At 40.9% G+C, this 57,671-nt stretch carries 57 protein-coding genes (2 of these 57 running past the window's edge); 9 read left to right on the top strand and 48 right to left on the bottom strand.

The window, feature by feature from the left end; all coding sequences use genetic code 11:
• From ffh to AC1DOK_RS05340, 17 genes are all read right to left on the bottom strand, one after another.
• On the bottom strand, window positions 1-499 hold the beginning of the coding sequence (gene ffh, locus AC1DOK_RS05420) for a signal recognition particle protein (protein ID WP_477553223.1). The gene continues 869 nt to the left of window position 1, outside the view; 499 of the gene's 1,368 nt are visible here — the first part of the coding sequence; the start codon lies at window positions 497-499; its stop codon lies off the left edge, out of view.
• 24 nt (window positions 500-523) lie between these two features.
• On the bottom strand, window positions 524-886 hold the full coding sequence (locus tag AC1DOK_RS05415; protein ID WP_477553222.1) for a putative DNA-binding protein: 363 nt from the start codon (window positions 884-886) through the stop codon (window positions 524-526).
• 166 nt (window positions 887-1,052) lie between these two features.
• Window positions 1,053-2,036 (bottom strand): signal recognition particle-docking protein FtsY, encoded by a 984-nt coding sequence (ftsY, locus tag AC1DOK_RS05410; RefSeq protein ID WP_477553221.1) that lies wholly within the window; start codon window positions 2,034-2,036, stop codon window positions 1,053-1,055.
• An 85-nt stretch (window positions 2,037-2,121) separates the two neighbouring features.
• On the bottom strand, window positions 2,122-5,697 hold the full coding sequence (gene smc, locus AC1DOK_RS05405) for a chromosome segregation protein SMC (RefSeq protein WP_477553220.1): 3,576 nt from the start codon (window positions 5,695-5,697) through the stop codon (window positions 2,122-2,124).
• A 935-nt stretch (window positions 5,698-6,632) separates the two neighbouring features.
• Window positions 6,633-7,343, bottom strand: coding sequence for a ribonuclease III (gene rnc / locus AC1DOK_RS05400; protein ID WP_477553219.1), 711 nt, complete (start codon window positions 7,341-7,343; stop codon window positions 6,633-6,635).
• 99 nt (window positions 7,344-7,442) lie between these two features.
• The gene (gene fabF, locus AC1DOK_RS05395; RefSeq protein ID WP_477553218.1) at window positions 7,443-8,678 is read right to left on the bottom strand and encodes a beta-ketoacyl-ACP synthase II; all 1,236 of its coding nucleotides are present in this window, start codon (window positions 8,676-8,678) and stop codon (window positions 7,443-7,445) included.
• Between the two features lie 92 nt (window positions 8,679-8,770).
• Window positions 8,771-9,004, bottom strand: a complete 234-nt coding sequence (locus AC1DOK_RS05390; RefSeq protein WP_477553217.1) for an acyl carrier protein — start codon at window positions 9,002-9,004, stop codon at window positions 8,771-8,773.
• A gap of 64 nt (window positions 9,005-9,068) precedes the next feature.
• The gene (gene fabG, locus AC1DOK_RS05385) at window positions 9,069-9,809 is read right to left on the bottom strand and encodes a 3-oxoacyl-[acyl-carrier-protein] reductase (protein WP_477553216.1); all 741 of its coding nucleotides are present in this window, start codon (window positions 9,807-9,809) and stop codon (window positions 9,069-9,071) included.
• A 36-nt stretch (window positions 9,810-9,845) separates the two neighbouring features.
• Window positions 9,846-10,784, bottom strand: coding sequence for an ACP S-malonyltransferase (gene fabD, locus AC1DOK_RS05380; RefSeq protein ID WP_477553215.1), 939 nt, complete (start codon window positions 10,782-10,784; stop codon window positions 9,846-9,848).
• A gap of 142 nt (window positions 10,785-10,926) precedes the next feature.
• Entirely contained in the window at window positions 10,927-11,913 is a 987-nt protein-coding gene (locus AC1DOK_RS05375) for a beta-ketoacyl-ACP synthase III (RefSeq protein ID WP_477553214.1), read from the bottom strand.
• Between the two features lie 10 nt (window positions 11,914-11,923).
• Window positions 11,924-12,910, bottom strand: coding sequence for a phosphate acyltransferase PlsX (gene plsX / locus AC1DOK_RS05370; protein ID WP_477553213.1), 987 nt, complete (start codon window positions 12,908-12,910; stop codon window positions 11,924-11,926).
• Between the two features lie 58 nt (window positions 12,911-12,968).
• A complete protein-coding gene (gene moaD / locus AC1DOK_RS05365; protein WP_477553212.1) occupies window positions 12,969-13,202 on the bottom strand; it encodes a molybdopterin converting factor subunit 1 in 234 nt (77 codons plus the stop codon).
• Window positions 13,199-13,672: a molybdenum cofactor biosynthesis protein MoaE gene (locus AC1DOK_RS05360; protein WP_477553211.1), complete on the bottom strand. Its 474-nt coding sequence runs from the start codon at window positions 13,670-13,672 to the stop codon at window positions 13,199-13,201. Before AC1DOK_RS05360 ends, moaD begins: the two co-directional genes overlap by 4 nt.
• A 138-nt stretch (window positions 13,673-13,810) precedes the next feature.
• Window positions 13,811-14,386, bottom strand: a complete 576-nt coding sequence (gene fapR / locus AC1DOK_RS05355; RefSeq protein WP_477553210.1) for a transcription factor FapR — start codon at window positions 14,384-14,386, stop codon at window positions 13,811-13,813.
• A gap of 163 nt (window positions 14,387-14,549) precedes the next feature.
• Window positions 14,550-14,723 (bottom strand): 50S ribosomal protein L32, encoded by a 174-nt coding sequence (rpmF, locus tag AC1DOK_RS05350; RefSeq protein ID WP_477553209.1) that lies wholly within the window; start codon window positions 14,721-14,723, stop codon window positions 14,550-14,552.
• A 200-nt stretch (window positions 14,724-14,923) separates the two neighbouring features.
• Window positions 14,924-15,433 (bottom strand): YceD family protein, encoded by a 510-nt coding sequence (locus tag AC1DOK_RS05345; RefSeq protein WP_477553208.1) that lies wholly within the window; start codon window positions 15,431-15,433, stop codon window positions 14,924-14,926.
• 90 nt (window positions 15,434-15,523) lie between these two features.
• Window positions 15,524-16,657, bottom strand: coding sequence for a SepM family pheromone-processing serine protease (locus AC1DOK_RS05340; protein WP_477553207.1), 1,134 nt, complete (start codon window positions 16,655-16,657; stop codon window positions 15,524-15,526).
• A gap of 152 nt (window positions 16,658-16,809) precedes the next feature.
• Here AC1DOK_RS05340 and AC1DOK_RS05335 point away from each other — a divergent pair, with 152 nt between their 5' ends.
• Window positions 16,810-18,147, top strand: coding sequence for a nucleoside recognition domain-containing protein (locus AC1DOK_RS05335; RefSeq protein ID WP_477553206.1), 1,338 nt, complete (start codon window positions 16,810-16,812; stop codon window positions 18,145-18,147).
• 16 nt (window positions 18,148-18,163) lie between these two features.
• Here the strand turns inward: AC1DOK_RS05335 and coaD are convergent, their stop codons facing one another.
• Window positions 18,164-18,667, bottom strand: coding sequence for a pantetheine-phosphate adenylyltransferase (gene coaD / locus AC1DOK_RS05330; protein ID WP_477553205.1), 504 nt, complete (start codon window positions 18,665-18,667; stop codon window positions 18,164-18,166).
• A 6-nt stretch (window positions 18,668-18,673) separates the two neighbouring features.
• Window positions 18,674-19,243, bottom strand: a complete 570-nt coding sequence (gene rsmD / locus AC1DOK_RS05325; RefSeq protein WP_477553204.1) for a 16S rRNA (guanine(966)-N(2))-methyltransferase RsmD — start codon at window positions 19,241-19,243, stop codon at window positions 18,674-18,676.
• 509 nt (window positions 19,244-19,752) lie between these two features.
• On the opposite strand from rsmD, the gene AC1DOK_RS05320 reads away from it, so the two are divergent.
• The gene (locus AC1DOK_RS05320) at window positions 19,753-20,703 is read left to right on the top strand and encodes a cation diffusion facilitator family transporter (RefSeq protein ID WP_477553203.1); all 951 of its coding nucleotides are present in this window, start codon (window positions 19,753-19,755) and stop codon (window positions 20,701-20,703) included.
• A 201-nt stretch (window positions 20,704-20,904) separates the two neighbouring features.
• Entirely contained in the window at window positions 20,905-22,143 is a 1,239-nt protein-coding gene (locus tag AC1DOK_RS05315; RefSeq protein ID WP_477553202.1) for an S-layer homology domain-containing protein, read from the top strand.
• A 71-nt stretch (window positions 22,144-22,214) separates the two neighbouring features.
• Here AC1DOK_RS05315 and AC1DOK_RS05310 read toward each other — a convergent pair whose 3' ends face one another.
• From AC1DOK_RS05310 to AC1DOK_RS05215, 20 genes are all read right to left on the bottom strand, one after another.
• Entirely contained in the window at window positions 22,215-22,697 is a 483-nt protein-coding gene (locus tag AC1DOK_RS05310) for a DinB family protein (protein ID WP_477553201.1), read from the bottom strand.
• Window positions 22,698-22,818: 121 nt separating this feature from the next.
• Complete coding sequence (solA, locus tag AC1DOK_RS05305) at window positions 22,819-23,949, bottom strand: N-methyl-L-tryptophan oxidase (RefSeq protein ID WP_477553200.1); 1,131 nt, start codon at window positions 23,947-23,949, stop codon at window positions 22,819-22,821.
• A gap of 52 nt (window positions 23,950-24,001) precedes the next feature.
• On the bottom strand, window positions 24,002-25,069 hold the full coding sequence (locus AC1DOK_RS05300) for an undecaprenyldiphospho-muramoylpentapeptide beta-N-acetylglucosaminyltransferase (protein WP_477553199.1): 1,068 nt from the start codon (window positions 25,067-25,069) through the stop codon (window positions 24,002-24,004).
• 62 nt (window positions 25,070-25,131) lie between these two features.
• Window positions 25,132-25,482, bottom strand: a complete 351-nt coding sequence (locus AC1DOK_RS05295) for an MmcQ/YjbR family DNA-binding protein (RefSeq protein WP_477553198.1) — start codon at window positions 25,480-25,482, stop codon at window positions 25,132-25,134.
• Between the two features lie 193 nt (window positions 25,483-25,675).
• Window positions 25,676-26,089: a hypothetical protein gene (locus AC1DOK_RS05290; RefSeq protein WP_477553197.1), complete on the bottom strand. Its 414-nt coding sequence runs from the start codon at window positions 26,087-26,089 to the stop codon at window positions 25,676-25,678.
• 94 nt (window positions 26,090-26,183) lie between these two features.
• Window positions 26,184-26,651, bottom strand: coding sequence for a YfiT family bacillithiol transferase (locus tag AC1DOK_RS05285; RefSeq protein WP_477553429.1), 468 nt, complete (start codon window positions 26,649-26,651; stop codon window positions 26,184-26,186).
• A 19-nt stretch (window positions 26,652-26,670) separates the two neighbouring features.
• On the bottom strand, window positions 26,671-27,183 hold the full coding sequence (locus tag AC1DOK_RS05280; RefSeq protein WP_477553196.1) for a peptide ABC transporter substrate-binding protein: 513 nt from the start codon (window positions 27,181-27,183) through the stop codon (window positions 26,671-26,673).
• A 101-nt stretch (window positions 27,184-27,284) separates the two neighbouring features.
• Entirely contained in the window at window positions 27,285-27,695 is a 411-nt protein-coding gene (gene fosB / locus AC1DOK_RS05275) for a metallothiol transferase FosB (protein WP_477553428.1), read from the bottom strand.
• 72 nt (window positions 27,696-27,767) lie between these two features.
• Window positions 27,768-28,580 carry a nucleotidyltransferase domain-containing protein gene (locus tag AC1DOK_RS05270; protein WP_477553195.1) on the bottom strand — a complete coding sequence of 271 codons (813 nt, stop codon included), beginning with the start codon at window positions 28,578-28,580 and terminating at the stop codon, window positions 27,768-27,770.
• Between the two features lie 70 nt (window positions 28,581-28,650).
• Window positions 28,651-29,469, bottom strand: coding sequence for a type II pantothenate kinase (gene coaW / locus AC1DOK_RS05265; protein ID WP_477553194.1), 819 nt, complete (start codon window positions 29,467-29,469; stop codon window positions 28,651-28,653).
• Between the two features lie 10 nt (window positions 29,470-29,479).
• Window positions 29,480-30,094 carry an NUDIX hydrolase gene (locus AC1DOK_RS05260; protein ID WP_477553193.1) on the bottom strand — a complete coding sequence of 205 codons (615 nt, stop codon included), beginning with the start codon at window positions 30,092-30,094 and terminating at the stop codon, window positions 29,480-29,482.
• A gap of 48 nt (window positions 30,095-30,142) precedes the next feature.
• On the bottom strand, window positions 30,143-31,117 hold the full coding sequence (locus tag AC1DOK_RS05255; protein ID WP_477553192.1) for a S66 family peptidase: 975 nt from the start codon (window positions 31,115-31,117) through the stop codon (window positions 30,143-30,145).
• Window positions 31,118-31,226: 109 nt separating this feature from the next.
• Entirely contained in the window at window positions 31,227-31,991 is a 765-nt protein-coding gene (locus tag AC1DOK_RS05250; protein ID WP_477553191.1) for a DUF817 domain-containing protein, read from the bottom strand.
• An 84-nt stretch (window positions 31,992-32,075) separates the two neighbouring features.
• Complete coding sequence (locus AC1DOK_RS05245; RefSeq protein WP_477553190.1) at window positions 32,076-33,518, bottom strand: amidase family protein; 1,443 nt, start codon at window positions 33,516-33,518, stop codon at window positions 32,076-32,078.
• Between the two features lie 204 nt (window positions 33,519-33,722).
• Window positions 33,723-34,100: a GIY-YIG nuclease family protein gene (locus tag AC1DOK_RS05240; RefSeq protein ID WP_477553189.1), complete on the bottom strand. Its 378-nt coding sequence runs from the start codon at window positions 34,098-34,100 to the stop codon at window positions 33,723-33,725.
• Between the two features lie 32 nt (window positions 34,101-34,132).
• The gene (locus tag AC1DOK_RS05235) at window positions 34,133-34,897 is read right to left on the bottom strand and encodes a DUF2087 domain-containing protein (RefSeq protein ID WP_477553188.1); all 765 of its coding nucleotides are present in this window, start codon (window positions 34,895-34,897) and stop codon (window positions 34,133-34,135) included.
• Between the two features lie 226 nt (window positions 34,898-35,123).
• Window positions 35,124-35,678, bottom strand: a complete 555-nt coding sequence (locus AC1DOK_RS05230) for a GNAT family N-acetyltransferase (protein WP_477553187.1) — start codon at window positions 35,676-35,678, stop codon at window positions 35,124-35,126.
• Between the two features lie 22 nt (window positions 35,679-35,700).
• Window positions 35,701-35,901, bottom strand: a complete 201-nt coding sequence (locus tag AC1DOK_RS05225) for an antitermination protein NusB (RefSeq protein WP_477553186.1) — start codon at window positions 35,899-35,901, stop codon at window positions 35,701-35,703.
• A 34-nt stretch (window positions 35,902-35,935) separates the two neighbouring features.
• Window positions 35,936-36,436 carry a cysteine hydrolase family protein gene (locus tag AC1DOK_RS05220; protein WP_477553185.1) on the bottom strand — a complete coding sequence of 167 codons (501 nt, stop codon included), beginning with the start codon at window positions 36,434-36,436 and terminating at the stop codon, window positions 35,936-35,938.
• 203 nt (window positions 36,437-36,639) lie between these two features.
• Window positions 36,640-37,518 (bottom strand): radical SAM/SPASM domain-containing protein, encoded by an 879-nt coding sequence (locus AC1DOK_RS05215; protein ID WP_477553184.1) that lies wholly within the window; start codon window positions 37,516-37,518, stop codon window positions 36,640-36,642.
• Window positions 37,519-37,798: 280 nt separating this feature from the next.
• Here AC1DOK_RS05215 and AC1DOK_RS05210 point away from each other — a divergent pair, with 280 nt between their 5' ends.
• Both AC1DOK_RS05210 and AC1DOK_RS05205 read left to right on the top strand, forming a co-directional pair.
• Window positions 37,799-38,602 (top strand): futalosine hydrolase, encoded by an 804-nt coding sequence (locus AC1DOK_RS05210; protein WP_477553183.1) that lies wholly within the window; start codon window positions 37,799-37,801, stop codon window positions 38,600-38,602.
• A complete protein-coding gene (locus AC1DOK_RS05205) occupies window positions 38,599-39,438 on the top strand; it encodes a 1,4-dihydroxy-6-naphthoate synthase (protein WP_477553182.1) in 840 nt (279 codons plus the stop codon). Before AC1DOK_RS05210 ends, AC1DOK_RS05205 begins: the two co-directional genes overlap by 4 nt.
• A 505-nt stretch (window positions 39,439-39,943) precedes the next feature.
• On the opposite strand, the gene AC1DOK_RS05200 is transcribed toward AC1DOK_RS05205, so the two are convergent.
• The 4 genes from AC1DOK_RS05200 to AC1DOK_RS05185 form a co-directional block, all read right to left on the bottom strand.
• Window positions 39,944-40,918, bottom strand: coding sequence for a quinone oxidoreductase family protein (locus AC1DOK_RS05200; protein WP_477553181.1), 975 nt, complete (start codon window positions 40,916-40,918; stop codon window positions 39,944-39,946).
• A 176-nt stretch (window positions 40,919-41,094) separates the two neighbouring features.
• A complete protein-coding gene (locus tag AC1DOK_RS05195) occupies window positions 41,095-42,438 on the bottom strand; it encodes a TldD/PmbA family protein (RefSeq protein WP_477553180.1) in 1,344 nt (447 codons plus the stop codon).
• Window positions 42,439-42,442: 4 nt separating this feature from the next.
• Window positions 42,443-43,831, bottom strand: a complete 1,389-nt coding sequence (locus AC1DOK_RS05190; protein ID WP_477553179.1) for a TldD/PmbA family protein — start codon at window positions 43,829-43,831, stop codon at window positions 42,443-42,445.
• A 348-nt stretch (window positions 43,832-44,179) separates the two neighbouring features.
• On the bottom strand, window positions 44,180-48,319 hold the full coding sequence (locus tag AC1DOK_RS05185) for an FtsX-like permease family protein (protein WP_477553178.1): 4,140 nt from the start codon (window positions 48,317-48,319) through the stop codon (window positions 44,180-44,182).
• A 292-nt stretch (window positions 48,320-48,611) separates the two neighbouring features.
• On the opposite strand from AC1DOK_RS05185, the gene AC1DOK_RS05180 reads away from it, so the two are divergent.
• Window positions 48,612-49,862: a GNAT family N-acetyltransferase gene (locus tag AC1DOK_RS05180; protein WP_477553177.1), complete on the top strand. Its 1,251-nt coding sequence runs from the start codon at window positions 48,612-48,614 to the stop codon at window positions 49,860-49,862.
• 102 nt (window positions 49,863-49,964) lie between these two features.
• Here the strand turns inward: AC1DOK_RS05180 and AC1DOK_RS05175 are convergent, their stop codons facing one another.
• The 5 genes from AC1DOK_RS05175 to AC1DOK_RS05155 form a co-directional block, all read right to left on the bottom strand.
• On the bottom strand, window positions 49,965-50,498 hold the full coding sequence (locus AC1DOK_RS05175) for an N-acetyltransferase family protein (RefSeq protein ID WP_477553176.1): 534 nt from the start codon (window positions 50,496-50,498) through the stop codon (window positions 49,965-49,967).
• Between the two features lie 100 nt (window positions 50,499-50,598).
• Complete coding sequence (locus tag AC1DOK_RS05170; protein ID WP_477553175.1) at window positions 50,599-51,243, bottom strand: VOC family protein; 645 nt, start codon at window positions 51,241-51,243, stop codon at window positions 50,599-50,601.
• Between the two features lie 3 nt (window positions 51,244-51,246).
• Window positions 51,247-51,900: an HD domain-containing protein gene (locus AC1DOK_RS05165; protein ID WP_477553174.1), complete on the bottom strand. Its 654-nt coding sequence runs from the start codon at window positions 51,898-51,900 to the stop codon at window positions 51,247-51,249.
• A gap of 165 nt (window positions 51,901-52,065) precedes the next feature.
• A complete protein-coding gene (locus AC1DOK_RS05160; RefSeq protein ID WP_477553173.1) occupies window positions 52,066-53,397 on the bottom strand; it encodes a patatin-like phospholipase family protein in 1,332 nt (443 codons plus the stop codon).
• Window positions 53,398-53,479: 82 nt separating this feature from the next.
• Window positions 53,480-54,037, bottom strand: a complete 558-nt coding sequence (locus AC1DOK_RS05155; protein WP_477553172.1) for a hypothetical protein — start codon at window positions 54,035-54,037, stop codon at window positions 53,480-53,482.
• Window positions 54,038-54,322: 285 nt separating this feature from the next.
• On the opposite strand from AC1DOK_RS05155, the gene AC1DOK_RS05150 reads away from it, so the two are divergent.
• The 3 genes from AC1DOK_RS05150 to AC1DOK_RS05140 all read left to right on the top strand — a co-directional run.
• Window positions 54,323-55,057: a C39 family peptidase gene (locus tag AC1DOK_RS05150; protein WP_477553171.1), complete on the top strand. Its 735-nt coding sequence runs from the start codon at window positions 54,323-54,325 to the stop codon at window positions 55,055-55,057.
• 126 nt (window positions 55,058-55,183) lie between these two features.
• The gene (locus AC1DOK_RS05145) at window positions 55,184-55,864 is read left to right on the top strand and encodes a response regulator transcription factor (RefSeq protein WP_477553170.1); all 681 of its coding nucleotides are present in this window, start codon (window positions 55,184-55,186) and stop codon (window positions 55,862-55,864) included.
• Window positions 55,861-57,671 carry the 5' portion of a HAMP domain-containing sensor histidine kinase gene (locus AC1DOK_RS05140; RefSeq protein WP_477553169.1) on the top strand. It continues 109 nt past the right edge of the window, so the window shows 1,811 of its 1,920 coding nt (coding positions 1-1,811); its start codon is at window positions 55,861-55,863; the stop codon falls past the right edge of the window. Before AC1DOK_RS05145 ends, AC1DOK_RS05140 begins: the two co-directional genes overlap by 4 nt.

The raw sequence follows: 57,671 nt of genomic DNA, 5'->3' as shown, positions 1-57,671 counted from the left end.
TCACCTGATCGCCCATTGCGAATACAGGCACCTTCAATTGCTCACCGAGCACTTGAAGCTGTTTAATAGCTGCAGGGCGATAAATATCGCCGGCTACGAGTAACGGCCGACGACCATCCTTCGTTAGCAGCTTGGCAAGCTTACCTGAGGTGGTTGTTTTACCAGCACCTTGCAAGCCGACCATCATAATAACCGTTGGGGGCTTGTTCGAACGAGCAAGCTTACTTTGCGTTCCACCCATCAATGCGGTTAATTCTTTATTTACTATATCAATAACAACCATGCCTGGCGTGAAGCTTTTCATGACTTCTTGTCCAATAGCACGTTCTTTTACTTTGGCAACGAACTCTTTAACGACTTTAAAGTTAACGTCCGCTTCGAGTAGTGCTAGGCGAACCTCACGTAGTGCTTCGGTGACATCTTCCTCCGTTAGCTTACCCTTGGTGCGTAGCTTACTAAAAACGGCTTGTAAACGATTCGACAATCCTTCAAATGCCATGGGCGCTCACCTACTTCCTACTCTCTAATCGATCCGTTCAATTGCTTGTAATAGGATACCAGCTTGTTTCTGTATATGGTTCGTTCTCTCTTGACATTCGGTTTCACTTAGCAACGATTCAAGCTCGCTAATCAGCTTCCGCCTTTGTTCGTGCTTAGCAAGTAAACTCAGTTTAGCTTCATAATCATCGAGCATAACTTCCGCTCGTTTAATATGCTCATAAACTGCTTGACGTGAGATTCCAAAGTTCTCGGCAATCTCTCCCAAGGTGTAATCATCGTGAAAATAATGACTCAGAAACGTTCTTTGCTTCTCAGTTAGCAGGGGTTCGTAGAAATCAAACAACAAATTAATTCGATTTGTTTTTGCGAGTGCTTCGTCTTTCATAACTCCCCGCCTCTACATCTGACCTGTTGTCAAGGTAAATACCTTAACACTTTCAACATTACCTATCTTACTTGATCACAAATTGAATGTCAAGGCTTTTACATTGACAGCAATATGAAGTAGCTTCCATATAGAATTTGTTAGTTTCTTATACAGTTCTAAATGCCTACTCCTTGCCTTCTTCTGCCCATTTGCCAAACAACGCATGTACGAACTGCTCGGAATCAAACGGCTGTAAATCATCCATTTTCTCACCAAGTCCTACGAATTTAACCGGAATTTCTAGCTCTTGACGAATCGCAACCACGATTCCACCCTTTGCTGTACCATCAAGCTTAGTTAGAACAAGTCCTGACAAACCGGCTTTATCTCCGAACATTTTGGCTTGACTTAAAGCATTCTGACCTGTCGTCGCATCAAGAACAAGTAAAGTCTCATGCGGAGCATCTGGAATTTCGCGCTTAATGACACGATAAATTTTGCCAAGCTCCTCCATTAAGTTAACTTTGTTCTGCAATCTTCCTGCAGTGTCGCACAACAACACATCGACGCCACGATTCTTAGCCGCTTGAAGCGCATCATACATGACCGCTGCTGGATCAGAGCCTGATTGCTGCTTAATAACATCTACACCTACACGCTCTCCCCATGTTTCAAGCTGCTCAATCGCAGCGGCACGGAAGGTATCCCCAGCTGCCATCATGACCTTCTTGCCTTGGGACTTGAACATGTGCGCCATTTTACCAATTGTAGTTGTTTTACCAACACCGTTAACTCCGACAAACAGAATTACAGTTAGACCCGAAGATGCCATGTTAAGCGAACCATTCTGAGTACCAGACAGTAACTCGACTAGTTTCTCTGTCAAAATAGGCTGTAATTGGCTTGGATCTTCAATCTTCTGCTTCTTCACTTCTGCACGAAGCTCTCCGATTAGATTCATCACTGTCGTAACCCCTACGTCAGCTCCGATCAGAATTTCTTCAAGCTCTTCATAAAAATCTTCATCAATTTTCTTCGTCCGAGAGAATAAATCCTCTACACGCTCAACAAATACATCCCGTGTTTTGGATAAGCCCTCTTTGAACTTATTAGTAACCTGTTCTGCTTTGTTTGATATGCTTTGTTTCAGTTTTTGAAAAAAACTCATATTGTTCTCTCCTGTCTGCAGTGCTGTAGTGTTCTACAGTGTGTTGCAGTATTTTACGGTGTGTAGCATTTGCCTTTGCGCATATTTATGCGAGCATAGCACTTTCATCCTCTTCTAAACGAACAGATACTAGCTTCGACACACCCGCTTCTTCCATTGTGACTCCATAAAGCACATCTGCTTCTTCCATTGTCCCCTTACGGTGTGTTACTACGATAAACTGAGTAACCTGCGAGAACTCACGTAAATATTCAGCAAATCTCGTTACATTGGCTTCATCAAGTGCAGCTTCAACCTCATCTAAGACACAGAATGGAACAGGCTTCACATGCAAAATAGAGAAAAGCAACGCGATCGCAGTAAGTGCGCGCTCTCCACCAGATAATAAGCTTAGATACTGCAGCTTTTTGCCTGGAGGCTGTGCCAAAATATCAATACCAGTTTCAAGTAGATTATCTGGATCTGATAATACCAGATCCGCACGACCACCGCCAAATAGCTTGGCAAAAACGACTCCAAAATGAGAGCGAATTGCATCATATGTCGCCTTAAATCGCCTCGACATTTCTTCATCCATCTCGCGGATAACCCCATAAAGAGTTGTTTTGGCTTCAATTAAATCATTCTTCTGCGTGAACAAGAATTCATAACGCTCCGAGACACGAGCATATTCCTCGATCGCACCTAAATTCACATCACCAAGATAAGAAATTTGCCGTTTAAGCTCCCTGACCTCTTGCTGGATCGGTCCGATCTGCTCAGGTGCAGGATAACGTTCCTTAGCTAGCTCGTAACTAAGTTCGTACTCTTCGCCTAGCTTCTTAAGTAAGTTATCAAGTTCAACGTCGAGTCGATTGACTCGCACTTCGGTTGTCCTTAGGCCTTCTTCTACGACCTTCAGTTGATTTCGCTGCTCACGTGTTTCGTTCTCGACCTGCTGAATAAGATCTAGCAAACCAGTGCGATCTGCTCGTTTAAAATCAATTTGCTCTGAGCAAGCATTACGACGAATTCTTAGATCATTCAATTGTTCAATCTGTTTAATCGACTCCTGCTCATTCATCTCAAAGCTTGCATGGAATTGTTGTAGTCGTTCACGGCTTGATACAAGCTCATTCTGAATCGTTGTAACATCTTGCTCTAATCGTCTTTGTTCAGCAAGCAGTCCTTGCTTTTCTTGCGTAACCGAAGCTACTTTCACTTTAAGCCCAGTCAATTGCTCCTGTAGCTCTTCTTTAGCTGAATCACTAGCCTTGCGAGCAACCTCTGCTACACGAAGCTCTTCACGCAGCCGATTTTCTTCTAACTGTAGCCGATTAAGCTCTTGTAAACTCTGTTCCTTCACTTGCTCATGCTCGGTCTTCTCCAGTTCTAAAGAATCACGATCCTGTGTATCAAGCGTTAGTCCATCTTCAATCGTTCTATATTCCGATTCATGTGCGTTTCGTTCAGCAAGCAAAGCCTGCTCCTCTATTCGCTTAGTTTCTCCCTGCTCCCGCAAATCCACTAGCATAGTGTTAACTGATGAAATTTCAGATTTGACCACTGCTAACCGTTCAAGCAATTCTTTAACCTGTACCTCGGTTTCTGTAATTTCCTTCTCGAGCTCTTCGACTTGTCTCTGACGACCCAGCAAATTCGCATTTTTCTTTCCTTGTGATCCACCTGTCATCGAACCACCAGCGTTAACAACATCGCCATCTAATGTTACAACACGAAAGCGATATTGAACCTTGGCTGCGATCCGGTTGGCATCTTCAAGCGTCTTAGCAATGATCACATTACCTAGTAAACTACCAAAAATCGAACTGTATTCTTGATCAAAACGAATTAAATCAACCGCAATCCCGACAAATCCTTCTGCGGTCTGCATTGATTTACGTTCACCTTCTGAAATCGTCCGGCTTTTGATTACATCCATCGGCAAGAAGGTAGCTCGTCCAAGCTGTCTACTCTTTAGGAAGGCAATTGCTTCACGACCATCTTTTTCCGTCTCAACGACGACATTTTGAAGTGCTCCCCCGAGAGCAGTCTCAATTGCTACCTCAACGTCAGCAGGCACACTAACAAGCTCAGCCACAGCTCCACGGATCCCGCGTAGAGCTTGTCCTCTATCCTTGGCTTTAAGCACTTCTTTAACACCGTGCACAAAGCCATCATAATCGTTCTGAAGCTCAACCATGGTATCACGACGAGAGGTTAGTGCATCTCTTCGACCTTCCCACTTACGAACCATTAGAGATGCCTCATGAGCTAGCTGTTCCTTCTCTTTGAGGAGATTACTTACTTCTATATAACGTTCTTGAATTTGTTCAATCCCTTGTGCGGCTTCTTTAATTCTTAAATCCAAACTCTCACGGCGACTCACGAGCTCCGCACGTTGGTCTGTCCACTTTTGTCTCTCGTCCTCTAATTTAAGAAGTCGTTTAATCAGACTTTCAACCTGAGAATCAGCGTAACGGATCTCATTACGAACTTGTGCCATTTCATTCATCACATCAAGCATTTCGGCTTTACAAGCCTCTTCAGCCTCAAGTGCAGCACTAGCACTTACGCCAAGCAGTCGTACTTCCTCCGCAGCAAGCTGCTGCTCGAGTTCTGTTAACTGAAGTGTCACTCTCTCTAGCTTCTCTCGTTGTTCACCAAGCTCCGTTTCTTTATTCGTCAAGCGTTCCTCTTGTGAAGCAATACTTTGGGTGCTCGAAATGCGATTGTCCTCTAAATTCTTCTTGCGTTCCTTAAGAACCTCGCCATATCCTTCACATTTCTCAACTTCTTCACTAAGTACTAACAACGAACTTTGTAGTACATTTAATTCTTCTTCAAATTTACGAGCATCTAATCGATGCTGCTCAAGCCCAGCGTCATGCAAGCTCACTTCTGTTGATAATGCCAGTTGTGAATTACGAAGTTCAGTAAGCTTGGCATTCTCCAATTTCCATGAGGAATGAATGCCATCAATTTGATGCACATATAAGGTGATTTCACTGCTTTTGAGCGTGTCCTTTAGCGTTTTATAACGGACTGCCTTCTCAGACTGCTCTTTAAGAGGTTCAACCTGTCCCTCCAGTTCGGATACAAGGTCATGAATACGTAACAAATTCTGCTCCGTATCCGCGAGCTTCTTCTCCGCTTCTTTCTTACGGGACTTATATTTGACGATACCGGACGCCTCCTCAAATATACCCCGCCGTTCCTCTGACTTCGTACTCAGTATCTCTTCAATTCGGCCTTGTCCGATAATCGAATAAGCTTCCTTACCAATCCCTGTGTCCATGAAGAGCTCCGTAATATCACGTAAACGGCACTGCTGTTTATTGATAAAATACTCGCTTTCCCCGCTTCGATGGACTCTACGTGTTACCGTCACCTCGGCAAAATCTAGTGGTAATGCCTGTGATGCATTATCTAGAGTGAGAGACACTTCACCGAAGCTAACAGCACGCCTAGAATCACTTCCCGAGAAAATAACATCCTCCATCTTCCCGCCACGAAGGCTTTTGGCACTAGTCTCACCAAGCACCCAGCGTATTCCGTCGGAAATGTTACTCTTGCCGCTCCCGTTCGGTCCGACGACAGCCGTAATGCCTTTAACAAATTCCAGCTCCGTTCGATTCGCGAACGATTTAAAGCCAGACAATTCAATCCGTTTCAAAAACATGGTTTCACCTCAAAGTTTTGGTTGCGTCATATATATGACGCTACGAGCCTTGCGAACAAAACTCGCTTCGGAAGCATAAGCTTTTGTTTTGGTTGCGTCATATATATGACACTACGAGCCTTGCCAAGAAGAAACGGCTTCGCCGTCCTATAAGGACGGATGCGTTTCTTAAGGTGAATACTAGAAAGTATAGGTGTAAAACGTATACTTTCTTATTCACGAACAAAACTCGCTTCGGAAGCATTCTCAAAATTTATATATGTTAGCATTCTGATAGGATGCTATTGATCATGCTAAATAGTCTACGAGCCGAATTACTAGCTCATACTATTGTATCATATCACGACCAAATGCTGTAGAAGCTTTATAAACAATACATTCTAGTAATAACAAACTAAATCCCTAATTGGTAAAACTCGCTTTTGGGAAATCCGTCTAGTCATTCCGATCAGGACCATTACAACTTTCAGGGCCAAACTACCTTTGTGGGCATTTCATTTGTTTGGCTGCATTCCATACATCCAAATCTTACATAATAGTCTGTTTGTAGATGTTTGAATGCAATATGTGCAATCAAATCCGAAATGCTTGCATGATATTGCAGTTTTCAAGCTTTTTGAATGTATGAAATACAGGCAAATACTGATAATTGTGCTTGATCGTTATTTTGAATGTACGAATTGCAACCAAACTGCTAAAGCTTTCGCCTTGAAGGGACTTTGAAGCTAAACCAGACCATTATGGTTGTAACGAAATGTTGTATTAGTATTTTCTATAATCGCTAGAACCCCCAAAAATGGCCTAGATGAACGACACCTATAATGTTGTACAGATGCTGACCTACACTCGCTTATAAAACAAAAGAACAAAGAAAAGCGACAACATATCGCATTTCTTTGTTCTTCTCTCATACTGCAATTGCATAATATGATGATTTACTTCTGCTTCACTTCAACGTTTACATTCATTTTATTCAGAGCTTCAGCTGCTGCACCTTGTTCTGCTTCTTTCTTAGACCGACCGAAGCCTTGCCCAAGAATTGTTGTATTTAAGAACACTTGTGCAATGAATTCTTTCTCATGTGCAGGTCCACGTTCTTCAATAATACGGTATTCCAGCGATCCCATGTTGTGCTGTTGAATATGCTCTTGAAGAAATGTTTTGTAATCGACAACCAAATGTTTACCCGCAGAAGGAATTTTACCAAATACATATTTACGTAAGAACGCGCTTGCTGCATGTAACCCTTGATCTAAATATAAGGCCCCTATGAACGACTCGAATACGTCGGCAAGTAGAGAAGGACGTGTTCTTCCACCCGTTAGTTCCTCCCCTTTACCAAGAAAGACATAAGCTCCAAAATTGAGTGCTACCGCAAATGCGACTAACGAAGGTTCACAAACAATCGATGCGCGTAGCTTTGTAAGTTCTCCTTCTGAACGATCTGGGAACATGTCGTATAAATATTCAGAAACTGCAAGTTCCAAGACAGCGTCACCGAGAAACTCCAATCGTTCATTATCTTCATGGCCAGTAATACGATGTTCGTTCACATAAGATGAATGAGTAAATGCCTGTCTAAGTAGATCCGCATTTTTAAATGTGATGCCAAGTTCTGTTTGTAATATTTTTAAATTTCGATTCATGTGCCAATTTCACCACCTCAAGAGACTGACCTTTACGTCCTGTGTAAAAGCGTGCTCAAATGAATTTGAACACGCTTTATTGGTCATTGAATGATTCTGTTATGCTTCGTATTTCTTCATAATAATCGTGGCATTATGTCCACCAAATCCAAATGAGTTAGACATTGCAACCCGAACATCTGCTTTACGAGCCGTGTTCGGTACATAATCCAAATCACATTCTGGATCAGGATTATCCAGATTAATGGTTGGTGGGATAATTCCATTCTTAATCGCTAAACCGCAAATGACCGCTTCTACACCACCAGCTGCTCCAAGCAAATGACCAGTCATCGACTTAGTTGAGCTAATAGCGACCTTATAAGCGTGTTCACCTAAAGCTTTCTTGACTGCTGTTGTCTCCGAAATATCACCGACAGGTGTCGATGTACCATGAGCATTGATATAGTCGATTTCACTCGCATCAATACCAGCATCTTTAATTGCTTTAGCCATGCACCGTGCAGCTCCATCTGGATCTGGATCAGTCATATGATGAGCATCACTACTGAGTCCATAACCGATTACCTCTGCATAAATGTGTGCACCACGGTCTAAAGCATGCTCTAGTGATTCCAAAATGAGCACTCCAGAGCCTTCACCCATAACAAAACCATCACGATCTTTATCGAATGGACGGCTAGCTTTCTCTGGCTCATCATTGCGTGTTGACATTGCACGTAAAGCATTAAATCCTGCAACTCCTACAGGTGATATCGTTGCTTCAGCTCCGCCACAAATCATGACATCAGCATCACCACGTTGAATCATTTTGTAAGAATCACCGATTGAATGCGTTCCCGTTGCACAAGCAGTAACTACTGCTGTATTAGGGCCTTTCGCTCCAGTGATCATCGATATTTGGCCTGAAGCCATATTCGCGATCATCATTGGAATGAAAAATGGCGAGACACGCTTGGGTCCTTTTTCAAGGAGAATCCGGTGCTGCTCTTCCCATGTTGTCAAACCACCGATACCAGAGCCGACAATAACGCCGACACGATCTGGGTCAGGTTCTTGCTTAATATCAAGCTTAGCATCTTGAAGTGCCTTAAGAGATGCAACAACCGCGAATTGAACAAAGCGGTCCATCCTTCGAACTTCACGTCTTTCAATAAACTCTTCTGGATTAAAATCTTTAATGGAAGCCGCGATCTTCGTTGGATATTCACTGGTGTCAAAAGACTCGATGTTCGAGACTCCGGATTTTCCAGAAAGCAAATGACTCCAGAAGGTTTCAATATCTTGTCCCAATGCGGAGACAACGCCTACACCCGTAATAACGACTCTTTTCACTCATTTACCACCTCTATACAATTAACGGCGTTTAAATAGGTATTACGTAAAATAAACGAGGAGAAGTCCCGTCATAAACGGGACTCTCAATACTAGGTATGAGATTTTATGTAATTTACTACATCTCCTACAGCATTAATTTTCTCCGCATCTTCATCGGAAATTTCTAAATCAAATTCATCTTCTAATTCCATCACCAATTCTACTACATCGAGAGAATCAGCGCCTAAGTCATCTTTAAACGATGCTTCAAGGGTAACTTCTGCTTCGTCAACCCCTAGGCGATCGATAATTATACGTTTTACACGATCCAATACGTCGGACATCCGGTTCACCTCCTCTTTGGTATTATAATCAACTTTTGAGCAAATTACCATAGCAAGCCATGGATTACATATACATGCCACCATCTACATGGATCGTTTGACCCGTCATATAAGATGAATCCGCGGATGCTAAAAAGCGTACAACCTTAGCAACTTCCTCAGGTTTACCCAGTTTAGCAAGCGGAATTTGACCTAACATTTGGCCTTTAATATCCTCTGGAAGCTTGTCCGTCATTTCTGTTTCAATAAAGCCTGGAGCAACAGCATTGACCGTAATATTACGTGATGCAAGCTCTCTTGCAGCGGCTTTTGTTAAACCAATAACGCCGGCCTTAGCAGCCACATAGTTGATCTGACCTGGATTCCCAAGCACACCAACCACTGAAGAAATATTAATAATACGTCCGTAGCGTTGTTTCATCATTGGACGAGTTACAGCCTTCACACAATTGAACACACCTTTGAGATTCGTCTGAATAACATCATCGAATTCTTCTTCTTTCATTCGCATAATTAGATTGTCACGAGTGATACCTGCATTATTCACTAGAATATCTATTTTACCAAATGACTCCAAAGATTGCTTAATCATGTCTTCTGTTTCTGCCATTGACGCAACATTCGCACGAATTGAGATTGCTTTGCGTCCCATAGCTGTAATTGCTTCTACCACTTCTGTGGCAGCTGTTTCATTACCTGCATAGTTGACGACAACATCAGCACCTGCTTCAGCTAATTGGAGTGCAATCGCACGACCAATACCTCGCGAAGCACCTGTCACTAATGCAACTTGTCCTGTAAGCATATTTATCACCTCCAAAACCCAATAACTTCGTTCGTATTATACCTCGGCTGGAACCTCAAAGCTAGCGATAGCTTCAAGCGAGCCTATAGATACAATTTTAAGTGAACGATCTACTTTCTTGATTAGTCCAGCAAGCACGGAACCAGAGCCTAACTCAATGAATGTGTCAACGCCTTGGCTTACTAGATAATTCACTGTATCTTCCCAGAGTACTGGGGAATATACCTGCTGTACTAAGAGGTCTTTGATCTCGTTAGGTGCAGTTACAGGCCCTGCTGTTACATTAGCGATAACGGGGACTGTTGCCTCATGCATAGTCACAGTATCAAGTACGGTACCTAGCTTGTCCGCTGCTGGTTTCATCAGCGATGAATGGAATGGTCCACTGACTTCGAGCGGAATCACTCGCTTCGCGCCAATCTCCTTAGCACGTGCTGCGATTTCGCTAATACCTTCCTTGGAGCCGGATACAACAATCTGACCGGGACAATTCACGTTAGCTAGCTCAACAAGACCTGTACTCGCAGTAATAGCAGCACAATGCTCTGCAAGCACCTCACGCTCAGCACCAAGCACTGCCGCCATTGCGCCCTGCCCACCAGACACAGCAGCTTCCATGAACTCACCACGTGCCCGTACTGTACGAACAGCATCTTCAAAGCCCAAAACGCCCGAAGCGACAAGCGCACTATATTCGCCAAGGCTATGCCCAGCGACATAATCTGGTTTGATGCCACGCGCCTTAAAAGCTTCAAGACATGCAACGCTCATCGTAAGTAGTGCAGGTTGTGTATTGTAAGTTATCTTCAATTCTTCTTCAGGTCCTTGGAACATAAGTTCCGATAGCTTGAAGCCTAGTGCTTCATCAGCCTTGTCGAACAAAATTTTCGCATCAGCATGTGCCTCATATAAATCTTTACCCATGCCCACAGATTGCGAACCTTGTCCAGGAAATACAAAAGCAATTTTACCCATATTATGTTCATTCTCCTTCCTGCGATTACCTTAATTCACCGCAAGGGTGTGATATTCCTGCAAATCATAATCAAAAACAGTTAAAAGATAAAATGAAGTTTAAGGCCAAATTGATTTAATCGTATGACCTTGATCAGCTATATTACCAAATTAAAGTTGACGCAGCCCATGTTAACCCGCCACCAAAGCCAACAAAAACTAGACAATTGCCTTCCTTAACACGTCCCTGCTCTACAGCTTCAGCAAGTGCAACAGGAATAGATGCAGCCGACATATTACCATATTTATCTAGGTTTAACATACACTTATCCATTGTTAAATTAAGACGATTGAGTGAGGATTGAATAATCCGTTGATTCGCTTGATGAGGAATCAGAAGATCGATCTCATCTTTGGAAATTCCAGCTTTATCAAGCGCTTCCTCTGCTGCATTACCCATGATTCGGACAGCAAACTTGAATACTTCGCTACCCTCCATATAAATATAGTGTTGGCGGCCGTCAAGAGTCTCATCCGATGATGGATTTCTAGAGCCACCAGCTGCAACTTTAAGCAAGGGTCCTCCTGTACCATCCGAACCAAGTACAAATGAACGAAAGCCACGATGTTGATCTACAGGCCCAAGTATAGCTGCTCCTGCGCCATCACCGAATAAGATACAGGTATTACGATCTGTGTAATCCGTTATTTTGGATAAACAATCCGCACCAATGACAAGTACATAACGATATGCACCAGAAGCGATAAAATTAACACCAGTGTTCAGAGCAAAAATAAATCCAGAACAAGCTGCCGAAATATCAAATGCCGCAGCTCTTGATGCACCTAACTTTTCTTGCAAAATACAAGCCGTTGATGGGAATGCCATATCAGGTGTTACCGTTGCTACGATTATGAGATCAATCAGATCAGCAGTAATTCCCGCGTTCTCTATAGCTTCCAGTGCAGCATGGTAAGCAAGATCGGATGTCGCTTGTTCGGAAGACACAATACGACGTTCACGAATTCCTGTCCGCGAAACGATCCATTCATCATTCGTATCAACCATTGCTTCAAGATCATGGTTCGTTAATATTCGTTCAGGCACGTATTTACCTGTGCCGATAATACCTACCGAGCTGCTATTCATCTTAGATTAATCACTTCCCGTTGTTGAATTCCTTGGCAATCGATTCGAGTAAATTATTCTGAAGTGCAGTTCTAGCTTGACGGACTCCATTCTTAATCGCTTTCGCATCCGAAGAGCCATGACTCTTAAGCACAAGTCCATTCGTACCTAGAAGTGGAGCGGCACCATGTTCTTTATAATCAAATTTCTTGAACTGGGAAAGTCCCGGTTTCATTATAAGGGCTGCCATCTTCGTCATGAACGAACGTTTAAATTCTGTCTTCAGCATACCTATCAGAGTGCCCGCAGCACCTTCTAATGTTTTGAGTAGAATATTACCCGCGAAGCCATCACATACAATGACATCACATTCCGTCTTCAAAATATCCCTTGCTTCGACATTGCCGACAAAATTAACAGGTGCTTGTTCTAATAAGGGATAAGCTTGCTTCGTTAGTTCATTCCCTTTGGAGCTCTCTGTTCCAACATTGAGTAGTCCAATTTTGGGATTTTGGATGCCGTGAACCTTATTGCGATAAATGCTACCCATAATCGCATATTGCATCAATTGATCTGGAGTAGCATCCATGTTAGCACCAAGATCAAGTGCAAGCACACCACGGCCATCTAGAGTTGGAATGATAGGTGCAAGTGCAGGTCGTTCAATGCCAGGAATACGTCCAACTACAAGTAAACCAGTAGCAAGTAATGCACCACTGTTACCAGCTGAGATCATAGCATCAGCTTGACCTTCTCGAACAAGCCTACCTGCAACAACCATGGACGAATCTTTCTTGCGGCGTACAGCCTTAACTGGCTCATCATCTGACCCAATAACCTCTGAAGCGTGATGAATCCGCAAATTAGAGGGTAAGGAACCTACTAGACTCTCAAGCCTTGACTGATCACCCACTAAAATAATTTCCATATCTGGCCATTCCTGGGCAGCAGAAATTGCACCTTCAACAATTGCCTTTGGAGCGTGATCTCCACCCATCGCGTCTATCGCAATCCGCATTCAACATTCTCCCTTCATATCCATACAATCAATAGAATCATATCAAACACCCTATTCATTAGCCACCACTAACTGGTGGAATGACGGCAACAATATCTCCTCTTCTAACTTCACGATCATCCTCTGCATAAGCTTCATTCACAGCAATCATCACACGATCTGATTCATCGATACCGTATTTATCATTCAAATAGGATCGTATTTGTTCTACCGACATGACTTCTTGTTCTATTATCGTGTCACTTACACCTGCTTTATCCTTTACATGTGCAAAGAACATCACTTTAATCATCTTGATCCCTCAATTTCCGGTTTACCATTTGGGTATGGATTTCGTTCAAGCTGATCTCCAACCCAAGAGTCCCCATCTTCCCAATGCTCTTTTTTCCAAATCGGTACGATCTCTTTAATTTGTTCAATTGCATAGCGATTCGCTTCATACGCATCTGCTCGGTGAGGAGTCGATACTGCAATCACAACTGCTATATCACTAATTTGCAATTTCCCAATTCGATGATGAATCGCTGTGATTGTATGAGGCCAGCGCTTACTAATTTCCTCACCAATCTGTCTAAGCGATCGCTCAGCCATTTCGATATAAGCTTCATACTCTAAAAACAACGTCTTTCTACCATATGTAAGCTCTCGGACTGTTCCTATAAAGGTAAGTACAGCTCCACTATTAGGATGGATTACCTTATTCGTAATTTGGTCCATGGATAGAGGTTCAGACGTTATACGATAAAACTCATTCCCTTCCATATTCCTCTCCTATCCTACGTCGTATGCATTAGCCACCAATATACGACATTTCGATCTTGGTTATAAGAAAAACCGTTATCTGACCTAAGACAGAATCACGGTTTGCGGAATTCACAGAAGTGCTGAAACGGCTACAAACTACTGCTGCATCGACTTCTTAGAATGGAAAATAATAAATCGTCCTTCAAACACAATTTCTTCACCAATATATGTAAACACTTCAACCTTCGCTTTACCTCTTGAAATAGAGCGGACATAGGCTTTCGCCACACATTTCTCCCCTAGTTTAACCGGGCGGATAAACCGAATATTTGCAGAAGCAGTCAGTGCAATCGCATCATCGATTACAGCTACAGCAAGCGAGTTTGCTTGAGAGAATATATGATGTCCACGTGCAATTTTGTTCCGTGAAAATACATGTTCTTCTTTCATTTCAAAAATAGATATGCCGCTATTATCAAGTTGTAGATCAATAACCTCTCCAATTACTTCATGAATGGACAAGGTTCGAACCTGATCATCATATGATAATTCAGCCATCTGCTTAATACGTTCTCTTAGCTCAGGAATACCAAGCTCTAGACGATCAAGACGAATCGTTTGAATGCTCACATGAAATTTCTGCATCAATTCTTCATCCGTCATAAAAGGATTATTGGTTATCGCTTTATTAAGCTCTTGTTGACGTTCACGTTTGGGTAGGCGCTCTTTCATCTGCAACACCTTTCTCCTAAAGCTTTCACTTTCATTAGGAACTTTTATTACCTGGTACTATTTGTGTAGTATATTAAATTTCCAGCAAAAAAGAAAGGTTTTTAATAGAAAATGCCATAAAAAATAGCACACCATCAAAATGATGATGTGCCATTCTCTTTTATTAAGCCTTGATAATTTCTCTTCCTTTGTATGAACCGCAGTTTTTGCATACGCGATGAGAAATCTTCAACTCTCCGCATTGTTCGCACTTAACCATTCCTGGTACTGCTAGTTTAAAGTGAGTACGGCGCATATCGCGACGAGTTTTGGATGTTCTTCTTTGTGGTACTGCCATGTTCCCACCTCCTTACCAAAATTCACATTACTTTATTGTTCTAGTTCTCATGTGGAAACTACACAACAACCTTGTTCAGATGGCTGTATTTCCTAAAATGAATCAGAGCTGATCTAACAGGAGTCTCGTTAGAAACTCTGAGTGAATAAGAATTATAGTTCAACGATCCTATTTTCTAGTATTCACTTTCATAACTGTGTTCACTTAAAAAAGTCAGCTAGTCCCGCAAGCCGCGGATCAATTGTGTCAGTATTGCAATCGCATTGTTCTTCATTGCGGTTCACACCACATGACGGGCAAATACCTTTGCAGTCTATTTCACAAAGCGGCGTGTAAGGCAAAGCAACTAACACATTCTCTTCCAAGTAAGGCCTTAAATCGATTTTCTCCGAGGTAACTAGATGAAACATTTCATCCTCGTTATCACGGATCGTTTCAGGTAACTGTGTGAAAAACTCCTGAATAGGAATCACTAACGTTTCGTGAACTGGCTTAAGACATCTGGAACAGCTTTGGGTAATCTGTACTTTCAGAACGCCTTCCACCTCTGCCACACCTGCCGAAAACCGAGCTTGTAGATCGACATCGACTGGACCAAACGAGAGAACGTCTTGACCGCTATTACTACGGATTTCTGAGGAGAATTCGAATGGATTCGTTAAACGAATCGCTTCGCCTCCTGCAGCTAATTCTTTTAGACTTAATTGCATGATGATCACTCCAAACAAACAAAAATAATTATATCGATACTTTCATCCTTTTGTCAACATGCCAAGCACCAAAAAAGTAATTTAGTTCAACTATTTAGCAGATAAAGTCGCTAAATACGTTAATGCATCGTCCATTGTACTAACAGGTACAATTTTCATTTTGGTGCCAATTTGTTTAGCACGCTTTACCGCATCTGAGTAGTTTGTGTATCTGGCGCCACTCTCTGTCGTATAATCTGCAGGAGCGAAGAAAATTTCAGCTCCCTCTCGGTCTGCGGCAACTATTTTGTGCTGTATACCGCCAATTGCACCGACTTGACCCTTAGGCGTTATCGTTCCTGTACCAGCAATTCGGTAACCCTTCGTAATATCCTCTTGAACCAGTTGATTGAATATCTCTAAGGAGAACATTAGGCCAGCAGATGGTCCACCAATCGCACCAACATTTACATTAACTTCCATATTCGGATCTTCAGGTTTAATCGATTGTAAATCAGCAGGGTTTAGTATCCCTAATCCAACTCGGCCCGTATCTTTACCATCGTTATCTTTGAGAGAAGATAATTTCAGTTCAGATGTGAGCGTCTTGTCTCCACGTAAATACGTTATTGTGACCGTATCACCTGGTTTATTCTTTGACAGTCGTTCCTGTAATTCGCTTGTACTTGTAATCGGTGTGTCATCTAGTTTAACAATAGTATCCCCAGACTTCAAGACATCTGCCGCTAATGTTCCCTCAACAAATCGAAGCACCATTACACCATCGCCAGAAATCTTATAAGGAATCTTCGCATGAAGATATGCCGCTTGAATCGCGTCGCTCTGAGATGATTTCATCACATAGACCTGGCGCTGTGTGTATTCATTCTGAGATTCTCCTGGCTGATAAGCAGCTTCTTTCAAACCAACCTCATGATAAGGATGAACCATCGCGATTAAATAAGTTGCGATACGTGCATTCTCAGCACGAACTGTCGTTAGCATGAAGGTTCCTTTCTCATCAGACGCTCCTGCAGCTCCTTCATGAAGGACAACCATCGGTTTGATTTCTTCAGCCGAGCCTGGCTTATAAATATAATACGGCAAAGGCACTAAAAACAATACACACGCGATAATAAGACCAATTAGTACCGATGTAGCAATTCGGCGATTACGATTATCAGTACGCAAACCAGGCAACTTATTATCTTGATCCGGATCGTCCGAATACTCCCGTTTAACCATCTGCGGTCACTCCTCTACTGTAACTAACTTGTACCCTCTTTATTAGTTATATAGAATTTATCCATTTTGACAACTAAATTCTTTATGACTAAACATAAGAATTGATGCGTAGACATTAACATACAGACCTTGTCCTATAGGAGTGATTACCTATGTTCCCTCCAACTGTCAAACAAAAGACTTATGCACGTCATGCAACACTCGTGCTTGCTCTTACAGCAATCGGTTTCGTCATAACAATGATCATGTTCCCCGATCAATCTTTCCGTTCATCACTTCAAGGAATTACGGTGTGGTGGAAATTCGTGTTTCCAGCACTCCTTCCTTTCTTTATTATAACCGAATTAGCGATAGGATTCGGTATCGTCCACGCAATTGGTACAATTCTTGAACCGTTAATGCGACTCTGCTACCGATTGCCTGGTATTAGTGGCTGGGCACTTGCTTCTGGAAGCATTGGGGGATTCCCCACGGGAGCTAAAGCAACCGCTGAACTCCGTAAACAAGAGCTTCTAACAAGGCGTCAAGGAGAGCAACTCCTTGCCATCTCTCAGCTCGCATCACCAGGTCTAATCATGACCGTGATTGCTGCTGCTTTTCTTGGTAATCCGGCACTTGGTATGTATCTCGCAGTCATTCACTATGCTTCTGGCTTATCGATCGGGTTACTATGGCGCAGTAGCCCAAGAAGTCGCCAGAGAGATTCAAGTGACACACAGGAGCAACAAGCCATACAAGCTGCACAAGTTACTAAAACTACAAAAGCTGCACATACAAAAGCCTTACAAGCCAAAAGCGATTATCAGCCACTTGAACCATTGAAAGTAATGAAAGCAGCACAGCTTAAGGATGGGCGAACATTCGGTAAATTGCTAGGCGATGCAGTAAGTAATTCAGTTGGAGGGCTTATGGTCGTTGGTGGTTACATTGTGATGTTCTCCGTTATTCTAAACGTCATTACAATGACAGGGATCACTGAAGGATTAAGCACCATGATGTCTACAATCGTTCCAGGAGCCACCGGCGATACCATAAGCAGGCTTATCCGCCCCATGCTGATTGGCTTCTTAGAGCCGCATCTGGGAGCTTACGCATGGAGCATCGAAACTAGCCTGCCTGTCATGTGGCAGGCTGCAGGAATTGCCGCCCTGCTCGGCTGGGGCGGCCTGTCCACGCACGCACAAGTACGTGCGTTAACGCAAGAGACGGACCTACGATACGGTCCGTTCGTTCGTGCTCGCCTGCTGCATAGCGTGCTGGCGGCATTACTTACGGTCGTCCTATGGCGACCGTATATAGCGCTGGGCCTAGGTGCTATCCAGCCCAGCTTTCTACACGCGGCCACGGACACTGCCGCGTACCAAAATGCCACAGCCTACGGGCTGTGGCCGCTCATGCAGCCCATGCTGGCAGGGCTCGCCCTGCTGCTCGCCGCCTTCGGCTGCATAGCCTTACTCATCCGCGCCATTCAAGCCGCGCGGCACCACTAATTCGCAGGAGACAACATCACTCCTTCGGAAACTTAAGAGCTAATGCTCGCTCAACCTCTATTGGAACAAAATCAACCACAGGTCCATGAAACTTCGCAATATCTCGTACAATGGATGAACTAAGGTATGAGTACATGGGTGTTGACGTCATAAAGAACGTCTCCACCTCACTATTCAATTTACGATTCGTCAAAGCCATTTGCATCTCATATTCAAAATCAGAAACCGCTCGCAAGCCACGAACAACAACATTCGCTTTCTTTTGCTGCATGTAATTGACAAGTAAATCTCTGAACCAGTCAACCTCTACGTTGGGCATATCCTTTGTCGTCTGTCTGAGCAATTCCATCCGTTCTTCAAGTGTAAATAGTGGATTCTTACTCGTGTTATTAAGCACTACTACGATTACCTTATCAAAAACCTTCGCTGCGCGCTGAATAAGATCCAAATGCCCATTCGTTACTGGGTCAAAGCTTCCAGGATATACTGCGGTTCGCATGTTGAATTCGGCTTGTGTCATATTGATTCACTCCTCAACATTTCCCTTATAAGTATAGATTGTCACTGCAGTATCGCCATAGTCAACCCTTCGATCACAAATACAATGACCTAGCAGATCATCAAGCCGATCCTTTGCATCATGTTCGACTAAAATAGTTGCCATTGGTTCGAGTAAATCATAATCCTCTAACTTATTGATTAGTTCTCCAATCAACTTCATCCGGTACGGAGGATCAAGAAATACAAGTTGAAATTTCACGTCTCCACGTTTACTCAGTACTTTGAGCGCTCTAGCAGCATCGTTCCGATATACCTCTGCTTGCTCACGTAATCGAGTTGCCTCTAAATTATGTAGCACCGTATCTAAGCTCTTTTTTTCGATATCGATAAAAATACACTTATCCATACCCCGACTAAGCGCTTCAATTCCAAGCCCACCTGTACCAGCAAATAAATCAAGTGCATTTCCACCCTCATAGTACGGGCCAATCATAGAGAAAATAGCTTCCTTCACTTTATCCGTCGTCGGACGTGTGCTCATACCTGGCACAGCCTTGAGCGGTCTACCTTTTGCCTTACCTGATATCACTCTCATTACGTAAGATGTCACCTATTCCATAGTAATCTCGTTATCATCGTACCACATCAAGTATTTTTTTTGCAAAATGGAGTATATTTCCCCCCGTTCAGGTTAATCCTGTAATTATCGACATCAATAATGTCGTAGACAACCGCGGAGAAGACTTACGTTTCCCCATAAGCTCTTCGTCCGGTTTCTCCTCTCCCATGAAGGGCGTCGCGTGAGCGGCGTCCGATTAATTATGTCTAAGATGTAAAGTGACCCTTTGGTTTGCAGGATCCTCGACGTTTCGTGTAGGCAGCCTGTGCAGTCTCAGCTGTGTATATCTCACCGTATAAGCAATCATGTATATGATAAAGCCTTGGAATGATCCACGGCTTATACTAGTTTTATTACATTTTTATCTATGGATAAATAGGGATTGACAAATAATCAAAAAAGAACATAATTAACATATGAATACATGCTCATATGTTAAATCGATAGATTATGAGTGACACTAATTACGAAAGGAGATCATTGATATGGCACATCATCATACGCACGACCATCATGGACACGATCATGGACATAGTCATCTTGGACATCATCACCACCATGATACGCGGGAAGGTAACAAGAAAGGTTTATTATTTGCGCTAATAATTACATCTGGCATTATGTTCTTAGAATTTTTTGGAGGGTTATTCACAGGGAGTCTTGCCCTATTATCTGATAGTGGACATATGTTAAGTGATGCGGTTTCACTACTTCTGAGTTTAATTGCGATGTGGTTTGCAACGAAGGCAGCATCACCTAATAAAACGTATGGTTTTTATCGGTTTGAGATACTAGCGGCATTATTTAACGGGGTTACGTTGTTCATTATCGCTGGTTTTATTGTATGGGAAGCAATCGGTCGCTTCTCAGACCCACCAACTGTAGCTAGTGGTTCCATGATGCTGATTGCTCTTGTAGGATTGTTAGCTAATATACTTAGTGCATGGTCCTTGATGAGAAAAGGTGATGTTAAAGGAAACGTGAACTTACGTAGTGCTTACTTACACGTCATTGGTGATGCGCTTGGATCTGTTGGAGCAATTATCGCTGGACTCTTGATGTATTTCTTTAATTGGTATGTTGCAGATCCTATCATCAGCGTGCTTGTTGCATTGCTTATTCTTAAGAGTGCTTGGGGTGTTATCACGCATGCGATACATGTTCTTATGGAAGGAACTCCGATTACAATTGACCAAGACAAAGTAAAACAAGTTTTATCCAAAATAAAAGGTGTAATTAATGTTCATGACTTACATATTTGGACGATAACCTCAGGCCTCGATTCGCTTAGCTGTCATTTACTCATTGAAGACAGCGCGGATAGTCAGGAAATTTTACAGCAAGCCATCCATTTGATTGAACAACAGTTCAAGATTGAGCATACAACGATTCAAATTGAAACTGCCCGAATTGCTCATAACTCATTAATCGTGTAACCTCCCTCTTTAATCTCATATTTTGACAAAAATTCCGTCTGGTTCAGTGCCTTACGGTTTTTTTGTATGCTTTTGACTGTAAATGACGTTATCTTATTTTCATTTATTACCAAAGACCCATTTTTTGTAATAATTGAAACTTATTAGAATTCATTGCGTCAAAGAAATCAGACAATACAAATTCACTAATAGGAGGTTTTTATGAAAAAGAAAATTAGTATTTTGCTGCTTGCTGTGCTGATGTTCGTTAGCATTATGCCAGCAGCTATGGCGAAAACACTTACATTCTGGGATGTCAAGGATAATCACTGGGCCTCAGAAGCCATTAATGAAATGGCTAGAAGAGGTATTATATCCGGGTATAGCGACGGCTCTTTTAGACCGAATGATCCTGTAACACGCGCTGAGTTCGCTAAGATAATGATCGCAGCTGCTGGTGTTAAGATGGAGAATAACAATAATCTGAAGCAGACCTTTCAAGACGTAGGTCGCAACCACTGGGCATTCACTTATGTAGAGCATGCGAAGCCTTACCTGACTGGTTATCAATCCGGCTCAACTTTCAGCTACAAACCAAATGAGAATGCTGTTCGTGAGGATATTGCAGTAGCACTTGTTCGATTATTAAAATACGATACATCCAAAACCGCTGATTTTAACATTCTCAATAACTTCCGTGACCGTGATGAAATCTCAACTAACTTACGCGAGTTCATTGCTACTGCTGTTGCAACCAAGCTGATTAGCGGCTATGACGACCGTACCTTCAGACCTCAGGCTCAGTTAACTCGTGCTGAAGCAGCATCCTTGATTTATCGAACTAAATTCGACGATGAAACCAAAGTTGTATTTCCTCCAGACAAGGTAACACCACCGACTAATCCCAAGTCATATACCATCACAGATGACTTCAGCGACAGCAAGCTTAAGAAGTGGGATCTGGATGGAGCATTCGCCAATTGGAAAGTCTATAGTAAACGTGTAACAGCAAGTTCTAAAGATAGCGATCTAGATCATTATCTTCTGCCAATTAAGTGGGAAGAGAATAAAAATGTCAAACAATATGAGCTCGAAGTCAGCGTTCAGCCAGATGGAACAGATGGACTTGGAGGACTGTTCTTTAACGGGGATAATAACGGAGCAGACCTTGTCTATGTAGATCATGATTCCATCCATATTCGTCATATGAAAAGCGCAACAAAGTCTGCAACAGATGAGATTACGAGCATTGATTACGACTTAAAATCCGAGAACAAACTTAAAATAATCGTCATAGATAAAGCTCTATACCTCTTCATCAATGATCAGAATATTTATAGTAATCCTAACTATTCCCCAACAGGTCTTAAGATGGGATTATATTTAAATGAAAATGCTTCAGATGATCTAGAAGATCAAGCTACTTGGTTTGATAATTTCTCCTTTAAATATGTGAAGTAAGACAGTATGAAACAAAGACCGTCATGACCTTATAAGGTGCTTGACGGTCTTTCGTATTGTAGAGGGTTCAATTACTCATTTTGTTGAAGAAAATGATTTATTTGCTTGATGTGATGCTGATCATGACTTACAAAATCGGGTATGTATTCATTAATTTGAAACGGATGCCCTTCTCCGTCTGGATAAACAGTAGTATAAGCTTCTTCTGGAATTAGTTCTAAATCATGAATGATATGACTACGATGTTGTACTAACTCATCGATTAGTTGTTCCTTCATTCTCGTAGATGCATACTCAATTGCTCCTTGATTAAAAGCTTCAAAATTCATATGTTTTAATGTCAAAGGCTCATTAATAGCTATTTGGTGTACAGCTTCATTGTAAAAATATTGATCCCATAATGCGATATGACTAATAATATCCCGAATGGCCCACTTACCCTCACTGATTGGCAGTATCCACTGCTTTGCATCCAATTGACGCAGGCTTTCAGCAAACGAAATAATTCCTTTCATATCCGCAATAAGATCCAGCTTATTCCCCTTATTTACCATAACAAATCCTCCTAAATAATCATCTTCTTCTTAAGGCGATACTTGCTCCTGTAACTACTGCTAAACAGATTCCTATTCTTAAGACAGCAAAAATCGTTATACATACTCAACTGATGATCGGTCAAAATCGAGACATAGAGAATCGAGAGATATCATGTGAGGTGTGTCCTGAAACCGTTAGTTGCTGTAATATTTCACCCACTACACTTGCGAATTTGAACCCATGACCCGAGAAACCACCTGCTATAATCACGGTAGCAAATTCAGGATGCTGCTGGATAATAAAGTCTTCATCCTGTGTAGTTTCATATTTACATACACTCCCTCGCTTGAGCGTAATAGAAGCTGAAGGCATATAGCGCCTAACAAAGTTTCTAAGGTCATTGTCGTCTTCCTCATAGGTACCAAATGGTGCTAGAGGTTCATCTGGGTCTATTGTCTGCCCGGTATCATGTCTGCCAACTTTAATGCCTTCACCGTTTATACTAGGAAAACCATAGTATTCACTTCCATCTGATTCGTGAGTAACGAAGCCAGGGAATCGATCAGCTGCAAACAAATGCTCATCTGCATTGAACCAAGCTACTGTCTTACGAGTTGGTGTAACAGGGATTTGCAGTGAAGGAAGTAGCTTACGGATTGAAGCTCCTGTTGTCACAATACATTTGTGCGCATGATACGTATCTTGCTCAGTTTCAACAACTACTCCAGTCTGAGTCGGATGGATTGCTTTCACTCTAGTATGCTTGAGAAGTATTGCTCCCCTAGCTAAAGCTTGCTGTTTATATGCACCAACACATGTTTCACTAAACAATATGCCTGCGCTAGTCTCTAAGCATCCAATTGCATCTTCTGGTACCAATAAGCCAGGCCACTGCTTCTGAAGCTCTTCAGCAGCTAATGAATGAATAGGGATGTTGTAAGCGTGTGCGCTATCAAGCTTTCTCTGAACTGCAGTTGTACCCACTCGGCCAATACTGAGCACACCTGTCTGACTAAATAGATTTGCTCCTGTCGCATCTTCTAGCTCACGACATAATTCATGTGCTCGTAGCGCTAGCGGAACATATGTTCGACTTTCACCATAAGCATGTCTAATTAATCTTGTATCTCCATGATGGCTGCCATTTGTATGAGGTGGATCATAAGCATCAATCATAAGCGTACGAATACCTTGCGCTGCTAATTGTGCACCTGCACTCATTCCCATTGCACCTGCTCCAACGACGATAACATCGTATGTTGTAGGCATGATACCCCCCCTTCATCTATTTAATGGAATTGGTAATCAGTTCAATCGTCCCTTAAAGGGTGTGTGCCCTAATTAACGAAATAACTTTGTTTAAATTCCCCTGTGAATTGTATGTAGTCATTGCTTCTATGTAGGTATGTCTGTTGTTATAGAGTTTATCAAGTGAAGCTAAGAGAATATCTTTATCTAGATTGTTATCAGAGAGAACTTCGCAATAGCCTGCCTGAACGAAGGATTCAGCATTTAGAATCTGCTCACCCCGACTGACCTCTTTAGAGAGTGGGATTAATAGCATCGGCTTCCGAACAGATACAAACTCAAATATAGAATTTGATCCAGCACGAGAAACGACAATATCCGTAATCGCAATAAGATCCGCTAGTTCTTGATTTACATACTCATATTGCCGATAACCATTTGAAACAATGGTATTATCAATCTGTCCTTTACCACAAATATGAATGATTTGGAACCGTTCAAGCAATACATCCAAATTCGATCTGATGGCATGATTTATGCTTTGAGATCCTAGACTTCCTCCCATAATCAGTACTACTGGTTTACCAGGTAGTAATTGACTGAAGCGATACCCATTGAGTCGATTACCGAGTCCTATTTCCTCCCGTACAATTGCGCCAACATATTCAACCTTATCACTCTCAAGTTGTTGTTTGGTTTCCGGGAATGTGACACAGAGCTTTGTAGCCAGGGGAATCGCAATTCGATTAGCTAATCCTGGTGTAAGATCCGATTCATGGATAATAACAGGGATTTTGTTCAACCACCCTGCAATAACGACTGGTACTGAAACAAATCCACCTTTGGAAAAAATCACTTGTGGCTTTATTTTCTTCATCAACCGGTATGCTTGAAAGCAGCCCTTAACTACCTTCAAAGGGTCCGTCAAATGGTTCCAATCCAAGTATCTTCTTAGCTTACCTGTTGATATCGCGTGATATTGAACTCCGTTCAATCTTGAAATAAGTTGATTTTCAATACCGTTGTGAGAGCCTATATAGTGGACTTCCCAATTCTCATTAAGAAAATGAGGGATTAAAGCTAAATTGACAGTCACATGACCAGCCGATCCACCGCCTGTGAAAATGATTGTTTGATTCATTCCGTCATCACCTTTAATTCGTGATTGCGAGCTAATTCTCCTGAATCAAATCTTACTTCAATTCAAGTAAGGATACTTTCCCGCTCAGCTTTGGTCATTTTTTTCACGACAAGCTCATACGAGTGATCAATTAAACCCTTGATCTCCTCAATAGCGAGGTTACCATCTAGGTCAACCGTGTTCCAATGCTGCTTATTCAAATGATACCCTGGTTTAATCTCGGGAAATTGCTCGCGAAGTCTTTCGGCACGTTCTGGGTCGCACTTCAAACTTACCTGTGAAGGTCCATCAACTTGAAGGATGGCGAACATCTTCGTCCCAACTTTCATTACAATCGTTTCCGGCCCAAAAGGATATGTTAAGCTTGTTCCACGCTTCGTCAGACAATAGTCGATACATTGTTGTTTAGTCATCTCTTATTCCACTCCAAAACATTTAATTAAAATCTATCTTCACTTCAATCTATTAAGCAATTCTTCATTAATTATCGAATACATCTTTACATTTTCATAAATACCTTTGGCAAATAAATGTTTATGTAACATGCCTTCATAAGTCATTCCGCACTTCTCCATAACCCTTGCAGATCCAAACTCATCTCCTGGTTCATTCACTATGTTTAGTTGGACTGAACAAGCTCAGTATTAGGGTCATTCCGGCAACAATAGTAAATAATAATTGACTGTTGTTGTCTTTAACAAGACTTCGATACATCTCAAAAAATGGTAAGCGAAAATAAAAAATTGCAATCGAATAGAAAAGCAGGATCAGACATGGAATACATACAAAAATAAACAAAGGTCTATTCAAGCTAAATCTCTTAGGAAGTCCATTTAATAATCCTAAATAGACCCCATAAATAAAATAGATAACGAAAGTTCCCCACAATTGATATGTTATGATAAATGTCCTGTTAGCTTCTTCTTTGACATAATCAAGCACCATATTTCCTAAATATAATACAACGATTGCTCCAACCAGCCAGCCCAAATAATACAAATAAGAATTATTCCTTATCATATTTTATTAACTCACCTACTTCTCAGAATGGAAATTGTAGATTTTTTCCACATACGGATATTTTATTTCAGCAATTTGATTATTACCTATCATTTCATATCCCTGATCGATCCCTGAATGCTGTAATATGAGCAACATGATGTTGACCATGCCATGCATACATCCCGAGCGCATATGCCAGATTCAATGTTATGTTATACCCCGGATGATAGAATACGCGCGCGTAGTCCTCACTACTCATGGATTTTAATAAAACGACCCATTTGGTATGCAAAGCCTCAAATAGTGCAATCGATAGACTGACATCGGTTTGGGAATCCGCAAGCTCTGCCCAACGTTCCTCGAGATATGGTTTGATCGTCGGATTATCTTCTGTCAGCGCAAGCTTAAAGCGAATAAAACAATTCATATGACTATCTGCAAGATGATGAACAACCTGTCTTATTGTCCATCCACCTTCGCGATAAGGAATATCAAGTTGGCTTTCACTTAATCCATTCACGGCTTCTCTAAGCTTCGTTGGTAGGTCTCCAATGGCTTGCGTCCACTTTTCAATTTGAATGACTGAAAGCTTTCCTTACTTAACTTTTCTGAGTTACTTTCGAATCTTTGATTATCCATTTGCCATTTTTGAAATATACAATGCCCTTCACTGTAACAGCACCATCCCCTGCTCTGTATTTAGAGCCTTGAAAAATAAAATCTTTAGTATCATTAGATACAAAATCAACTTTCTCAATCCAAAGAAGAACACCATTTAAAACCATTGTATCAGGGTTATATAAGCCTTTTTCTTTCAGATATTCATACGAAGCGTCCATTACTTTGACTTTATATTTCTCTTCAAAATAACTTAAAATTTTTTCTTTATCTTGTTCATTTAACTCTTGTTCATTCAACTCATCAAAATTACTCATATCAATAGCAATGAACTCTATATCACTACTTAATGCTTCATCTTTTTCCATTATGGAATCCAGCGCAATGCTGTAAATTTCTCCTATATGTTCTTTCGAGTTTATTTCATTACTACTACCACAAGAAGTTAATAATAGTAATGAAATAAATAACATAGAAAGATGTCTTATCTTCAACCTTAACACCACCTTAGTTGTATCAACTTAAAAAGTTTGGAATGTTTCGATAATATTAAACTGAATTGTCCCTTAACTTAGTAAACAAAAAATGTTTTTATTCAGTCATAAAATGTCATATGATTTTTTTGACTTTTATAATATTCCATCCTATCTTCTAAATTTCCTGTGTGAAATTCAAATTTATGACCATCCGGATCTGTAAAATAAACTGATCTTCGGTCTCTCTCATCTCGATCTCTTCCTGGTAGTATATTCACACCAAGCTCAATCAGGTCATGCTTCCTCCGCTCAAAATCCTCCTCTGGTACAGTGAATGCTATATGTGAATAAGATTGGTTCAGCTGATCCCTTGGAATATCCTCTTCGTTTAATGCCAGCCATAGCCCATTCAAATCAAAATAAGCAAGCTTTCTGCCGGTAACTAGTAACTTGGCGTCGAAAACTTGCTCATAAAAACGAATTGATTTCCCTAGATTTGAAACAGAGAAACATATATGATTAATCCCCATTAGCTGCAAAATCGTCCCCCTCTAATAATTGTTACTAACAATCATTTCTAATAATTAAGATAGCTGATCCTATTACCTGCTGTTACATTCATTCAGAATGTAATTCATATAGCCTAAAGCATCTTTTTTCCTTTGCCAGATTGAACGATACAGGGATTGTGATATGCCATTCCGATAATTCATACATTCCGTAATAATGCGATGCCATTTCTCAGGTACGACTCCAAGTGCGTATTCACCCGCTCTGAATTTCGTCGTAATCTGATTCTCACGGAATGTATAGAATAGGCGAGTAATCCCTAGAACTCCCCACTCAGCCACACCTCTATGACATAATAAACTTAATGATTTAAGCGATAGTGGTTGGCCTGATTGTTCAATCCAATTGCGCCAATAAGAATTCAAGTTCTGTTCCATATCTCGAATGAGCAATTCCCATTCCATGTCAATAGCCAGTTCACTAACTTCAGGTCCGAGTATCGTGATCCCGCAGGTTCGAAGCTCGTACCAAGTCACCCGATTTAATTCAAAGTATCCCGATTCATGCATCTTCCCTGCATGATAATAAGGGTAAGGCTTGATGTTCTCAAGCCTACCGATATCTTCCCATGTCAAATAAATTCCTTCTAATGGAGGTTTAGGATAACTCTTTTGCATCAATCGGTGGATTTCCACTATCTCTGCAAAGTCTGAGTGCTCTAACCTATGCTTGGATACAGCTATGAAATCGATATCACTCAACGATAAAGAGTAGTCACCATATGCGATAGAACCATAAATATAGAGTCCTTCGATAAGACCAGGTCTTCGTTCATTCAATAACTTCATATATTCACTGATGATTTGGTGGATTCTAGGATGAACAGGAATTGGATTCGGATGCATGTCTATTTCCTCCATTATTTCTGATCAATCAAATTGAGTGCTCCAGTTCAGTTCATTCGTTTCGTCACTACTATGAGTCTAGGCTCAATAAGGCACCGATTGCCCCACTATATTCACCATCGTCGACAATTGTTGGATGACCTTCTCGAAGAATTGTATAATCAGTTATCACTTTCTTTAGTGATTGATTGCCACTGAACGATGATCCGATATACACGATTGATGAAACCCCATATTGTGCTGCAGCTAGAACACTAGTCGTCGCTACAGTCTCACCCACTAATCCAATTACAGAAGCTAAATAATCAGCCACAGGGACATTCGCTGGAATCGTATTCATATTACCGAAATTACTTGCTGTTAAATCCCCTGATATCGGTGGTTCAGAACCTTCATAAATATGCTTTACCTTAAGGTCGAGCTCTTCCCGCTCCCCGCCTACTTCGGACAGTATGAATTCCCTATAATTATCTACTCCCGTTAGCAGTCGAGATAGTCCAAGCATAGTCCCACCGCCAACTCCCGTTCCACTAATACGTGAATGTTGATCACCATCTACATAATGGATAGAAGTTCCTGTACCGACATTTACAAGCACAAAAGGACCTGGAGTATGATCAACTTTGTGCAATAAATATTGAACACCTTTACATGTAGCTTCAAATTCTACCATGTGCTTCACTTCCATTGCGAGTAACTTCTGTAACTGCTCCGCCTTGCCACCCGTTATGCAAATCTCTGGCTTCTCAAGTGTTTCCTGCACCCATGTTACCGCTTGTGCTAGTTGATTGCTAGGTAGCTTAAGTAATTCAAGCTTCCCATTCAACATGTATGCAATTTTAATTAACGTTCCGCCCGCATCTATTCCAATCCGTATCGTGTTTGCCAAGATAATCCCCCTAAATCAATGCATCAATTTGACTTATAATAAACCCATAGTAGGCCTGCTCATGCGGAACAAAATCCGATCGACTAAGTTCAACTTCCCTCATCGTTATCTGATCCAGCATATACTCTTGTCCAGTTATGTAATCTAGATGTTCCCGAATAAACGAACGGAATTGATCCACCTCGATTTGAATAATGGATTCAACCTCATCTCCTTGTAGAACGAGATCCGCAATTTGACCTTTAAATTCATACAAGTAAACATGACTAAATTCTTTATCTACGATCTTATCCGTTATAATCACATTCGGAAATATACCAAGTGATGTAAGATCACCTATTGGGACATCAATGCCTAGTTCTTCTTTCAGTTCACGAACACCATCATCTGGTCCTTCCCCTGCCTCTAAATGACCTGCTGCTGTAATATCCAATTGACTAGGAAAGTCTTGTTTGTCTGCATGTCTTTTTTGAAACAAAATATAGTTTGTATTCTGAGCCCTGTATAGCAACCAACAATGAAATGTTTGGTGCCATAATCCCTCACGATGTACCTCATCACGGGGTTTAACACCAATAAGCTCCATTGCTGGGCTAAAAACATCTAATAATTCTTTAGCTGTCATCCTCTAATCCCTCTTCACTTCTTGATTTACATAAATTCGCAACCCTACTTATTCACTTAATGTAAGTCTAGTCTTCTGATAATACGCTTCAAGAACAGCATGTCCGCCTATTGGCAAGGTAATACGAGGCGAAGTATGTCCAAAATCCACATCAGCAATGACTGGAAGATGGTCTAGTTCTTTCTTAGATTTAATGATTTGCTTAAGTAAGCTTGGTGACATTTGAGATGCTTGCTGGAATCTCCCGATAACAATACCTTTCACTTGTTCAAATCCTGGTTGATGAATGATGGATTGCAGATCTCGATCAAAGGTATGAGGCAGCGCCTCACTATCATCTTCAAGGAACAGGATGGCATTTGTCAAACTAGGCATGTATTCAGTGCCATGCAATAGGTTAAAGGTACACTGATTCCCACCGATAATTGTGCCCTGAGCTTCACCCTCGTTGATCACATAAGGCCCTTCATTCGGTATATAAACTCGATTATCTTGGTCGATATACCAAGTGTCGTCACTCCAATGAGTCGGAGGCTCTATGGTAACAACCCCTTTATTCATCATCATTTTCTCGAAATATTCAAGTGTGTACTCGAGTCCATACTGCATACCGAAGGTAGAGTAATGGGGGCCAGAGTAACTAATTAAGCCTGTCTGCGCATAGATCGCATTATTCAAGGCTGTAATATCAGAGTATCCGCATAAGCGTTTGGGATTAGCAGCTATAACCGAATAATCAATATAACTTAACATTTGGTTACAATTGAATCCACCAATGGTCGTTAGAATTCCTTTGACGTTCGGATCAAGGAATGCTGCATGTAAATCCTCTACTCTAGAAGCAACTGAGGATGATATGAAATCATCAGATTCAAGTGCATTTTTACTATAAGATACCTTGAACCCAAGAGCCTCGAGTCTTTGTGTGGCTAACTCTCTCTGGTCAACTGCAATTAAGGACATACTTCTCGATGGCGATATAATCCGTATTTCGTCCCCTACTCGTAATTTATCTGCTCTCATATGTTTCTTCCTTTCTTATTGTACGGATAACCACGTATGCTCCCGTCTTGCTAACTTTAGTCCAAGATACATTAAACATCTCAATTGCACGTTCCATGTAACTGTTATCCTATGAACTTCGATATTTATAGTGCTTGAGCTGCACAACAATAATAATGCTGATAATTACCAAGAGAAACCAAGAACTGATTTTACCTAGATGGACAACTTGCCATGTCACCTGCTGATTCGGATACTTCCATGCTCCAAGGAAGGTTGAGATATTCTCAGCAACCCATATAAAGAAACCAATTAAGAAAAAAGATAGCATAACAGGCATCACAATACGTTGATCCGATACCATGAACCGAACTTTAGATTTTATGAAAACGATAAATAAACCAATGATAAGATAATAGCGAATATCATACATAAAGTGATGTGTAAAGAAATTCACATAAATCAAACAAGCCACAATGAGTGTCACATAAGGTTTGGGCCAATTCGTGAATTCTAGGTGAAATCTTCTCCAAGCCTGACATATATAGCTAGCTACACTTGCATACATGAAACCACTGTATAAGGGAACTCCCCATACCTTCGTCCACGCTTCCTCTGGATAAGACCATGAACCCATATTAACCTTATAGATCTCTAGTACTAACCCTATTAGATGAAAAAGTGTAATAACCTTCAGTTCATCCACGGTTTCGAGCTTAAAATACACAAGTAAGAATTGAGCCACTATGCATATGAGTAGTATGATATCGTATCTATCTAAGAAAGGTAAATGAATGAATTTCGATAAAGCTAGTGAAGCAAATATTACAACTGGAAAAATACAACACAGTGCTTGATTCCATCCAAAAATAAAAAGCAGCTTCAAATATTTCATATGGACTCCCTATGAGTTTAAAGCATACATGAATCAATTTAATGATTTCAATGAGTTATGAAATTGATTCACATAGCTATCAAATTAAAGTTCAGGTGGTTTGCGATGCTTCGTTGCTTGTTCAAAGCCATAGGCAAGCTTAATTAGCGTTGGTTCGCTATATGCTCTACCCGCGAAAGTAATCCCTATCGGTCCATTCGCTGTGTATCCTGCTGGTACTGTTAGAACAGGATATCCAGCTCGAGCAGCAAGATCCGTTCCCTCATCAAGTGGCAGCAGCAAGGCATCCAGCTCATAATGATCAAGGACATAATCTAGACCCTCAGTACGTGTAAACTGAATATCCCGATTTCTGGCATCCAAATAGATGGGTTCCGCTAAGGTTCCGCTTGTTTCTTCACACCACTCAAGAATGTCTTGTCCAACCTGTAAAGCGACCTTTTCATGCTTCTTATTAAATGCAATCAATTCCTGCAAAGAATGGACAGGTACATCTGTAGCTAACTGGGATAAATAAGCATTTAAGCCCGCTTTGAACTCATGTCTCATGACTTCAACATCCATTTTGACTCCTTCATGTGGAATCGAGATCGAATCAACAATCGTTACACCCTTATTACGTAATACCGCTATCGCTTCTTCGACAATCACTAAACTCTCTTTATCTATTAGATTGTAATAGAATCTTGGAATCCCAATTCTAGCCTTCTCCAGAAAGCTTGCATCTAAAAACTTTGTATAATCCGTATGCGACTGACCCTCACTTGATTGAGTCACTTCATCCTTGTTATCAACTCCGGTTAATAAGCCAAGCAATAGAGCTGTATCGGCTACCGTCCTAGTCATAGGACCAGGTGAATCCTGACTTGCGCTAATCGGAATAATGCCAGAACGACTAACTAAACCAACTGTTGGCTTCAAACCGACAAGTGAATTCTGAATCGCGGGATTAATGATTGAACCTGAAGTTTCTGTTCCAATCGCAGCGGCGGCTAGATTAGCTGCAATCGCTGCACCAGAGCCTGAGCTTGATCCGCCTACATCTAGGCTTCTTTTACCATATGGATTAAGAACTTGACCACCTCTAGAGCTGTATCCCGATTTCATTGTAGTTGACATGAAGTTTGCCCATTCTGTCATATTCGTCTTGCCTAGCAGGACGGCTCCTGCTTTACGCAACTGTGCAGCAACAAACGAATCTTCCGCTGCATACGAATTTGCCAGTGCCACTGAGCCAGCACTTGTATGCATGAGATCAGCCGTATCGATATTATCTTTTAATAAAATAGGAATGCCGTGTAAAGGGCTACGAACCCCTTCCTTCTTACGCTCAACATCTAATTTCCTTGCAATCTCAAGTGCTTCTGGATTTAATTCCAGGATTGCATTGATCATAGGGTCTACTTTATGTATTCGATCCAAATATACTTGAACAAGCTGTTCTGACGTCAGTTCTCCACGTTCCATAGCAGATTGCATCATGGCAATATCCACTTCTATGATCCACTCTTCAATTCGATTCATCATATCAATCATGTCTCCTTGTTTAATAACTGTTCAAAATACTATACGTACCCAATAGTTAACAGAGCCTTTCTATGGATACATTAACCAATAATGTTCATTATATCAAAAAATCCGAACAGGTGATGGGTTTCCATCATCCTGAACGGATTTTTTGATCAATACGGTGTATCTATAGTTTGAGCCGAATCCTTATTCTAACCTTTTCTATTTATGTGTATGATAACCCTGTTCACCATATGGTTGCAACTTATCTAGCCACATTTGTTCAAGAAGCGCTAATTCTTCTTTAACTTGCTTCAGCTGTTGACGATCCAAGACCCTATCTTCTTTGGGCTTTAGCTGATCCAAAATCTCAAATGAAAATTGATCTGATCCAAGTTCTTTCCAATCCTGTTGTAGCTCTTTGTTCGAATGATTACCCATATCCAGCATAAACTTTTCTCTATTCATCATTCCATCTAGATTCACACTACTAATAAGAAGCCTTTTGCCATTCTGCTTATTTTGAATTTGCATAATACCCATGGGCTTCGTCTTCTCCATGTATGCAGCTACCATATCTTTTCTTTTCTGATGATCCATTATTATTACCTTCCTTCTGTATATACAAGTACCTATAATTTAACCCAGTATTTACTTCCATCCGCATGCCGATCCATGAAACCATAATCAATAAAATACCGCCTTATGGTAACAAAATCAGGAAATACGGTTTTGATGATTTCATTCACTTCTTTTTCCGTATATTGCTTATTTATATCAAATTTCTTAATGAGATGACGCATAATCACAATTTTACGTTTCTCTTTCTTTGGAAACTCCGATAATGGACCATCGAGACCACTTTTAAAATAATCTCGCAAAATTTTATCATTCTCAGCTTCTGTAATATCATATCGCTGATCAATCATAGTTGCCTTGCGATGAATCGGAATCAATTTATTCGGGCTCTTCGTTCTCTCTTCGACGAGTTCCATGATAGAAAGAAACACCTTTGCTTGCTTCATTTTCTCTCTTAATGTAAAACGATGATTCCGAATGGTTGATGCACTGCCTCCATCCAATTCTTTCACAATTTCATTATCATTTAAGCCCTCATAGAAAAAAGCGATTAAATTGCGTTGAAGCTCTGTTAACCCTGTAAGCTTCTTATCCATACTGATTAGATAATCGAACATGGAAATGTGTTGATCCACGATGTGCAATCGAACGAACTTTTCTGCTTCATATAAGACTCCATCCTTCGTGTACACAATACCTTTCTCATAACGCTCACCACAAGCCAAACAAACATACGTTTCTTCTGAAGCTACATAAACATAGCCTTGTTTCATTTCTGCTATAGATGCATTCCAAAAAAGCTCGGAAATTTCACTCATACTAAACGCTCCTTCAATATATCTATCTTATATATAAACATAATATATCAACATCTACGAAAAATCAACATCCCGAGATTAGATAAATTTGATAAACGTTTGGTTTAACTCACAATCACGGTGAGTCTATTGGCTGTGCACTTAAAATCAAAAAGTCCCGATACAATCATCGGGACTTCCACTCCATATAGAGCATTCCGACCTTCTGAGTCTATGTGAAGACCCCCTATTTAGCCAAAAGATCATGATCGTATTCGATAAGCCAACAATCTCTAAGTTCTCCCTCATGCCGTTCATGGTTAGCCAAAAGTTTGATTTTCTTAAACCCACATTTCTCATATACATGCAAGGCACGGCTGTTCCTTACTTGAGGGTCCATGACGATTTTGTCTGCATGCTCATGCTCTACAAGGTGTTGAATCATATTTTTTATTAGCTGAGTCCCAATGCCTCGGTTCCAATATGCTGCTTCACCAATAAACTGATCTAAGCCATAAATAAGACCTTGAAAGTCACTATATCCGTACTCTAAGCGCTCTTCTACATCAATTACATAATATTGAATATACCCAATGTCGACGTTGTCGTATTGAATGATGCATGCAGTTATACCCTCTCTATTTTCAAAAAAATGTTTGCGCACTAATTCAATGTCATGGGGACGATCACGACCTTCGTAGAATTCTAGAACCTGAGGATCACTTAGCCATTTAACGAGCAATGCATCATCATTATTTTCCAGTAATCGTACTGTAAGCTTGTCGTGTTGAAATAATTTCATATGTAATTTACTCCTTGGTTGTTTAGTACAATCGTTTTTGCTTGGGTTTAATCCGTGGTTCGGGTTCTTTGTCCCATACGACTATAAGTAGGGTAGCCAAAGGTCCAACTAAAACCGAGAGACAGAACCAAAAGGATCTGCTTCTATTTTTATTCTCGGCTAAGCCTGCATTTATAAGTGCGAGTGTGAACCATCCAACAAAATAACCAGCGTACAGATCCATAATTCTATCCACTCCCAGTTAACTAAATCTAAGCTTAATACTTCGCCATAATCTCAATTATTGGGTAAGAAATCACATGTCGATCACGATACATAGATTTAATGGCACTAGCATGTTGACTAAGAACGCCATTCTGCAGAACTGCTGTCGTGAATCCACGTTCCATGGCACCATTGTAAGTGAACAGTACACAATGCTCTGCTGCATAGCCCGCAACAATAATCACTTCTACTTGTTTATCACGCAGCTGTTGTTCTAAATCAGTTTTCCAGAAGGAATTCGACCATTCTTTCGTAATTCTTATATCTGATTCAGCTTGTTGAATTTCTGGTATAACTTCAAACGAGCTTGATTCTATACCACCTTCAACTTCAACATCTTGAACAATAAAAACATAATGTCCATTTGTTCGTAAATAACCTGCAACTTCATTGATGTATTCTGAAGCTTGTGTCGCTCTTTCACCGAGTTCCTTACCCTGTATAAACCCCTTCTGCATATCAATTACAAGCAAAGCTATTTTCAACAAAATCACCTCATCATTAAAATGTATGCCACCTTGAGCAGAAAAAAAGAGACATATACTAAAAATGTATAGTCTCTATATCCAGCTGAAATATGAATTTGATAAGCTTACCTATAATCCAATTTTATCCTAATAACTACTATTTGTATACGAGTAATTGGGGGAGTAAATCCAAAGTAGACCCAGAGTAGACCCAGAGTAATTCCAGGGTTCTATTGACCAAATCTTTTGCGATAGCCGCATTTTCTGCATAATTCTTCAACAGCTTCTCTTCTAGAGAAACCGTCCACAATATTGTTCGCTCGCTCACTCTCAATAATTTCGGAGAAAGGTGTGTTGTTCACATTACCTAGATTAATGATTCCCTCACCATCCAGACAACAAGGCACTACCGTTCCATCAACTAATATCGCAGCTTGGTTACGGAGCGCATAACAGAAGCCTTTGCCATCATCTTCTTCGGCTTTCAAATCTGGCCACTGGAATTCATGATCTTGATTCAAATAAACACGTTCAGCAATTTTGACACCACTGCCTGGTACGACCTTCTCTTCTATTCGGTAATCAAGATTGAACTCTCGCTCAATCAATTCGAGGATTTCTCGATTTCGATTCTTCTGGGCGTTCGTCATATTATCCTCGGTTAGGTTCCATAATCGTAATGAAATGATCATTTTCGTTTCTGCAGTCGCTTCTTTCACATAGTTAAGAATACTGGAGACGTAACCATCCTTATCTTGAGAACCCTCATGACCGTCAAAGCTGTGCAAAGAAAAATTCATTTGTCTTAGCGCCGGCTTAGTCATAATTTTGTGTTTTGTTTTATGAAGAAGTGTGCCATTCGTCGTGATATTCACCTTTAAGCCTTTTTCATGCGCAATGTCTAGCAATTGATCAATCTTAGGATGCATGAGTGGCTCGCCTTTGACGTGAAAATAAATGTAGTCCGTATGTGGCTTGATCTCATCTAATCTTTTGGTAAAATCATCTATACTGATAAAATTAGCTTTACGCTGCGTTTGGGGGCAAAAACTGCAAGCAAGATTACATATACTTGTAATCTCTACATAGAATTTCTTAAACTTTTTCATTCGTGATATACTCCAATTCTGTCGATAATTCAAATTAATTAAAGATACATATTCTTATCTAATTATAATTACACAAAAAAATAAGATTATCTAGTTGCTTTCTGTAACCAGGACCTATAAATCTGAACGCTAAGATTCTTCAATTTAGTTCTTAAGGGTGCTATGATTAGGAATATCCAAAGATAATGTTATGAAGAATGATACGGAAAGTTCAAATGGAATTCTAATGAATTCTCAATCCACATCCCCATTAATGCTTCCCACTAAAGGAGATTATACAATGAAAGAGGATTTGAGCAAGGAAACAGGTGCTAGGTCGAGTGAGGACTTAGACGATCATATAGAGATAATAGATAACATAGATAAAATACATATGGACGTAGATAATAATACGCTCGATAACATTGTCGTCAATAACCATACTAATATATTCGCTGATAAACAACCCATTCTGATCATGACTGCTGTTGAAGTTGAGAGAGAAGCGGTATTACGCGGGCTAAGCGGGGATAGTCGGTTTAAAGTTAAGCTAGCTGGCGTTGGTCCAGCGGCTGCGGCTGCCAATACAGCAATGGCTTTAGCAGCCGCTGAATATAGCTTGGTCATTAGCGCAGGAATTGCTGGCGGCTTTGTAGACCGAGCGGCCATTGCATCCCTTGTAGTAGCTAGTGAGATTATTGCGGCCGATCTTGGAGCGGAGACTCCGGATGGCTTTCTCAGTGTGGACGAGCTCGGCTTTGGCTCCACCCGAGTCCCAGTTGATGCAGAGCTTGTCAGCAAAGTACATAATTCTCTACTTAAAGCTGGTCTACAAGTGACTACTGGACCTGTATTAAGCTTATCCACTGTAACAGGCTCACATAAGACCGCTAGAGAACTAGCTATACGAATCCCCGGCGCTGCTGCTGAAGCTATGGAAGGCTATGGTGTGGCTACCGCAGCACACATTCGCGGTATACCAGTACTTGAACTCCGTGCGATATCCAACGCTGTGGGTCCACGTGATCGATCAGCATGGCGTATTGGGGATGCATTAAAAGCTCTAGAACAAGCAAGCTCAATATTACGGGAGGTACTTATATGAAAATCGCATTTTCTCCATGTCCTAATGATACATTCGTATTTCACGCACTCGTACATGGATTAATTCCTGGTGCACCAAAACTAGATGTTACGTATGCAGATATAGACATTACAAATAATCTAGCAGTTAGTTCAACTAAGTTAGATGTATTAAAAATTTCCTATGCAGCCTTACCTTGGGTGCTATCTGAATATGCCTTATTACCGTGTGGGGGTGCACTTGGAAGAGGTTGTGGTCCACTCGTATTGACAACTGGAGCAGTTGCTGGAAGTGTAGGTGCAGCAGCTTTGACAGGGAAACGAATTGCTGTTCCTAGTGAACGCTCAACCGCCTATTTATTGTTCAGACTTTGGGCCGCGCAGAACGTGCCTGGTGGTATTGGTGAAATTGTTGTGATGCCATTTCATGAAATCATGCCCGCCGTTCGCGATGGCTTAATCGATGCCGGCTTAGTGATTCACGAAGCACGATTCACGTACCCTTCATATGGACTAACCCTTCTAGCTGACCTAGGCAATTGGTGGGAAACGGATACAGGGTTGCCCATCCCGCTTGGAGCGATCATTGCTCACCGTTCACTTGATCGGGAAGCAATTACACGCTGGATTCGCGAATCTGTTGAATACGCGTGGGCACATCCGGATGAATCACGTGAATATATACTAAGCCATTCCCAAGAGATGTCGCCTGAAGTGACCCAAGCGCACATTGAACTATATGTAAACGAGTTCACCGCAAATCTAGGTGAGAGCGGCTATGAAGCCGTCGAAGCGTTACTCAGTCGAGCGGCACAAGAAGGGCTTGTGCCGCAGGTGGATTTGGCTTTGCTGAGGTGAGGTAAGATAAGATAAGTGAAAGCGACGATTCTGGTGTGGTTGCGGAAGCAAACGACGCTATAACGGAAGCTCATGCCGGTTTAACGTCGTTTTGTGCCGCATCGAGTGCGGTGCATGCGCGTGAGCGGTAATTCGGGCGTGGTTGCGGAAGCAAACGACGCTGCAACGGAAGCTCGTGCCGGTATAGCGTCGTTTTGTGCCGCATCGAGTGCGGTGCATGCGCTTGAGCGGTAATTCGGGTGTGGTTGCGGAAGCAAACGACGCTACAACGGAAGCTCGTGCCGGTATAGCGTCGTTTTGTGCCGCATCGAATGTGACGCAACAAACGTGATGCATGCGCTTGAGAGGTAATTTGGACTGCGTGAACTGTGCTTTTCAAACATGCTTCAATCGCACTTCAGCCGTGTTCAGCCGTGTTTCAACACGAAGTGTAACTTACACCACAAAAGGGCTATTCCACAGTCTGATTCAGACTTGGAATAGCCCCACTTTATTTCATCTAAAACTATGGAAGTAACAATACTTTTCCTTTACTCTGTCTGTTTTCTACTAATTCGTGTGCTAGGTTTGCATCTTTTAGCGAAAATTTTTCTCCGATCACAAATTGCAAAGAGCCATTCTCGAGGTAGTTAATCACTTTGTCTGCCACTTCTCGCAATAGATGAGGGCGGCGCGTACGAGTTGTGCCTAAGCTAAAGCCGAGCACGGAACGACAGCTAGTATGTAAGTCTTTGGACTCCACAATACCAACTTCACCACTCGAATTACCGAACTGCACTAACCTTCCGTACCACGCAAGACACTTCAAGCTTTGTTCTGTTACTTTACCAGCAATTGAGTCGAGAATGATATCTACTCCTTGCCCGCCTGTTAAATCAAGAACAGATTGTGCAAAGTCTTCTGTTGAGCTATTGATGACGTGATCTGCCCCTGCATGAAGAGCAGCTTCAGCTTTGACATCATTACTAACCACACCGATGACTTGGTTGGCACCTAATATTTTGGCAAGTTGAATAGCTGTCGTACCGATTCCGCCTGCCGCTGCATGAATAAGGACATTCTCACCAGGCACGATTCGAGCTACATCAGCTAATAGCTTATAAGAGGTAAATGATACAATCGGACTAGCAGCTGCCGTTTCAAAATCAATAGAATCAGGAATTGCATACGTAAGAATGCTATCTGCGACCACATATTCTGCATAGGATCCGTGAGCAGGAAAAGCAATTACACGTTGCCCGATTTGAAAATCTTCTACTCCTGATCCTATTGCAACTATTGTACCAGCTACATCAAGACCAGGAATATAAGGTGGTTGAGTGGCGCCTTTGTTACCATAGCGGCCTTTAATATCTGCAAAATTAACACTAGTTGCTGCAACTCTAATTAATACTTGATTGGCTGAAGCGATCGGCTCGGCTATTTCTCTATATTGCAGAACTTCTGGTCCACCAAATTGAATAACTATTGATGCAAACATCCCTCATTCGCCCTCCATCCATCAACAAGTAGCTTATTCAATTTAATTTCATTCTACATTTTTATCACTTATTCACTTATTCACTTAATCACTTAATCACTTAATCATTTGATCAATTACTTAATCATTCATCACTTAATAACTTGTTCACTTGACACTTCATTCTCTTATCCTTATTAAGCACCTGATATCGTCAATGATTTCACCTTAAGTGATGGTGATGTACAGTTATCTAGGAAACGAAGATCATTTCCTACGATCTCGATGTCTTTGAGCAAATTAAAGAAATTGCCCGAAACCGTAATCTGATTTACTGGTCTTGCAATTGCACCATTCTCGATCAGGAAGCCATTACAAGACAAGGAGAATTCACCTGAAACCGCATTTGATCCCGCATGCAGCCCTTGAAGATCAATAATCATCAGGCCGCGATCTATTCCCTCAATCATCGTCGACAGTGACGTTATACCTGGTGCAATGTATAGATTCTGTGGCGAAATCCCAATTTTCCCTTTGTAGCTGCCCTTTGATGCATGGCCAGTAGATTCAACTCCGAATTTCTTGGCTGTTTTGCGATTATGAAGGAATGTAAGCAGTTGACCATTCTTAATAATATCGATGTGCTTTGTTGCACTACCTTCGGCGTCAAATGAACATCTTGAAGGAACATCAGTCATAAGCGGATTATCGACAATCGATATCAGACTAGATGCAACCTGCTCCCCCAATTTACCTTTGAGACGAGAGAAATTCTTATCAACAGCTTCAGCTGAGAATATCGACGTAAACGCATCAAGCAGTGTACTTGCAGCATCGTTGCGGAAAATAACGGTATAATTATCAGACTCAATCGTCTCTGCGTTAAGCTTCGAAACAGCTTCTTCTACTGCTTTGTTTGCGATCTGTTCATATTGAATTTGATTAAAATTGTCGAGTGCAAAATCGTACCAGTTCCCTGTTGTCGTTATCGATGCTTCCTTGGCGATCACAGAAATGCTTGCATAAGCAGAATTATATTTAGCCTCACAATCAAGGCCAAGCGTGTTGGCAATCAGAATTTCACTTTCCGAGTTACCTACGGAGCAGCTATTCACCATCGTAATCCGACGATCAGCCTGAAGTGCTACCCGCTCCATTGCGAAAGCAGCCTCTATCATTTGATCGGGTGCAATATGACTAAGCTCTTCTGAATAAGTGCTTAAAACTGGATAGCTCTCTGAGCCTGCATATAACTCATCAGATTCTTTGCTTTCAATGACTTCAGCATTATGAAGCGCTTCTTGGATTAAAAAATCAATCGAATCCGCATCAAGTTTCTCGGTATAGGAGTAGCCCATTTTACCATTGGATTCAACCCGGAAGGAAAGACCGCCGCTTTCTTTGATCGTGTAGGCATCGATTTCACCTTTAACCACACGAACACTTGTTGAACGACCTTGCCGATAATAGATTTCCATATTGGAGCAGCCAAGCTCATGTCCTCTAGCAAAAAGCATCTGTTGAAATGAACGAACATCCATCCTTTTACTCCCCCTTTCTACCGCCAATTGTCATATTTGAAACGCGAATCATAGGCTGACCGACGTTAACAGGTATACTGCCACTTAACGCACCACACATGCCTTGACCGTGTGCAAGATTATTACCAACCATATCAATTTTCTGCAAGGTCTCGATTCCTTTACCAATCAGAGTTGCACCTTTGACAGGCTCTTCAATTCTGCCGTTACGAACGATGTATCCCTCATTGACTGCAAAATTAAACTCACCCGTCGCTGTATTTACAGATCCACCGCCCATATATTTGGCATATAGACCATACTCTGTATTCGCAATAATCTCTTCTGGTGTTGAATTTCCTACATCAATATAGGTGTTGTTCATTCTAGATGTAGGCGCAAACTGATAAGATTGACGACGACCTGATCCTGTGGAGGCCATGCCCATTTTACGTCCGCCTAAATTATCAATTAGGTAGCTTTTGAGAATACCATTCTCAATCAGAACATTACGCTGTGTAGGAGTCCCTTCATCATCGATGTTAAGCGATCCCCATTCATTAGCCAGAGTTCCATCATCAATTGCAGTTACAACTGACGAAGCGACCTGCTCACCTAACTTATCAGAAAAGACAGAAGCCCTCTTCGCAACAGAAGTTGCTTCCAGACCATGACCACAAGCTTCATGGAAAATAACACCCCCGAAGCCATTATCGATGATAACTGGCAACTTACCGCTAGGAGCATATTTAGCTGTTACCATGGTCGACGCAATACGTGCAGCATCTCGTGCATACCAATCGATATCGAGGCTCTCCATAAATTCCATTCCTGCTAATGCACCAGGGGCATGATATCCAGACTGTTTCTCCGTTCCTGACTCAGCAATGGCTTGCACGCTCATACGCGTATAAGTACGGCGATCCTCCACGAATAATCCATCTGAATTGGCAATCAATATGTTCTGGACAGAGTCATTTAATCCCATAGATGTTTGTGTAATCAGTGGACTATAGCTGCTAGCTATTTCATGAGCACGGCGTAACCATTCGATTTTACGTGCTTTCGTAATGTCACTCGGCATAATTCTAATTAAATGTTGATTTTCGATTGTAGATTTACGTAGATCGATCGTCTGATTTCGCTTATTCCCACGGATAGCTTGAGCAGCAGATCTCGCAACTTTGATTAGATTGGCTTCGCTAAAATCATTCGTATATGCATACACAGCAAATACACCATCAATTATTCGAACTCCTACTCCAAAATCACGTCCCGAAAGTGCGGTCTCCACAACACCTCCGATCATTCCCAGACTACTTGTAGTCTTATCTTCAACGAATACTTCCGCAAAATCAGCTCCTGTTTCCAGAGCAGCCGTCAGAACGTTATGAATCAATGATGAATTAAGCATGTTATTCCCCCTAACGAGTCTATAAGTTATCGGTTTTCACCGATTCAGATGGACAGAAGTGTCCATGTTCAACCAAAAAATACTGTAGGCATCCATATACCATGATATGTTAAATGCATATTTATGATATTTTGATACAGTTAATACTCCTAACAGATTATTAATTAGCATCCTAATTCGGATTTTATTTTCTGATTTTAGAATACCTTATTCCAGACTTTCGCTCAAACAAAAAGATAGCCCGATCGTTTTTCACGATAAGAACTATCTTCTCTATCTTTTCTATCTTCTCTATTTTCTATATCTTCTCTAACTATTCTATTCGTAAACAACATACAGTTCACTTGATCATTTCAACCAAGAATCAAAGAATTTGTCATCCTCCATCAAAAAGTACGCCTTCGTAAATCGAATGAATTCCTTCGTATCCACTTGCTTGTAGGCATACATTTGATAGTAAGCTTTCAAGTAAGCTTTGGCTGTTTCAATACCTTCATATTTGGAAAACAGCTCCCATAGTTTCAATGTAGGTTGAGCATATATATACATATAAATACCTGCACCTCCACCAAATTCAGAGAGGGATAAATTTGAAGACTTTCTGGCTGAAAGAATGTTCGCTTCTAATACCTTTGTTTTCTTAAAACTCGTATTCTCATCTAGATTTTCAGCATCCATCCGGAAGAGCGAGGCGGTGAACTCTGTAAATCCTTCATCTAGAAACCCTCCTGTATTCGGATCGTTTGATACAACCCCATAGAACCATTGATGAGCTATTTCATGCTCCAATGTTTGCTTAAATACCTCTGGGTCATCGAAATTGACAACCGTTACAATCCCCGGATACTCCATACTGCTTCTCGGCCCCACAAGAATATCGAGTTGATTGCGTGGATATAAGCCTAAAGTTTGTTCATAGTATTGAAATGCCTTAGCGGCATGTTCAATAGAAGCCTCAATCTTGGCTTCATCTCCTTGATTGCCGAACACACGAATTTCAGTTGAACCAACCATCTGTTTACGAACGATCCTATTCTTCATAATCGCAATGAACATCTCTTTGGTTCGTTTCACTTCAAAGCTGCCAGTCTCTGACGAATCATTCGATTCTCCTTCTGCCGAGGACACAAGTAAGTACTCCCCAGGAATACGATAAGAAACGTGAAAGTCAGTAAAGTCTGTTAAGTGTGATTCCATCACTTCCGAGTATGCTTGTTTATTCCATCCGTTATAATAATTTGCCAGCATGGGATAAAACTGAGCTAAGTAGTAATTATCACCGATCTTCGAGAAACGATTACCTGGTTCCGGCATAGTAAATGTATAGGCAACTTCAACCTTCACCGTGGAATTGGTCTGAAGAGGAGCTTGTAATGGAATCGTCAATTTATCCGATTCGAGATCAAATTTGCTCGTTTGTCCGTCTACTTGGATTTGTTTAATTTGAACTTCTGCTGCTGAACCTTCCACTAAATCTGACTTATTTTCCTCTGTGAGTGCATTTGGAATCATATAGAAGACTAGCCTATCCCAATCTTCCCTCGATTGGTTCGTAACATGAATGACTGCCTTCAAGTCAAAATTACCTGACGGATGCATTTCGAGAGACAGATCATATACCGCTTTACTCTCATTAGGTACGGTTTGAGGTTCAAAATCTTTCAATTCCCCAATTGTGGGAGAATGCTCTTGGATAATCATCGTTTGCGGTGTGTACGGTTTGGAACTAGCTGTAATGAGTTCAGGAATATAATCAAAGGCCAGTTTACCACCTATACCAACTACCACTAGACCGAGTACGGTGACAATAGCAAAAAACCATCGCTCCGTTCCTCGCCTTGACGAATAGATCTTCCTTGTCATTCCGGCTGGGAAGCCCTTCACTGCAAATTCTGCGGGAATCCACGCTGAGATCAGACCAATTATCATTGGTACCGCACAGATAGGTAATAGGTACAGCGCGTCTAGCCATGGAACAGATGCATACATGTAGAAGATAAGCAATAAACCAATCCCATACCCCAGCACTCCAGATAATAAACCGCATATCCATCCTTCAAGTAAAACAAGTCTGCGTATTGCATTGTTCCGCCAACCTGTCGATTTCAATAGAAACAATTCAACCTTACGTTCTGCAACATTTTGCCACACAATTTCACATGTTGTCAGGATGCAGATGATGAGTGTGATTGCGATAGCGATATAATGCTGCGGGCCGATCTGAATCGAAATATATTGACCTACCCAGCTTGTATACAACAAGCCTTTAAGCCTTAGCGAAATGAATAATAGTAAGACAAGTAGAGCCGTAGGCAGTGCGATGGAAGCAACAGATAAGGAATATCTGCCAATCTTGCCGAGGAAATGATTCAGTGCCATCGTGAACATACTGCTTGACCGTATCCATCTTCTGGACTCCTTCGTAATTTCACCTGTACGCATCGTTTCGTATGGTTTAATGCGTCCAGATAGCCAAGCAGGCCAGAGCGAACCAAGTACATAGACGATTAGGGCAAGCACTGCAAACAATGCAATCCGGGAAAGACTGACACCCAGCGACTCTTTCATTGCCATACCTATTACGCCAGATACGACTGACGCAAATACACCAAGTAATGCAGCTTCCTGCACAATCATCCGCTTTAGTTGCAATGGTCTCCAGCCTACCGATAGCAGCACTGCAAATTCCTTGCGTCTCATAAATAGCGACATCAGCTGCGTGGCCTGTACATACAGTACGGCAACAAATAAAATAAACAACATAATGATACTAAAACCCATCTGCGTTTCTTGAAAAACACCCGTCGTCACGCCAACCTTCATCCACATCTGTTCTATCCAACCAAGCGCGGATGTATCACCATTCGCTGGAACTTCAATTAATGTAGGATGTGGGGATGAACCCATGATTACATCAGTTATCAGACCTGTCTGCTGCTCTATTTCAGCAGCTACACGCTCTACTTTAGCTTGACTTTCTATCCCAAGATCTGTAATCCCGGCAACTTTGACGCGGATCGCAGATATAGCATGATCTCCAAGTATTGCAGTAGCAGCATCTATTGTCGTAAGATTCGTTGGCGGACTCGTCAACAATCCGAGCGGATTAAGTGTTGCCTGCACATTCTTTGGTGGATTAATAGGATTACCTTTCGGATCTAATACAAGCTGCGCAGTTGCTGCACGATACGTTTCTAGCGGCGTCTCACTCGCAGGATCTTTAGATAGTTTGAGTTTATCTGGGTCGTAGATTCCGACTATTTTGTATTTAAGGATATAACCATTGACGGGGCTATTAATGTCTTTAGTTTCAATCTCTGTATAAGATTTAAACGAGTTAAGGTAGATTTGAGAACTTCTTTGATTCCGAAATTCACCCATTAAAGGCTTTGCACGAAATGCGCTAGACCATTTTTCTATAAATGGACTTACTGCTTTCTCTAATAGCAATGGAGCTGGCTGAAGTAATAAATAATGGAAAGGACTAACACCTGCTTTTCCTTTAATATAAGGGCTACCAGTATAAGGGTTTATGCCAGTTAATGACCCAATATATGTTTCATATGCTTCCCTGGTGTGAAAAGTACGCTCAAGTATATTATTGTTCAATGCACTTATTTGATTAAGATAGCTTGCTCCACCATTGTCTTTCACTATCTCCATCGTTTTCTTAGCCTGTTCAGTTGAGTCAAATGGTAAATCCAACTTTTCAATCCGGAATGAACGTGTTTGATCAACAAATGGTTGACTATTAATAAGAATTGGTATCGTCCTATCCATTATTGTTGTGTGAGAGTCAACAGTAGACAATCCAGGGTAAATCATAGGAATGTCGTTTTCCACAAAATAACGGCTGTTCTCAATTGTTAACACAGCTTCGTCTAGTCCAACCAATCGGGCCTCCTGCTCTGGATCGATACCGACAAGTAATCGTTCTTCATGAAAGGCAATCTCATTCCTAAAATCGGTGGTCCCATATGCTTCGTACTTTCCATTTGAAGGAGCAACGTCTGACACAAAGCCTTTGGTAAAATAAAATTTTTCCTCAGATACTTCTTCATGAATACCGCTACTCGAGGTGGTAACAGTTGTTACGCGGTACACTCCATTATCAGGAACAGTCACTATATCCATTACCATTGTGTCTAGCGAATACCCCATAACCGCTAGTGGAGCTGCAATATCTACATCCGCGATCTTCTTAATTTTCTCATACTGCTCAACTGAAATCCCCCCGCTAATTCCACTTAGGAAGTTCGGCTCGAACAGCTTGTCCTCTTCCGTCACACTGCGCGAACCAGGTGGACGCACAACGATATCATACGAAGCTTTCCAGTTCTTCTCCAAAGTTTTAGAAACAGTACCAAAATTAGATTCCGTTACAGTCGACAAGAACGTTAATCCCGAGCTAATAATAAGGATACCAACGAGCAACAGGATGAACCGCTGTTTGTGCCGCCACCAGTTCCACCATATGAAACGAATCATAAGTGTACCGTTATATTACAAACTGTCTGCATCTCAGTACCATCATCAATCTTCGTTAAACCATGAATATGAATTGGACTCATAATAACGCCCCCTACGTCTGTTTATTTTCCAAATATTCGATTAATTATGTTCAGAACATAAATATTCGATGTAATTCCTATATCGGCTAGATCATAATAGTTTTACGATAAAGCATTGCAGTCAACTACGCAAGCCTTGTAAAATTTGCCACTTGTGCTATATTGCAATATAAGTAAACACATAGATTTGCAACGAGGAGATGATAATTGTGAATGAAATTCGTAAGATCACCGATCATGAGATTGGTCCATTTCTCCGATTAATGGGTAATTCGTACCCAAGTCTAGGTCTCTTTAACGAACAGGCACGCCATGTATATGAACAGAGAATGGTTTATCAATTTAATGAAGACGACTGTTCTAGTTTTTATGGGTATTTCCGTGAGAATGAATTACTAGGTGGTATGAAATTTTATGATTTTCAAATGAATGTGTATGGAACGAAAGTTTATTCCGGCGGAATTGGTCATGTGTGCGTTGACTTACTTCATAAGAAAGAACGTATTGCCAAGGAAATGCTCACCTACTACCTTCGCCACTATCGTAGTGCAGGTGCTAGTATTGCGATGCTTCATCCATTCCGTGTTAGCTTCTATAAACAAATGGGATTTGGACTAGGTCCCAAAATGCATCAATATCGTGTATTTCCAGCTAGTTTACCTAAAGGGCCTAAGGATCATATTGTTTATTTAACGCATCAAGATAAGCAGGACATTGTTGATTGTTACAATCGTTATGCGGATCTCACCCATGGTATGATGGAGAAGAATGATTTTGAATGTAGAAGATGGTTCGATGATGCTTCTAATTTATACGTTGGCTATAAACAAGGTGAACAGATATTAGGTTATTTAGTATTTAGCTTCAAAAAAGCGAGTGATACCAATTTCCTACTCAACGATTTGCTTATCAGAGAAATGATATATGAAACGCCTGATGCGTTATCGCAGTTATTGGCATTTTTGCGAAGCCAAGAGGATCAGGTGAACCGGATAATTTATAACACGCAAGACGAGGATTTCCACTTCTTATTAAGTGATACGGGCAACGGTGTCGAAGAATTAATGCCTCATGTTTCTCATCAATGTAATGTTTCGGCTATCGGACTTATGTACCGAGTTATCAACGTTCCGGGCCTTTTCACGCAACTTGCAGCCCATAATTTTGGTAGTCAAACCTGCAAGATGAAGCTTACGATCAAGGACAGCTTTCTTCCTGAAAATGAAGGCAGTACGTATATTCACTTTACTGAAGGCCATCCTGCTATTGCTGACTCAAGTGATTATGAAGTAGAAGTTACTATGGATGTCTCTGATTTCTCCTCACTGATTATGGGGGTAGCTTCTTTTAGAAGTCTACATACCTTTAAACTAATAGATCTGTCTGATGATACATACTTAAATACGGTAGCTGCAATATTCCGGGTAGATGTTAAACCTAGATGTACAACGCCTTTCTAAGCACAAGTTTCATACAGTCAATACTGGCAGTGCCAAAAGGGCAGCATAATGGAATGCTGCCCTTACATATTAGGATCAACTATGTCGTTCATGTCATGGAGATCAGGTGTATTCATCACTTTCTTCAGGGATCGATATGCTATCCCACCCAACAGCTACTTCTATTAATGGCTGACCACCGATCGTAATCGTAGTTTCTCCTATGATCGTTCCACCCTGCTTTTGATAGAACATTAAGGAGGAGTTATCCCTTAGCACCCAAAGCATCATCGTCTCATAGCCCTTTTCAAGGAAATAGGCCCTTATATGATTGAATAATTGTGATCCAAGTCCCTTGCGCTGATAGTTCTCTAAGAGATAAATGGCATACACTTCTGCTTCATGACGATAATCTTTATTTCGACTGGGGCCTCCATTCACAAATCCCACGATTACGCCTTGATCATCAATTACATAGGTTTTATTCTCTCTAGTCGAAGCATTCATGGATGATTCCCACATCTTCTGTCTTTGTTCAGCACTCAAATTCGATAGGTAGTCATTGGGTACGATATTGCGATATGTTGTTCTCCAGCTTTGTACGTGGACATTAGCGATTTGCTGTGCGTCTCTATAGTCCGCTTCTCTTATTTGCATATTCATATCTCCTTACTTTGCTAGCCTATTTAAATAATTCGATATCTGCCTTATATGATGTGCATCATCGCTATGTCATCACTTCATCAAATAACTCTTTTCATAAATGCAAATGACCTATACCTTGGATCGATACTTCGACTGGATAAATATGCGCCTTCTTTTGATTAGAGAAATACCATTCTCGATTTGTCTTCACTACTATAAATAATCCATTCTCATCTCCAAGGGCAGTGAACGTTTCACTTTCATCTCTCCAGCAAGATATTCCCCTCTCATTCATAGACCTTACGTAAGGAATCACTTCATCAGTAACAATTCCAATTTCACTAATACAAATCAAATCCGCAGCAGAGAATGAATGCGTAATGCCATTATTTAAATGATGTCTAGCTATAAATTCGACAATATTACCAGAAGGATCTTCAAAATAGATCGAATTCGCATTCCACGATTCAAAGAATATCTCGTCATCGCCATCTTCTGTAATTAAAGTTAATCTGGATAATGCCCAACTCTTTACCTCTTGGAACTTATTCTCAGGAATATTAATAGCATAATGATAGAATGGTGAGTAATCTTCTTTCGCCTCATCCGTAGAATTAAAAGTCAAATGAGTAGAACCAATCTGAACTGTAAAGCAATCCACACGGTCCTCTAATAACGTAAGATCTAATCTTTGGGTATAAAAGTCCTTGGTTTCTTCCAGTTTACCGGTCCATAATGTTACATGCTCAAATTGCATCTACTAGACCTCCTTGGAATTCCATTCATCGTAGAATTGATTCAAATAATCTTCCACAAATTGATGTCTGTGCGCCGCTAGTTCCTTAGCGTAATTCGTATTCATTAAATCCTTCAATTTCAAAAGTTTCTCATAAAAATGATTAATAGAAGTTCCATTGTTTTTTCTATACTCAATCTCTGATGTAAACTCCGTCGGTGTACTTTCAGGATCATGCATGAGGCGACCCTTAGCTCCCCCATAAGCAAAGGTACGAGCAATCCCAATCGCGCCAAGCGCATCGAGGCGATCTGCATCTTGTACGATTTGCCCTTCTAATGTTGTCATAGGAAGATTATGTCCGCCATTGAAAGACATGGTTGAAATAATATGCAAAATTTGATCTTTAACATTGGCATCTTCTACATGGTGTCCAGCCCAATTTTCTAATTTAGCGATTCCCGCTTCTTTAGATTCATTCAGCTTGACGTCCGCCACATCATGTAACAGAGCAGCTAATTCACAAATAAATGGGTTGGCTCCTTCTTTCTCAGCTATTCTGACTGCTAACTGACGTACTCGATGAATATGCCACCAATCATGACCACTGCTATCATGCTGTAATTGTTCTTTGACAAATTTCTCTGCTAATTCGATTATTTCATCTTGAGCGTTCATGAATTATTCCCCCCGGTACTAATCTCTCAATTACTTCCTAAGAATTCTATTTCAATTCTTCTTTACTATTATGTATCTAAGTATAGTATCTAGCACTTGTAGTCCGTCAAAATGATAGCGCAAACACAGACCATACCTTCAGATTTGAATCTATTGTTCCAATAATCACTCATGCCCTTTGTCCTCGATTACATGATTTTGCTCTATTGCAAGAAGATAGAATGCTGCCGTAAGCTCTTGAGGCACAAGTGGAATCAACCATTTCAAGTAGTCCTGTAGATCAGGATTGTTTAATAAGCGGTGATACAAGCAACCGATCAAGTATTTCTTATCCATCTGTTTAATCATTTTCTTAAGAATGGGTGTGTCCTTGATCTGAGCAAATCTAGAGAATAGCTTCTCATGCTCGAATTTGTCTGCCTTGTCGAACAACTTGAATAGCATTTGATTAAACTCTGTAAAATCATATACTGGTAACGGATCGATTTGAAGGATTTCAGCACAAACTTCACTGCCGCGAATGAGGTAATCCAGGTAGGATAGTTGTCGATTGCCAGTGTGCTCTGTAATACAAGAAGTGATGATGCTTTCGTCAACATTCTTGTGATATACCTTTTGGTTAACCATCAATGGAATATGAGCTTCAAACTTAGAAATAAGAGATACAAAGCTGCGGCTGATCGTATGATTATGCGCTTCTGCATCCTCATTCTTAAAGGTATAGCGAAAACCCTCATATTGACCAAAGACTTTCATAGCATCATTGTAGCCTAATTTCCTGTTCCTATCCAAAATAGGCTTGTTAAAGGATAGAATAGAACCAAGTGGCCATGAAGGACTAATGTAGGTAACAAAAGGCTTGTTCTTATATACAAAATCATTGTTATAGCTCAAATCTACAGCAATGATCTCATCAGCATTCATAGCAATAGCAAGATTAATGGGCAGATTATCATAATACCCACCGTCAATGTAGCTTTTATCACCTATTTTGCAAATTGGAAATGCAGGAAAGCAGGAGGCAGACGCTAATAAATACTGTTTGAATGTTAGAGGTTCGATTTCTTGTTTCGTTAGTTCAAGCGGTTTAAGAGAAGGATACTCAACTGTCACGAGTCCATAATCGATTTCGGAGTCAAGTATTCGATCCTCGTCAATCACCTTATCAATAAGCTGGATTAAGGGTGTTATATCTGCACCTTTGGAATTGATATACGATTTAAGAAATGCTCGGATCCGATCTTTCTGACTGAACAACGCATCCAATGAAAACTCTAAATTCATCCCATCTGTCATTACATTGTCGACTGTTATCGTATCCCAGAGCTCACAGGCAAGCTCATAATCCTTCTGTACCATAAGCGCACCGTTTAAAGCACCAATCGATGTACCCGTCACAATTTGATAATCTATATGCAGTTCATGCAAGGCAGCCCAGACACCTAACTCATAAGAACCTCGCGATCCACCGCCACCTAAAGCAATTGCTCTTTTCATCATTTTCACTCCATTTATTAAACATGATAGACAGAAGCAAGCTATTTATAAAGCTACTCTTGCCTTTCATTATATCACCATACTATTCTAACTCTGTTTTCGGCCATAATTTCTTCATAAGTTCACTTGAGATCGCTAAACCCTCCGCTCTATTATGAGCAGGTGCGGATATCACTAAACCATCAACTCCACTCCAACTACCGCTAGCTAATTTAGCTGGATCAGAACCTTCATGTTGGTAAACACAGATCGAAATTTCACTAAAATCATTATTAATATATATATCTCCATACGTATAAAATGGTGGGGTATCCTTCTCGTAACTATTATAAATCATGAGTCCAGGTGTATTTTTGCCAAAAGTGATCGTTAGTTTTCTTTCATGCTCTGGAATAGGGAGAGTTTCACCTTCGATATTTATCTTTCCTTTGAATGTTTTAACACCAGTCAAACTTCTCTGTAATGTACCAACGACCTCTATTGTTACCGGCCTTATATAGTCTTTATTGTCATTCCCTAATTGATATTTGACCCCTTCAACACTGAATGTGTATGGATTCGGATATGTGTAATAAAGAATGGAAACAAGGATAAGAACAAAAATACCAATTATCGAAATTACAATACTATTTTTCTTCATTAGTTTCCTCTCCTCCCTTCTCCATACAACAAAACCCACCCTCGGTGGTGTCCTAGGTGGGTTCGAACTGTGTCGTGGTGTTATTACCGATGTTTAAATTATACCTCTTAATCTTAATGTGTAAAAGGTGTATTTATCCTGGTCTCTACTGGCTTAATTCAAGTCAATCTATATGATTTGTTGCTAACTCCACCTCATCTAAATCTGATCTTGATCAGAACTTAACTAGTGATTGTTACACTTTCCTTACTAAATGCAAATAGGCATAAGGAGAGGAGAACGATCATGATTACTAGTATCAAACTAATTCCTATATTCTCTAGTTTACTACTTACCCTATCAATTATTTCACCACGAGATGCCGAACCGGAAAACGCAGCGACACCAGCTCCAGTACAAGTCTCATCACATACAATAGATGATAGTACACCAACTAATACGCAATTAAGTAATGTACCCCTCATTCAGCAAAATCCTGAATTACCGCGGGGATGCGAAGTAACTAGTCTTGCAATGCTATTAAATTATGCAGGCGTAAATGTTGATAAAATGGAGCTAGCAAGCGGTATTGCAAAAGTGGATTTTGACAATAACGGGTTAAGAGGAGATATGCGCGAAGGATTCGTCGGTAATATGTATACCTTCGATGAACCTGGATTAGGTGTTAATGCTCAGCCAGTATTTGAATTAGGATCCAAATATCTCCCTGATCGGTTAATCAATCTAACTGGGAACGATATCTCTGAGCTGTACAAGATGATTGATCAAGGTTCCCCTGTATGGGTGATTACAAATAGTAGATTCAAGCAACTTCCAGATGAAGAGTTCCTAACATGGCAGACTACAAATGGCCCTATGAAAGTCACCTACCACGAACACAGTGTTGTGATGACTGGTTATGATGATAACTATGTATATCTCAATGATCCACTTGACACGAATTCAGGCAAAGCAGTGGACAAGCATAACTTCGAACAGGCGTGGATTCAGATGGGTCGACAAGCCATTAGCTATAATTAAGAAGTTACTATAATAAAAAGGTAAAACCTTCACATCGCATGTATGAAAACTATCGCTATTGCATAACCTATTGTCTACTTCAAGAAGTTCAGCAGTAATTATTAATCGTGAAAGAAGACAATGCGGATGTATACGATTCTAGTAGTTGAGGATGAGAATATTTTACGTGAAGCAGTGACTGACTATTTTATCAATGAAGGTTATCAAGTATTAGAAGCAAGTAATGGGATCGAAGCACTGGAGGTTCTCAATGAACATCATACAGACCTAATTATCCTCGATATTATGATGCCTGAAATGGACGGATGGTCTGTATGTAGACGAATTCGGAGAACATCCGATGTTCCCATCATCCTATTGACAGCACGATCAGATGAAGAAGATACGCTCTTTGGCTTCGAACTCGGAGCTGATGATTATGTAACCAAACCGTTTAATCCTTCCGTACTCATCGCTAGAGCCAAAACACTCCTTAAACGATCAGGCGGAATGCGGCAAACCCTGGAGGGTGACACCATTTGTCTTGCAGGAATTTATGTCACCCCCTCTTCTCGATCCGTGAGTGTGGACGATCACCCCATTGATTTGACACATACAGAATTCGAAATTCTATACATGCTGATGGAACAGAGCGGAACCGTGGTAACTAGGGATGCATTAATCGTTCGAATATGGGGTTATGATTACGAGGGAGAAGAGCGGACCATTAATACACATATCCGTAATCTGCGGAGTAAGCTTGGAGATAAAGCGAAGCATATTGCGACTATCGTTCGGAACGGATACAAGTTCGTGGTGGAAGTATGATCAGAACTAGTATAACCGTCAGGCTGTTTGCTAGTATGGCGATCATGTTTACACTTGTCCTTGCACTGTTCTATATCGGTCAATCTATGTTCTTTAAGCAATTTTATTTAAACCGCCTTACAGACAAGGTTTCAACTAATTTTGAAGTATTTATTACCAAGTATATGGAACAGGAAGGTAACACTCCCTTCATAAGTAAGCTTAAGGAGGATTTCTTCAACGAGAACAACACATGGGTGGCGATAGTGGATTCATCCGGAACAATCCAAGATAGCGTGAATTATTATATACAAGGTAAAGTCGAAACAGAAATGATGGAGTCTCGACCACAGCCAAACAAATCCATGTTACTTCCAAGAACAAGAAGATCGCTCCCAGCTCTCACCCCACCAAGTGAGACTAAGCAATTACACATACCACTCAACAATTTTCTAATAGATAAAAAGGAAACAACGAGTATAGACCGAATATCCGTTAAACCAGGTGATCAACTATATATTTATGGCATCGAAAGAGACGGACAAGCAGTCCCGCTAGAAATTCATAAATTACGAGACGTATCGCGGAATGTGAATATACAAGATTTTCAATGGAAAAACGACCACTTGCTTAAGAGACTTACATCTGATCATAACATCAAGCAACCAATCGAATTATTTCATTCGATCATACGCGTGGAAGAAGCTAATCTTCCTTCAGATCATATTACCGTTTTGGATAACTATAACGACATATTAATTCAGAGCATTCATGATTTCCAAGCTGAGTTATTACTTCATACATCTGATTACGATAGTCAATTAAATATTGTTCATGAGGAAAAGCGCGGCTCTACGAAATTCGTTAAGTCCTTGCATCGAAATAATACACTAAGTGGTTACGCCCTAGGTGTTACGTTCCTGCAACCGATCAACGAGATTATTAGCATTTCTCGCGACTATTATATCTACGCCTATCTCGTGGTTTTTCTTCTCATTCTACTCATGACGTATTATTATTCACGTATCATTACCAAGCCACTGCTCCAGATCAACAGAATCACACAAAAAATGGCCTCGCTTGATTTTAGTGAAAAGGTTCCAGTACGTTCAGAAGATGAGATTGGAGCATTGTCATCTAGTATTAATGTATTATCGGATAATCTCAAAACACATATCAAAGAGCAACAAATTGTCAATGAGCAGCTTCATCGAGATATTGAGAATGAACGAAAATTAGAAACAATCCGCAAAGATTTTATATCTGCTGTATCCCATGAACTAAAGACGCCGCTCAGTATCATTCAAACCTGTATTGGTGTTCTTAAAGATGGAATCGCTCCAAAGAAAACCGAGTACTATTTTCACGCAATAGAGAATGAAGTACAAAGTATGGATGCTTTAATTAAGGATATGCTCGACCTTGCTAAGATGGAGTCTGGTACCTATACACTAACAACGGAGTCATATAGGGTCGTAGATTTAATCGAACAAGTCTGTCATAAATTACAGGTTAAAATAGACGAGAAGCATCTTAAGCTTATCTGGGATTCGGTGGAACATTGTGATGTGGCAATTAAACCGAGTTTAATTGAGCAAGTGCTCGTTAATATCGTTGGAAATGCAATTAAATATTCAGCATCTGGACAGTCCATTATTCTCTCTGTACGAAGGCATGGTAATCTCTCCTGTGAAGTCCACGTAGAGAATACTGGTACTCATATACCAGAAGACAAGTTACATAAATTATGGGATCCCTTCTACCGAATTGATGCTTCGCGCAATCGTAATGCCGGGGGTACTGGACTTGGATTGTCTATTGTGAAGCA

It is taken from the genome of Paenibacillus sp. P5_B5 (genome assembly GCF_056400365.1).
The sequence above is the reverse complement of the archived record's forward strand: the minus strand, read 5'-3'. Positions and strand labels throughout refer to the sequence as shown.

Excerpts from the sequence above, each read along its gene's own strand:
- AC1DOK_RS05415 (WP_477553222.1), bottom strand. The coding sequence starts at position 886 with ATGAAAGACGAAGCACTCGCAAAAACAAATCGAATTAATTTGTTGTTT.
- ftsY (WP_477553221.1), bottom strand. The coding sequence starts at position 2,036 with ATGAGTTTTTTTCAAAAACTGAAACAAAGCATATCAAACAAAGCAGAA.
- smc (WP_477553220.1), bottom strand. The coding sequence starts at position 5,697 with ATGTTTTTGAAACGGATTGAATTGTCTGGCTTTAAATCGTTCGCGAAT.
- rnc (WP_477553219.1), bottom strand. The coding sequence starts at position 7,343 with ATGAATCGAAATTTAAAAATATTACAAACAGAACTTGGCATCACATTT.
- AC1DOK_RS05390 (WP_477553217.1), bottom strand. The coding sequence starts at position 9,004 with ATGTCCGACGTATTGGATCGTGTAAAACGTATAATTATCGATCGCCTA.
- fabG (WP_477553216.1), bottom strand. The coding sequence starts at position 9,809 with ATGCTTACAGGACAAGTTGCATTAGTGACAGGTGCTTCGCGAGGTATT.
- fabD (WP_477553215.1), bottom strand. The coding sequence starts at position 10,784 with ATGGGTAAAATTGCTTTTGTATTTCCTGGACAAGGTTCGCAATCTGTG.
- AC1DOK_RS05375 (WP_477553214.1), bottom strand. The coding sequence starts at position 11,913 with ATGAATAGCAGCTCGGTAGGTATTATCGGCACAGGTAAATACGTGCCT.
- plsX (WP_477553213.1), bottom strand. The coding sequence starts at position 12,910 with ATGCGGATTGCGATAGACGCGATGGGTGGAGATCACGCTCCAAAGGCA.
- moaD (WP_477553212.1), bottom strand. The coding sequence starts at position 13,202 with ATGATTAAAGTGATGTTCTTTGCACATGTAAAGGATAAAGCAGGTGTA.
- AC1DOK_RS05360 (WP_477553211.1), bottom strand. The coding sequence starts at position 13,672 with ATGGAAGGGAATGAGTTTTATCGTATAACGTCTGAACCTCTATCCATG.
- fapR (WP_477553210.1), bottom strand. The coding sequence starts at position 14,386 with ATGAAAGAGCGCCTACCCAAACGTGAACGTCAACAAGAGCTTAATAAA.
- rpmF (WP_477553209.1), bottom strand. The coding sequence starts at position 14,723 with ATGGCAGTACCACAAAGAAGAACATCCAAAACTCGTCGCGATATGCGC.
- AC1DOK_RS05345 (WP_477553208.1), bottom strand. The coding sequence starts at position 15,433 with ATGCAATTAAGTCTAAAAGAATTAGCTGCAGGAGGCGAAGCGATTCGT.
- AC1DOK_RS05340 (WP_477553207.1), bottom strand. The coding sequence starts at position 16,657 with ATGGTTAAACGGGAGTATTCGGACGATCCGGATCAAGATAATAAGTTG.
- AC1DOK_RS05335 (WP_477553206.1), top strand. The coding sequence starts at position 16,810 with ATGTTCCCTCCAACTGTCAAACAAAAGACTTATGCACGTCATGCAACA.
- coaD (WP_477553205.1), bottom strand. The coding sequence starts at position 18,667 with ATGACACAAGCCGAATTCAACATGCGAACCGCAGTATATCCTGGAAGC.
- rsmD (WP_477553204.1), bottom strand. The coding sequence starts at position 19,243 with ATGAGAGTGATATCAGGTAAGGCAAAAGGTAGACCGCTCAAGGCTGTG.
- AC1DOK_RS05320 (WP_477553203.1), top strand. The coding sequence starts at position 19,753 with ATGGCACATCATCATACGCACGACCATCATGGACACGATCATGGACAT.
- AC1DOK_RS05315 (WP_477553202.1), top strand. The coding sequence starts at position 20,905 with ATGAAAAAGAAAATTAGTATTTTGCTGCTTGCTGTGCTGATGTTCGTT.
- AC1DOK_RS05310 (WP_477553201.1), bottom strand. The coding sequence starts at position 22,697 with ATGGTAAATAAGGGGAATAAGCTGGATCTTATTGCGGATATGAAAGGA.
- solA (WP_477553200.1), bottom strand. The coding sequence starts at position 23,949 with ATGCCTACAACATACGATGTTATCGTCGTTGGAGCAGGTGCAATGGGA.
- AC1DOK_RS05300 (WP_477553199.1), bottom strand. The coding sequence starts at position 25,069 with ATGAATCAAACAATCATTTTCACAGGCGGTGGATCGGCTGGTCATGTG.
- AC1DOK_RS05295 (WP_477553198.1), bottom strand. The coding sequence starts at position 25,482 with ATGACTAAACAACAATGTATCGACTATTGTCTGACGAAGCGTGGAACA.
- AC1DOK_RS05290 (WP_477553197.1), bottom strand. The coding sequence starts at position 26,089 with ATGATAAGGAATAATTCTTATTTGTATTATTTGGGCTGGCTGGTTGGA.
- fosB (WP_477553428.1), bottom strand. The coding sequence starts at position 27,695 with ATGGGGATTAATCATATATGTTTCTCTGTTTCAAATCTAGGGAAATCA.
- AC1DOK_RS05270 (WP_477553195.1), bottom strand. The coding sequence starts at position 28,580 with ATGCATCCGAATCCAATTCCTGTTCATCCTAGAATCCACCAAATCATC.
- AC1DOK_RS05260 (WP_477553193.1), bottom strand. The coding sequence starts at position 30,094 with ATGACAGCTAAAGAATTATTAGATGTTTTTAGCCCAGCAATGGAGCTT.
- AC1DOK_RS05255 (WP_477553192.1), bottom strand. The coding sequence starts at position 31,117 with ATGAGAGCAGATAAATTACGAGTAGGGGACGAAATACGGATTATATCG.
- AC1DOK_RS05250 (WP_477553191.1), bottom strand. The coding sequence starts at position 31,991 with ATGAAATATTTGAAGCTGCTTTTTATTTTTGGATGGAATCAAGCACTG.
- AC1DOK_RS05245 (WP_477553190.1), bottom strand. The coding sequence starts at position 33,518 with ATGATGAATCGAATTGAAGAGTGGATCATAGAAGTGGATATTGCCATG.
- AC1DOK_RS05240 (WP_477553189.1), bottom strand. The coding sequence starts at position 34,100 with ATGGATCATCAGAAAAGAAAAGATATGGTAGCTGCATACATGGAGAAG.
- AC1DOK_RS05235 (WP_477553188.1), bottom strand. The coding sequence starts at position 34,897 with ATGAGTGAAATTTCCGAGCTTTTTTGGAATGCATCTATAGCAGAAATG.
- AC1DOK_RS05230 (WP_477553187.1), bottom strand. The coding sequence starts at position 35,678 with ATGAAATTATTTCAACACGACAAGCTTACAGTACGATTACTGGAAAAT.
- AC1DOK_RS05225 (WP_477553186.1), bottom strand. The coding sequence starts at position 35,901 with ATGGATCTGTACGCTGGTTATTTTGTTGGATGGTTCACACTCGCACTT.
- AC1DOK_RS05215 (WP_477553184.1), bottom strand. The coding sequence starts at position 37,518 with ATGAAAAAGTTTAAGAAATTCTATGTAGAGATTACAAGTATATGTAAT.
- AC1DOK_RS05210 (WP_477553183.1), top strand. The coding sequence starts at position 37,799 with ATGAAAGAGGATTTGAGCAAGGAAACAGGTGCTAGGTCGAGTGAGGAC.
- AC1DOK_RS05205 (WP_477553182.1), top strand. The coding sequence starts at position 38,599 with ATGAAAATCGCATTTTCTCCATGTCCTAATGATACATTCGTATTTCAC.
- AC1DOK_RS05200 (WP_477553181.1), bottom strand. The coding sequence starts at position 40,918 with ATGTTTGCATCAATAGTTATTCAATTTGGTGGACCAGAAGTTCTGCAA.
- AC1DOK_RS05195 (WP_477553180.1), bottom strand. The coding sequence starts at position 42,438 with ATGGATGTTCGTTCATTTCAACAGATGCTTTTTGCTAGAGGACATGAG.
- AC1DOK_RS05190 (WP_477553179.1), bottom strand. The coding sequence starts at position 43,831 with ATGCTTAATTCATCATTGATTCATAACGTTCTGACGGCTGCTCTGGAA.
- AC1DOK_RS05185 (WP_477553178.1), bottom strand. The coding sequence starts at position 48,319 with ATGATTCGTTTCATATGGTGGAACTGGTGGCGGCACAAACAGCGGTTC.
- AC1DOK_RS05175 (WP_477553176.1), bottom strand. The coding sequence starts at position 50,498 with ATGCAAATAAGAGAAGCGGACTATAGAGACGCACAGCAAATCGCTAAT.
- AC1DOK_RS05170 (WP_477553175.1), bottom strand. The coding sequence starts at position 51,243 with ATGCAATTTGAGCATGTAACATTATGGACCGGTAAACTGGAAGAAACC.
- AC1DOK_RS05165 (WP_477553174.1), bottom strand. The coding sequence starts at position 51,900 with ATGAACGCTCAAGATGAAATAATCGAATTAGCAGAGAAATTTGTCAAA.
- AC1DOK_RS05160 (WP_477553173.1), bottom strand. The coding sequence starts at position 53,397 with ATGAAAAGAGCAATTGCTTTAGGTGGCGGTGGATCGCGAGGTTCTTAT.
- AC1DOK_RS05155 (WP_477553172.1), bottom strand. The coding sequence starts at position 54,037 with ATGAAGAAAAATAGTATTGTAATTTCGATAATTGGTATTTTTGTTCTT.
- AC1DOK_RS05150 (WP_477553171.1), top strand. The coding sequence starts at position 54,323 with ATGATTACTAGTATCAAACTAATTCCTATATTCTCTAGTTTACTACTT.
- AC1DOK_RS05145 (WP_477553170.1), top strand. The coding sequence starts at position 55,184 with ATGTATACGATTCTAGTAGTTGAGGATGAGAATATTTTACGTGAAGCA.